The organism is Pseudomonas sp. S12(2018) (assembly GCF_024355235.1).
Lineage (GTDB): Bacteria > Pseudomonadota > Gammaproteobacteria > Pseudomonadales > Pseudomonadaceae > Aquipseudomonas > Aquipseudomonas palmensis.
On record NZ_QLAD01000001.1, the window covers coordinates 1 to 57,378 of the forward strand.

A 57,378-nucleotide genomic window follows, 5' to 3' on the forward strand; every position below is an offset into this window, starting at 1 on the left:
GTTGGCTGCAGGCCACGTTGAGTATGGCCCGCAGCAATGTATGCACAGGTTTATCCACATTTGAGTGCGCAAGAAGTTGCGCAGTTGGGGAAATCGGTCGCGAGCATTTCAAGAGGCAAAACGAGCGTCGACTGACCGATCGATCGTCGCCGACAGGCACCCACTCACTGACGACTGAATGCGCTCGCCATCGCACCTCATGCGCCATGACCCTGTAAACTGTCGGCCAACTTGTCCCCCCCTCAAACGAGAGCTGCCCATGGCCAACCACGACCTCACCTTCGTTCCCGATCTCGATGCCGACTCCATCTCCTCCGACGTTGTCGGTTTCGGCGGCGTGCTGGTCTCCACCCAGATCCCGACCCGGGCAGACGGCAGCCTGGAACTGGGCGACATCACCCTGCAGAGCGAATGCACCCTGCAAGCCCTGAAGGTGGCACTGGAGCGCGCCGGCAGCTCGATGGACAGGGTCATGCACCTGACCATCTACCTCACCGACATGGCCGACCGCGCCGCCTTCAATGCGGTGTACCAGCGCTTTTTCGCCAAGCCATGGCCAGTGCGGGCCGCAGTTGGCGTGGCCGCCCTTGCGGTCGAAGGCATGCGCGTGGAAGTGACGGCCATGGCGGCCAAGGGCTGAGACCAGCCGTAGGCGGTCACCTGGCTCAGGACCGCGGCAGGCAGGCCAGCATCTGACGGATACGCTGCTGGGTATAGCCGGCTCGCGCAGCCGCCTCATCGATCGACTGCCGAGTCACCGTCTGCTCGATCAACCCGCCTTTGCGGGAAAATCCGGCCTGGCCAAGCACGACGAAATCGACTGGCTCGCTGATACCGTTGTAGGCACGGATATCGCTGGCGCTGCTGGCTGCTCGCCCTCTCCGGCAGCCGTCCCCTGGTTTGTCCGGGGACGACCGAAAAGGGGGCGTCAGGCCTGACTCGACAGCGCTGCAGCGCTGCCCCACAGGGATAGGGCCGGATGCCTGTGCGGTGATTGCATTGGTGTGCAACAACTGGTGCAGCGCGATTGAGCCTTCGCCAAAAGCCGGCCCGCTTTCGCCCACAAGCGCGAACGTGCCATGAAGGCCCTTGCCTGCGACCCAGACGATCGATCCCAGCATGCTCGCCTTGGCGGCCACCGCTATGGGCAGTGACTCGGAGTCCAGAGGCTGCACCTGGCCATCCACCTTGTGGCGCAATGAGGTGGTGGAAACATAGCTCTGCACCGTGGCGCCGCTCACGGTGTCAAGCAGCGGCCCCTTGCGCAGGCGGCCCTTGCCATTTCCGATGAGGTAGCGCCCATTGCCGCAGGATGTTCTGGCCTGCCCTGGCGCAAAGGGCTCGACTTCCATGGCATACACGCAGAACTCGGGCGTGTGCTCGGCAAACCCTTTGAGTTCCGCCTTCAGAAAAGCGTTTCGGCAATCAAGGTCGCATCGATAGGGGACACCTTTGCGCATGATCGAAAGGCCGTTGGCGATATAGGTGAACCCATGATCGCCAACGGTGTAGGCGCCCTTGCCACCATCCGGATTCACTGCCAGCCGCGCACGCACGGCGATCGAGCCATCCTTGAACACTCGCGTCACCAACACTCGGGAATCACCCTTGCTGCTGGTCAGTGTGCCAGGCGTACCGCAATCCTCGGCGCCTGAAGCCATTGACGCGGCGAGCAGAAAGCCCGCAGCAAGCCCGGACAGTACCGTTGCGCCAGACATTCTCGCCCCCCCCAGCTCAAGGACCAGCCGCAGGAGCGGCGGAGATACTGATGTAGAAGTCGATGGTGACTTCGCCCTTCTGGCTATCCGTCAGATAGGCCTTCAGCGGTTTCTGGGTCTGCCTGAGCGCCTTGACCTCCACCCAGTAGCTTCTGTTTTCAGTAATCACTCTGATTTCGGCAGCGCCCTGATCGGATGAGTCCTGGGTTGCGTAGGTGATGCGCAGGTCGCCGGAGGAGTTCAGGATCAGAAAGCGCTCCTGCCCGCCTGCCACCATGTCCAGTGTGGATCCGGATGGCAGCCCTTTGATCGAGGGCACTTGCCCCTGAAACGGGTTGCAACCGGGAGCATCACTGTCAAAGCCCGGTGCAGTGGTGTAGATGCGCGCAATCCATTCATTGGCCTCATCGGCCAGCAAGGCCGCCTGGAGCTGCTGCTGGGCATTGAAACGTCCATTGATGGAAATAGGCGCCAGGCCGGCTGACCACGCGTTCTTCGTGCCGTCCGGCGGGGGAACCGGCCGTGACCCGATCGCGTCGGAGATGATCCGGTACGTCACCTCAGGGGCAGGCTGCAATGCAGCCAGGTAGTTATTGAGCGCCGCGACGATTTCGACCAGTTTCTCCTTGTACACCCTGTCGAATGCCTTCGCCCTGGAAATCGCGCCATACAACGAGTAGGCATTGGTAATCGACACGGCTCCAGAGCCAGCCTTCAGCTGGGCGATGCGCCTTATCAGCTCGTTACCCTCCTCCAGGCTGGCCCGCTCGTATATCGACTCGACACACATCACCGCTTGCACGCCACGGTGATAAAGCTGCTCTCTGGTGGGTTTGTACTGCGCAGCGGAAAAACCATAGAGCGATGCACTGCCAGCCGCAAGCGCTGCCACCTGGTGACCGTTGCCTGCAGTGACGGCCTTGTAGCCCCCAAGACCCAGCGCACCTGCCAGCGCCAATGACGATCCCGACTGCCAGTAGGCCAATCCGTTGGTCTTGCCCTGGAGCTCCATGCGGATCTTGCTGGCCAGTTGCGAGCCAGTGGCAGTCTTTGTTTCAGGCGCGATACTCTGCACATAAGGGTTGAACAGCGCACAGGATGCGAGCAGCGCGGCCCCGCCCATGACCAGCAGTCTGACCAGCCGTATCGTCATGATGCCAATCCTTTGGAAGGCTGTAACAACGACGATAGATCCGCCATGGCAAATAGCAAGTGCGCCAGTATTTAAGACGCCTGCAGCTGTCCTATGCTTCGGCTCAGGGCCCAGTGCGAGCAGGATATGTTTCACCAACCCCCTGTTTCCAGTACCCTCGACGCAACTGCGGACATACATCTGATTCCATGCGAAAACTTCTGCTTGGCGCCCTGGCGCTTGTTCTGACTGCCATGCTCCTGGGCTATGGCCTGTGGACCGAACAACGCCCGGCCGGCCACTACCTGTCCGACCTTCGTGTTGAAGTGGCGCTGAACCAGGGCGTGCCCGCCGACAAGGGCAATCTGCTGGGCATCGAGCCACTGCTGTATCCGGGCGACTACCAGAACCTGGCCCTGCTGCACCGCAAGCTCGCCGCCTACCTTGAACACGCTCGCACCCAGGGCCTGGTCGGCCCGCGCACGATCGTGGTGCTGCCCGAGCATATCGGCACCTGGCTGTGGGCCCGCGGCGAAAAGAAAGAGCTGTACCAGGTCACCCGCCTGCAGGAGGCCTGGCAATGGCTGGAGCTGAGCAACCCGCTGCGCTACGGGCTGGCGATGTTCAACGCCGAGGGCGACGACCGCCGCGCCGATGCGCACCTGCGCATGAAGGCCACGCAGATGGCAGCCGACTACCAGCAACTGTTCGGCGGCCTGGCCAGGGAGTTCGGCGTGACCCTGGTGGCCGGTTCCATCGTGCTGCCCACGCCGTATGCAGAGCAAGGCATCCTTCACAGTGGCAGCGGCGCGCTGTACAACAACGGCGTGGTATTCGCCAGCGACGGCAAGGTGATCGGCCAGCCGCAACGCCAGCAATACCCCGACAGTGAAGTGCGCCGCTTCATCCGCAGCGGCGATGCCTATCCGCTGCAAGTATTCGATACACCCGCAGGCCGCCTCGGCGTATTGGTGGGCAGCGACAGCTGGTACCCGGCCAACTACCAGCAACTGGCCGCGCAGTCGGCACAACTGATCGCGGTACCCGCCTTCATCAGCGGCCGAGACAGCTGGACCGCCCCCTGGCGCGGCAACCGCCACCAGCCGATGGCCGTGAGCCTGCCGCTCAAGGCCGGCCAGGTCGAGGAAGGCCAGGCCTGGCAGCGCCTGATCGGCCACGGCCAAAGCGCCGATACCGCCCTGCTGAGCGTGTTCCTGCGCGGCCAGTTCTGGGAAATTGCCGGCGACGGCCTGGGCTTCACCAGCCGCGACGGGCACTACGTCAGTGCCAGCAGTCATCCCGGCGCGCGCCTGCTCAACCTCTGGCTGTAACCGATGAACCGACCACGGGTACGCCTGGGGGATCTGTCGGTGGGGTTCATCCAGAGCCTTGCGCAGGCGCTGCAGCAACTGGGGCATGATCCGGCCCCCCTTCTGCAACGCTACGGGCTTGTGCCTGCACGGCTGGCCGAAGCCGGTGCGCGCCTGTCGATTCCGCGCTACATGCACCTGGGGCATGCCGCCATTGCACTCAGCAACGAACCGGCGCTGGGCTTGCACATGGGCCGCCTGAGCCGCCTGAACCAGGCCGGCCTGGCCGGTGTAGCCGCCGCCCAGGCCCCTACCCTGGGCGAGGCCGCGCGTACGCTGGTGCGTTTCGAGCCGCTGTACGCCGCCAACTACCGTGGCCAGTCCAGCCTCCATGAGGACAATCAGGGCGCCTGGCTGCGCTTCTATTCGATCAGCCCGTACAACGACTACAACCGCTTCGTGGTCGACTCGGTACTGGCCGGCTGGCTGGCACAACTGTCGGGGCTGGTGGGGGTGGCAGTGCAGGCGGAGCGCATGGAGATCGAGTTTTGCGCGCCCGCCTATGCCGACCGTTACCAGAGCCTGTGCAGCAGCCCGGTGCAGTTCGGGGCCACACATAATCAGTTGCGCCTGGACCGCGCCAGCCTGGCGCTGCGCAACCCGGCCCATTGCCCCAGCACCTGGCAGCACCTGTTGCAGCTATGCGAGCAGGAACTGGCGGAGCGCACGCGCATGCGCAGCCTGGCTGAGCGTATCGCCCATCTGCTGGGGCCATTGCTCAACGGCGGACGTGAACCGGACCTGGGTGAAGTGGCGGCGCAGTTGCAACTGCCCACGTGGACCTTACGGCGCAAGCTGGCCGAGGAAGGCACGCAGTTTCGGGCGATTCTGAACGACACGCGCCGCGATCTGGCTGTGACCTACATCCGCGACACGGAGCTGGCCTTTGGCGAAATAGCCTACCTGCTGGGGTTTGCGTCGGCAGAGGCCTTCCAGCGCGCATTCAAGCGCTGGAACGGCGTGACGCCGGGGGACTTTCGCCGCAGCCAGCGGCGGGGCGCATGAGCCCGATCAGAGCTCGGTAGCGTCTTCGGCCGGCTCTGGCGGGTCGAGTTCGAATGCGCGGTATTCCAGCAGTTCTTCTTGATAGTCGTCCATTGCCTGCTCCTTGGTTTTCTCGATCATGTCATTGAGTCGTGCTTCACCCTAAAGTGCCCAGGTGAAGAAAAAATGACCGTGACGTGACAGGCTGGCGCAAGGTGGCTCGCCCTTCGCTGGCAAGCCAGCGAAAATTACAAGCGCTCAGCCCATTGAGATAAACGTAGCAGGCAATCGATGATTTATCCGATGCGTCACAGCGGCGCAGGCGCGTCGGGCGTCGGGGCCGCTGGAGGCTGCGCCGGTGCGGCGGCAGGCTCGGTGGGCGGTGCAGTCTGTTCGACCGTGATCGGCGCCGCATCCTGGGGCGGCGCCACAGGCTGCGAGCTCTTGCTGTCGTCGACCAGCGGTGCAGCCGGCGCTTGCGCTGCCGGTACCGCCACCACCGGCGCTGCAACCTCGGCAGGTGCCGCAGGGGCCGGAGCCTGCACCGGCGCAGCCTCGACGGCCGGAGCGCTTGGCGCAGCAGGCGCAGGTTCGGGCACTCCCAGGTCGAGAGCCGGCTTGGCGGGTTCGGCCTTGGGCTCGACCTTTGCCTTCTTGCTCGGCTTGGGCAGGAAACTCTCGACCAAAGCAAAGTAGCGCTCGTAGAACTTGGGCGAGGTCACCGTTTCGCTGGCCACTTTGACCATGGAGTCGTCCGACGAGCCGATCGGCATCGACACCGACCCCAGCACACCCACCCCGAGGCTGGCCGAAGTGTTGGATTTTTTCAGCGCATAACGGTCCTGCAGGGCATTGGCGAACATGGTCGAGCGCTGACCGGAACCGGTGTCGTTGGCACAGACCACGTTGAAGCTGATCTGCAGGTGCGAGTCGCCCGTCTGCTGGAAGCTCTTGTTGCCATTGACCTGGCCCGGTTCGCTGGTGGTGATGATGTAGCCCTGGCTGAGCAGCGCGCGCCGGGCAGCCTCGCAGGTACCTGCTTCGCTGACCGGAAAGCTGCGCGAGAAGGTGCCCGAGTCGTCGAAGTTCTCGTGTTCGTAGATGGCGGCTTTCTTCGAGGAACAGCCGGCAACGCCCGCCAGCACAAGGGCCAGCCCGAGCGCAGTGAAGACGGTTGACTTTGACATTGAAAATCCTGCGAAAAACGGTCGGCGCCTATTGTGCATCACATCCGCAGATGACTGAAACCGCAACCGGGCGATCCGGCACTAAATTTCACCTGCACAGCGGCTGGCCTGCACTACACAGCCGTCCTGAACCATTGGTCGCGATTTTTTTCGTTCACTATTTAACCAGCTTTCCCACGTCATACCGGGAAATGTCTGACTCCCCGCTACACCTTGAGCCCATCGATACTGGCCCGGCATGCGACAGAAAATGGCAATACGCCACTACGTCAGCCACTGACCATCGACCCAGGAGCATTCAAGGTGAAAAACATATCGGTGAAAGTGAAGCTGGCCCTCGGTTTCGCGAGTATCGTGCTGCTGATGGCGCTCCTCGCCGTGATCGGCATTCGCAGCCTCAACACCCTGACCACCCGTGCCGATCGGCTGGTGTCGGTCAATCACGTGCTCGACCACACCAATGACATTCGCGCCGCGCGCCTGTCGTATGAACACCACGGCGATGAAAACCTTGCGGCGCAATTGAACACCTCTTACAGCACCCTGGTGGCGCTGATCGAGGAGAACCTCCAGCGCCTGGACGACGCAGTGTCCAGGCAGCAGTTGCAACACGTGCTGGAAAACATGCAGGGCTACATGCAGCAGTTTCGCCAGCTGCAAACCGCCCAGCAGGACATAGGCCGCATCCAGGCCGATTCCGAGCGCCTGGGCAGCAGCCTGCAGAACGATGTCCGTACGCTGACCCAGGCGCTGTACCAGGACGACGCCGGCAACGTCCGTCGCGACCTTGCCACCCTCAACGACGCCCTGAGCGACCTGCGCCAGAACAGCCTGGCCATGATGCGCGAGGGCAGCACCAAACGCCTGGACACGGTGCGTGAGGCCCACACACGCGCCAATGACAGCGTGAAGCGCCTGGGCAGCGGTCACCCGCAACTGGGTAGACTGCCCTCCGACCTGGACCAGTACCTGCAACTGGCCGAGCGCTTTGCCCGCGATGTCGAGCAGCAGGCCCGCAGCCGTACGGTGCTGGTGAGCAATATCGAAACCAGCCTGGAAGCGATCAATACGCTGATCGCACGCCAGAATCAGCTCAGCGTCGACGAATCCAGCCACAGCCGTGCATTGATGCTCGGGCTGCTGGTTGGCGCCATGCTGCTGGGCGGTGCGATCGGCTGGGTGATCATCCGCCAGATCACCCAGCCGTTGCAGCAGGCCGTAGTGATCGCGCGTCGTATCGGTGCCGGCGACCTGAGGGATAACAGCAGCGAGCTGCGCCGTGACGAGTTTGGCCAGTTGCTCCAAGCCCTCTCCCAAAGCGGCGACAACCTGCGCGGTGTGCTGGGCCAGGTGGGCACCGTTACCGCTCAGTTGTCAGCGGCGGCCGAGCAGCTCTCGGCCATCACCGAACAGACCCGTGCCGGCGTCGACAGCCAGAAACTGGAGACCGACCAGGTCGCCACGGCCATGAGCGAAATGGTAGCCACGGTGCAGGAAGTGGCGCGCAATGCCGAGCAGGCCAGTACCGCCACCCGCCAGGCCAACAGCCAGGCCAGCCAGGGCAATCTGGTGGTACAGCGCGCACTGACCCAGATCGACCAGTTGGCCGACGACATCGGCACCTCCGCCGACGCCGTCGGCAGGTTGTCCGAAGAGAGCGAACGCATCGGCAGTGTGATGACGGTGATCAATGCCATCGCCGAGCAGACCAACCTGCTGGCGCTCAACGCCGCCATTGAGGCGGCACGTGCCGGCGAGGCCGGGCGTGGCTTCGCCGTGGTGGCCGATGAGGTGCGCGGGCTGGCCCAACGCACCCAGCAGTCCACCGCAGAGATCGAGACATTGATCGGGTCATTGCAGCAGGGTGCGCAGAGGGCTGCAGAACGCATGCACACCAGCCAGGGCATGGTCGGTACGACAGTCGGGCTGGCCAATGAGGCAGGCGTGGAGCTGCAGGCCATCACACACACGGTCACGCACATCCAGGCCATGAACGTGCAGATCGCGACCGCCGCCGAACAGCAGAGCGCGGTAGCCGAAGAGATCGGTCGCAGCGTGATCAGTGTGCGTGATGTGGCCGAACAGACGTCCACCGCCTCGGCGCACACTGCCACCTCGGCGGCAGAGCTGGCGCGCCTGGGCACTGAGCTGCAAGGGCTGCTTTCGCGCTTCAAGGTCTGAGGGGCATATTCTTTCGCCAGCAAGGCCGGCACCTGCAGGCAGTACGTCGCCAGCAGGTGCCAGCCTTGGCGGTCAGGCTTTTCTGCAGGCACAAAAAAAGCGACCTTAAGGTCGCTTTTTTTGTTGCTTCGAGGAGTTCAAGGGCCTCGAGGCGGATATGGCGCAGCGGACGGGACTCGAACCCGCGACCCCCGGCGTGACAGGCCGGTATTCTAACCGACTGAACTACCGCTGCGTATCGCACAGGCTTTCACCTGTTTGAAACTGGGATCTGGCCTGAAGCCTTGGCTTCGGACCTCAAACCGGTTGTTGAACCGATCTGGAGAAAAGTGGCGCAGCGGACGGGACTCGAACCCGCGACCCCCGGCGTGACAGGCCGGTATTCTAACCGACTGAACTACCGCTGCGCATAGTGGACTTGCGTCCTGTTCCTCTCTGGTAACACCGCCTTTCGAAAGTGTCGGGCCAGGAACATCTCAGGAAGTGGTGGGTGATGACGGGATCGAACCGCCGACCCTCTGCTTGTAAGGCAGATGCTCTCCCGGCTGAGCTAATCACCCGTGTGCTTCGCTGAGGTGGTGAAATTTACGCAGGTATCGAACCTAAGTCAATACCAGTGTTGAAGTTTTTTTCACTTTCGTAAAAAAACAGCTGCAGGCTTCAAGCAACAAGCTGCAAGTAAAAGCAGAATCAAAAGCCGATTGCACAGGTTCTTGCAACGTGCCGCGTGAAGCCCGCCGCTTACGTGTAAATCATCTTCTTGGTCATGCCACCGTCCACCACGAACTCCTGGCCGGTGACAAAACCCGCGTTGCGCGACAACAGCCATGCCACCATCGCCGCCACATCTTCCACGGTTCCTACCCTGCCCGCCGGGTGCTGCGCATGGTCGGCCTCGCTCAAGGGCTCGGCACGGCGCAGCGAAGGGTCCCGCGCATCGATCCAGCCAGGGCTGACAGCGTTGACGCGGATCTCCGGGCCCAGGCTCATGGCCAGTGCGTGGGTCAGGGCCAGCAGCCCGCCCTTGCTCGCAGCATAGGCCTCGGTATCGGGTTCGGACTGTGCCGCACGGGTGGACACCAGGTTGACGATGGCGCCGCAATGCGCGCGCAGGTAAGGCGCACAGTGCTTGGCCAGCAGCATCGGGCCACCCAGGTTGACCGCCAGCACGCGGTTCCAGTGGTTCAGGCTGAGGCTTTCGAGGGTGGTATTGTGCGGGTCGGCAATCGCCGCGTTGCACACCAGCGCATCCAGGCGCCCGAACTGCCCCAGCACCTCGGCCACGCCCACCGTCACCTGGGCCTCGTCGGCCACGTCCATGCCGACAAACCAGGCGTTGTCACCGAGCACCTTGGCCACCTTCGCGCCACGGGCCCGATCCAGGTCGGTGAGCACCACTTGCCAGCCCTCGCTGATCAGCCAGGCCGCGATGCCCAGGCCGATCCCGCGTGCAGCGCCGGTTACCAGCGCCACACGCCCGTTGTGGCTGCTCTCGCTCACCGACCAGTCGATCACAGCGCCGCCAGACCGCGCGCCAGGTCGGCCTGCAGGTCGCCCACGTCTTCCAGGCCCACGGCAACCCTGATCAGGCTGTCGCGAATCCCGGCGGCCTCACGCTCCTGCGGCGCCAGACGGCCGTGGGAGGTGGTGGCCGGGTGGGTGATGGTGGTCTTGCTGTCACCCAGGTTGGCGGTGATCGAAATCAGCCGCGTGGCGTCGATGAAGCGCCATGCGCCCTCCTTGCCACCCTTGACCTCGAAGCTCACCACCGCACCGAAGCCGCGCATCTGGCGCTTGGCCAGCTCGTGCTGCGGGTGGCTTGGCAGGCCCGCGTAATGCACCTTCTCGACACCGTCCTGCTGCTCCAGCCACTCGGCCAGGGCCTGGGCATTGGCGCAGTGGGCGCGCATGCGCAGGTTCAGCGTTTCCAGGCCCTTGAGGAACACCCAGGCGTTGAACGGGCTCAGCGTCGGCCCCGCAGTACGCAGAAAGCCCACCACTTCCTTCATGTGCTCATTGCGTCCGGCGACCACGCCGCCCATGCAGCGGCCCTGGCCGTCGATGAACTTGGTCGCCGAATGCATGACGATGTCTGCGCCCAGCTTCAATGGCTGTTGCAGGGCCGGAGTGCTGAAGCAATTGTCCACCACCAGCAGCGCGCCCCGGGCATGGGCGATCTCGGCCAGCGCGCCGATGTCCACCAGCTCGGCCAGCGGATTGGACGGCGACTCGACGAACAGCAGCCTGGTGTTGGGCTTGATCGCCTGTTCCCAGCCAGCCAGGTTGGCCAGCGGCACGTAGTCGACCTGCACGCCGAAGCGCTTGAAGTACTTCTCGAACAGGCTGATGGTCGAACCGAACACGCTCTGCGAGACCAGCACATGGTCGCCAGCGCTGCACAAGGCCATCACCAGCGACAGGATCGCGGACATGCCTGTGGAGGTGGCGACCGCCTGCTCGGCGCCTTCCAGGGCGGCGATGCGCTCCTCGAAGGCCCTTACGGTCGGGTTGGTGTAGCGCGAATAGACGTTGCCTGGAACCTCGCCGGCGAACCGCGCAGCGGCATCAGCCGCCGTACGGAACACGTAGCTGGAGGTGAAGAACAGCGGGTCGCTGTGCTCACCTTCCGGCGTGCGATGCTGGCCGGCGCGTACCGCCAGCGTATCGAAAGCGACCCCGTCGAGGTCGCTGTCCAGGCGCCCGGCATCCCATTGCTGTGTCATGCCGTTGCTCCCCTTGTCAGTTGTTGTAAAGGTCGATGATCGCGCTGACCGCCTGGTTCTTGACCTTGGAGGCGTCGTTGCGCGCCTGCTCGATCTTGTCCAGGTAGGCGGCGTCGATGTCGCCAGTCACGTACTGGCCATCGAACACCGCGCAATCGAAATGCTCGATCTTGATCTTGCCACCACCTACAGCCTCGATCAGGTCCGGCAGGTCCTGGTAGACCAGCCAGTCGGCGCCGATCAGTTCGGCCACGTCCTGGGTGCTGCGGTTGTGCGCGATCAGTTCATGAGCGCTCGGCATGTCGATGCCGTAGACGTTGGGGAAACGCACCGCTGGCGCGGCGGAGCAGAAGTAGACGTTCTTCGCGCCGGCTTCGCGGGCCATCTGGATGATCTGCTTGCAGGTGGTGCCGCGCACGATCGAGTCGTCGACCAGCATCACGTTCTTGCCGCGGAACTCCAGCTCGATGGCATTGAGCTTCTGGCGTACCGACTTCTTGCGCGCGGCCTGGCCGGGCATGATGAAGGTACGGCCGATGTAGCGGTTCTTGACGAAGCCTTCACGGAACTTCACGCCCAGGTGGTTGGCCAGTTCCAGCGCCGCGGTACGGCTGGTGTCGGGAATCGGGATGACCACGTCGATGTCGTGCTCGGGACGCTCGCGCAGGATCTTCTCGGCAAGCTTCTCGCCCATGCGCAGGCGCGCCTTGTACACCGACACACCGTCGATGATCGAATCCGGGCGGGCCAGGTAAACGTGCTCGAAGATGCAGGGGGAAAGCTTGGGCGCGATGGCGCACTGGCGGGTGTGCAGCTTGCCTTCTTCGGTGATGTACACCGCTTCGCCCGGCGCCAGGTCGCGGATCAGAGTGAAGCCGAGCACGTCCAGCGAGACGCTTTCGGAGGCGATCATGTATTCGACGCCTTCGTCGGTATGACGCTGGCCGAACACGATCGGGCGGATGCCGTTCGGATCGCGGAAGCCGACGATGCCGTAGCCGGTGATCATCGCCACCACCGCGTAGCCACCCACGCAACGGTTGTGCACGTCGGTCACGGCGGCGAACACGTCTTCCTCGGTCGGTTGCAGCTTGCCGCGCACCGCCAGCTCATGGGCGAATACGTTGAGCAGCACTTCGGAGTCGGAGTTGGTGTTGACGTGGCGCAGGTCGGACTCGTAGATCTCCTTGGCCAGTTGCTCCACATTGGTCAGGTTGCCGTTGTGCGCCAGGGTGATGCCATACGGCGAGTTGACGTAGAACGGCTGGGCCTCGGCCGAGGTCGAGCTGCCCGCAGTCGGGTAGCGCACATGACCGATGCCCATGTGGCCCACCAGACGCTGCATGTGACGCTGCTGGAACACGTCACGTACCAGGCCGTTGTCCTTGCGCAGGAATAGTCGGCCATCATGGCTTGTAACGATACCGGCAGCATCCTGGCCGCGGTGCTGGAGCACGGTTAGCGCGTCATACAGCGCCTGATTGACGTTCGACTTACCGACGATACCGACGATGCCACACATGCGACGCAACCCCTACATTATGAAACTTGACGGATCAGCACTCAGGGCGCTTTGGGCCCAAGCAACTGTTCTTGAAACGGGAGATCAGCCGGTGCGCTGATTCCGCTGGCTAGCCACTGGCTGGTCAGCCCCAGAATGAGGTTTTTCGACCAGTCAGCCACCAATAGAAATTGTGGCAGCAGGCGAGACTCCTGCCACCACGGGTCCTGTTGTACCGGCCCCAGGCTCAGCAGCCCGACCGCCACCACGACGAGCAGGGCCCCGCGAGCGGCGCCGAACGCCATGCCCAGGAAGCGATCGGTCCCGGACAACCCGGTGACGCGAATCAGCTCGCCGATCAGAAAATTGATCATTGCCCCCACCAGCAAGGTGGCGACGAAAAGAATGGCACATCCGGCTATCACTCGCGCCGACGGCGTCTGGATGTAGCCTTCAAGGTACTGCGAGATACCGCCACCGAACATCCAGGCGACCGCACCGGCGATGATCCAGGTAAGCAGCGACAAGGCTTCCTTGACGAAACCGCGCTTGAGACTGATCAGCGAAGAAACGGCGATGATCGCGAGAATCGCCCAGTCGACCCAGGTAAATGCCACAGTGCTGCCTGCAAACGGATAAGGCGGCGCATTTTACCAGAGCGGTGGGCTATCGGTAAGCGGTGATTTGCCGTCCGGCGGCGGCCGGACGGCGGGGAGGGTCAGCTACGTTCGGGCTGGAAGCGCACCACAAAACCCTTGAGGTTCTGCTGGCGGTTGATCACATCGCGCAAGCGCTCGGCTTCGGCACGCTCGATCAGCGGCCCGACGAACACCCGGTTGGTACCTTCGGCCGAGCGGATATAGGCGTTGTAGCCCTGGCTGCGCAGGGTTTTCTGCAGGTTCTCGGCATTGGCGCGGTTGGACAGGCTGGCCAGTTGCACCGACCAGCTCACCGGCAGGCCATTGCCATCGACCTTGGCAGGTGCACTGGCAACCGGCTTGGCCGGGGCCGCCGCAGGCTTGCTGACCGGCGCAGGCGTGGCCGGCTTGGCCTCCGTCACCGGCGCGGCGGGCGCTGGGGTAGGTGCAGTCACCACCGGTGCCGGGGCAATGGGCGTGCTCGGTGCGCTGGGTTCCTGGGCGGTGAGCGCCTCATCCTGGATCACCTGCGGCTCGGGCACCTCCACCGGCTCCACCTGCACCTGCGGCAAGGCCGGCACAGCCGGGGCGGCGGGCGCCTCGACATGCACCTGGCGCAGCTCGTCCTCACGGGTGAACAGCATCGGCAGGAAGATCACCGCAAGTGCCACCAGCACCAGCGCGCCCACCATCCGCTGCTTGACGACTTTATCCAGCAACGCCATTTGCCCCGTCCTCCATGGTCTGCCGGCTCAGCCACTGCAGGGCCTCGCCGACACAGAAAAATGATCCGAACAGCAGGATCTGGTCGCCTGCCGTCGCTTGCGCACACTGCCCGTCAAGGGCGTCGGCGACGCTTGCATACGACTTCACGTCGGCGCCAAGGTTCTGCAACGCGGCCTGCAACTCGCTTGCAGGCCGGCTGCGGGCGGTATCCAGTGGCGCGACCGCCCAGTGGGCCACTTGCGCATGCAGCGGTTCGATCACCCCGGCCAGGTCCTTGTCGGCCAGCAGGCCGAACACCGCCAGGCTCCTGCCGGCCACCGGGCGCGAAGCCAGGCGCTGAGCGAGGTACTGGGCCGCATGTGGATTATGGCCGACGTCGAGCAGAATGCTCAGGTGCTTGCCCTGCCAGATGAACTGGCGACGGTCGAGGCGCCCGACGATACGGGTGTCGCGCAGTGCCTGGGCGATCTGCGCGGCACTCCAGGGCAGGCCGGTCAGCAGGTAGGTCTGCAACGCCAGCGCCGCGTTTTCCATGGGCAGATCGAGCAACGGCAGGTCGTGCAGCTCGACGGCATTGCCGTGCGCATCCACGCCCCGCCACTGCCAGTACTGGTCGGTGCTGGACAGGTCGAAGTCGCGTCCGCGCAGCAGGAACCGGCAGCCTAGTTCGCGTGCCTTGTCCAGCAGCGGCTGCGGCGGGTCGAGGTCGCCACACAGCGCCGGCTTGCCGGCACGGAAAATCCCGGCCTTCTCGAAGGCCACCGACTCACGGGTATCGCCAAGGAAATCGCAATGGTCGACACCGATACTGGTGACCACGGCAAGGTCGGCGTCCACCAGGTTGACGGTGTCGAGCCGCCCGCCCAGGCCCACTTCAAGCACCACGGCGTCCAGCGCCGACTGCTGGAACAGCCAGAACGCCGCCAGGGTACCGGCCTCGAAGTAGGTCAGGGAGGTCTCGCCACGCGCCGCTTCGACGGCGGCGAATGCCTGGCACAGCTGCGCATCGCTGGCCTGCTGGCCGTCGATCTGCACCCGCTCGTTGTAGCGCAGCAGGTGCGGCGAGCTGTAGACCCCGACCTTCAGGCCCTGGGCCTGCAGCAGGCTGGCCACGAAGGCACAGGTAGAGCCCTTGCCATTGGTGCCGGTAACGGTAATCACCCGAGGCGCGGGCTGGCCCAGCCCGAGGCGCGTTGCGACCTGCCGCGAACGCTCCAGGCCCATGTCGATTGTCGACGGGTGCAACTGCTCGAGGTAGGCGAGCCACTCGCCCAGGGTGCGCTGGGTCATACGTTGGCAGGCACCGGTGGTACCACGATCGGCTCGATCACGGGGGCGACGAACTTCGGCGTCGGCAGGCCCATCATCTGTGCCAGCAGATTGCCCAGGCGCGGGCGCAGTTCGGATCGGGCGATGATCATGTCGATGGCACCATGCTCCAGCAGGAACTCGCTGCGCTGGAAGCCTTCAGGCAGTTTTTCGCGCACGGTCTGTTCGATAACCCGTGGGCCGGCAAAGCCGATCAGCGCCTTGGGCTCGCCCACGATCACGTCGCCGAGCATTGCCAGGCTGGCCGAAACGCCGCCGTAAACAGGGTCGGTGAGAACCGAGATGAACGGAATGCCTTCTTCGCGCAGGCGCGCCAGCACGGCGGAGGTCTTGGCCATCTGCATCAGCGAGATCAGCGCTTCCTGCATGCGCGCGCCGCCCGAGGCCGAGAAGCAGACCATCGGGCAGCGGTTTTCCAGTGCATAGTTGGCGGCACGCACGAAACGCTCGCCGACGATGGCACCCATCGAACCGCCCATGAAGGAGAACTCGAACGCACTGACCACCACCGGCATGCCCAGCAGGGTACCGCTCATGGAAACCAGGGCGTCCTTTTCGCCGGTCTGCTTCTGCGCAGCAACCAGGCGGTCCTTGTACTTCTTGCCGTCGCGGAACTTCAGGCGGTCGACCGGCTCCAGGTCGGCACCCAGCTCATTGCGGCCTTCGGCGTCGAGGAAGATGTCGATGCGTGCACGTGCGCCGATGCGCATGTGGTGATTGCACTTGGGGCACACATCCAGGGTCTTTTCCAGCTCCGGACGATACAGCACGGCCTCGCAGGACGGGCATTTGTGCCACAGCCCTTCGGGTACCGAGCTCTTCTTCACCTCGGAACGCATGATCGAAGGGATCAGTTTGTCTACCAACCAGTTGCTCATGCTTTCTTTCTCCAGTAGCGGCGACCGGCAGGCAAAAGTTGCCGGGTCACGCGTATGCCCTTGAGCTCAATTCGTGTATGACGCGATGATGAACCGTGGCCGGCGGTGCGCGTTCAGCGCGGTACCACCCTGCCCCAGCTTCATCGTCAACCTGTAAAGGCGACGCCGGTGGCGCCGCCCGGTAATTTCGATCGGCCCGTGGGCGCGATCCGGCAGCAACGGGCTGCGAAAGCTATGGACGATGGCGCACCGCCAGCCGTCACATCGAGCATTCGCCCGCCCCTCACGCCTGGCGCACCGCGCGCATGAACGCCTCGATGCGGGCCGGGTCCTTGATGCCCTTGGCCTGCTCCACCCCACCACTGACGTCCACTGCATAAGGACGCACCTGGGCGATGGCCGCCCCGACATTGTCGGCCGAGAGGCCGCCAGCCAGGATGATCGGCTTGCTCAGGTGCTCGGGTATCAGGGACCAGTCGAACGCCTCGCCGGTTCCACCCGGAACGCCGGCCACGAAAGTGTCGAGGAGGATGCCGCTGGCCTTGGCGTACTGCTGGCAGCCGGCCTCCAGGTCATCCCCGGGGCGAACCCGCAGGGCCTTGATCCAGGGACGGTGGTAGCCGTCGCAGTCGGCCGGAGTTTCGTCGCCATGAAACTGCAGCAGGTCCAGCGGCACGGCGTCGAGGATCTCGTTGAGCTCACAGCGGCTGGCGTTGACGAACAGGCCCACGGTGGTGACGAAGGGCGGCAGCGCAGCGATGATCGCCCGCGCCTGCTGCACGTTCACCGCCCGCGGACTTCTGGCGTAGAACACCAGCCCGATGGCGTCGGCGCCCGCCTCGGCCGCGGCCAGCGCATCCTCGATGCGGGTAATCCCGCAGATCTTGCTGCGAACGGCGGACATGGCCTGTGAACCTCAGCTGAACCGGAAAGCTCCGGATGTTAGCAAATGCCTTGCGGGCCGTCAGCCGTCAACGACTCGTAACCCGTAAGGAAATGTGGCCCGATGAAACGCTCGGGCAGTTCGAACTCGTCATGGTATTCCACCTGCACCAGGTACAGCCCGAACGGGTGCGCGGTCACCCCGCCGGTACGACGCACGCGGCTTTCGAGCACTTCCCTGGCCCACTCGGGCGGACGCTCGCCGGCGCCGATGGTCATCAGCACGCCGGCAATGTTGCGCACCATGTGATGCAGGAAGGCGCTGGCACGGATATCCAGCACGATCATGCGCCCATGCCGACTCACCCGCAGGTGATGGATCTGCTTGATCGGCGACTTGGCCTGGCACTGGCCGGCGCGGTAGGCGCTGAAGTCATGGGTGCCCACCAGGTAGGCTGCGGCTTCGGCCATGCGCCCGGCATCGAGTGGGCGGTGATTCCAGGTGACCTGGTCGCCCAGGTGCGCCGGGCGGATCTGGTCGTTGTAGATCACGTAGCGGTAGCGCCGGGCAATGGCCTTGAAGCGCGCGTGAAAGTGCGCCGGCATCTGCCTGGCCCACGACACGCTGACGTCATGCGGCAGGTTGATGTTGGCGCCCATGGTCCAGGCCTTCATGCTGCGCACCGCCCGCGTGTCGAAATGCACCACCTGGCCGCTGGCATGCACGCCGGCATCGGTACGCCCGGCGCACTGCAGCGACACTGGCGAGTCGGCGACCTTCGACAGCGCCTCCTCGAGGGTCTGCTGCACGCTCGGCACGCCACTGGCCTGGCGTTGCCAGCCACGGTAGCGGGTGCCTTTGTATTCCACGCCCAGCGCGATTCTGAAAAAGCCTTCGGCGGCCATTTCGGCTGCGGCGTTATCGATGATTTCCAAGGGGATACAGCCTGTCGGTTTACGCAATGGCGCGGATTATAACGACAACGGCAGCCACGAGGGCTGCCGTTGGCCTTTCAGGTGGGCGCTCAGCTCATCTGCGAACGCAGTTCGATGGCTTCCTTGCGCTGGGTCTCGGTACCTTCCTTCATCACTTCGTCGAGTATCTCGCGGGCGCCGTCGTTGTCGCCCATGTCGATGTAGGCACGTGCCAGGTCAAGCTTGGTGGCGGCTTCGTCGGTACCGGAGAGGTAGTCGAACTCCGGCTCGTCGAGCATCAGGTCGGAGGCATCCTCGGCGGTGAAGTGCGGCGCGATGGAAGGCTGCTCGAGGTTCTGCGAGAGCTTGTCGAGCTCGGCGTTGACGTCGTCCAGCTCGGCGGCAAAGCTGGCGTCCAGCGGGTCCGGCTCGTCGGCCAGGGACAGGTCGAAATCATCGGCCAGGTCCGGGAAGCTGTCGTCCAGCCCCAGTGAGTCATCGAACGCGGCCAACTGGGCCTCGATATCCAGTGGCGCTTCAGGCGTAGCGGCGGGTGCAGCTTCAGGCGCCGGTGGCGCAAGGTCGGCGCCCATGTCGAGGTCGAAGTCGGACAGGTCATCCAGGATTGGCTCGGGCTCGACCGGTGCAGGTTCGGGCATCGGCTCGGCAGGCACCTCGGCGGGCGTCTCGGCCGGCACTTCAGTCACTGCCTGCTCCTGCACGTCGGGCACTTGCGGCGCTGGCGTCTCGGCCTGGGCCTGGGCCAGGGCCTGGGTCTGCTCTTGCAGCAGGGTATCGAAATCGAGGTCGTCGAGCGCCGCGATATCGGCAGGCGGCATGGCCTGCGGGGCCTGCGGATCATCGATCTGCAGGTCTGCCAGGCCCTCGAGACCTTCGAGGTCTTCAAGGCCTTCCAACCCCTCCAGGTCATCCAGGCTCAGGTCGAAGGCGCTGTCCAGGTCGTCTTCGCCCGGCAACTCGATTTCCGGCGCGGGCTGCGGGTCGTCCTGCAGCAGGTCCTGCACATACTGGGCATCCAGCTCGGCGGCCAGGGCCGCAGCGCTGACGCCCGCTGCGGCCACGCCGAGCATGGCCGGGTAACGCTGCTTGAGCGACTCGACATCGGCGTGGTTCTGACCATTGGCAACCAGTTGGCGCTCGTGGCCGACAAAGGCGTCACGGTCGCCCTGGCGGGCATAGACTTCCATCAGCTTCAGGCGCAGGTCGGCACGCTCGGGGGCCTGCTCCACCGCAGGCTCCAGCAGCTCGGCGGCATGGTTCAGACGACCGCGGGCAATGCTCAGGTCGACTTCCGCCAGCAGGGCATCGTCATTTGGCGCGGGGGCGTCCTCGGCCGGTGCCTGCACGGCAGCCGCGATGACGGCCGGTGCCACCACCGCAGCCGGGGCCGGAGACGGAACCTCTACCGGCTCGGGCGCGGGCTCGACCACGGGGGCCGGCTTGGGCTCGAATTCCGGCTCCAGCTCCAGCTCGGACTCCGGGTCCAGCCTGTCGTAGGCGGGTGCTACCTCGGCAGCCGCAGCCGCTGCAGCGGAGGCCGCCACCACACCCGGCGCCAGGGTCACGCTCGGCGCGGAGACCTCCAGGCCCTCGAAACTGCTTTGCGGCAGGTCCATGTCCGGCCCCAGGCCCAGGTCGCTTTCCTCGGCCAGGGCTCGCGCCATGCGCATGTGCTTTTCAGCCTCCTGCTGGGCACGACGCTTGCGCGCCAACAGCAGCAGAAGCAACAACAGCACCAGCAAGGCTGAACCTGCGATCAGCGCCAGCAGCCAGCTGTTGCCCAGCAGATCGTCGAGCATCTTGTCCGAATCGCTCGGGGTAACGGCAGCCGGCGGCGTTTCGGCCACCGGCGCGGTATCCACGGCAGCCGGCGCCGGGGACACCACCGCTTCGCTCGGTACCGCCTGCTGCAACTGGGCATCGATCGCCGGCTGCTCGGGCGCAGGCAGGCTCGCCGGCGCGGCGCTCTGGGCTTCCAGGCGCGCCAGCTGGTCGTTCTTCAGTTCGATCAGGCGCTGCAGCTTGTCCAGCTGGCTCTGCAGATCCGCCACACGGCTTTTCAGCTCGGCGTTGTCACGCCGGGTGGTGTCGAGGCTCTCTTCGGCCATCGCCAGCTTGTCGGCCAGGGCCTTGCTGTCGCCAGCCGCACCTTTGCCGCCGGGTGCCACCAGCTTGAGGTTGTCCTGCTGGGCGATACGCGCCGGGGCGGCGCCGGCCGCGTCACGCCGGGTGGCGTCGAGCTGGCGCGCACGCGGGCCCAGACGGCGCCCCTCACGCCAGGCCGCATACTGCTCGGCCACTTCCTTGACGGCCTGGCCCTGGGGGATGGCGGCGATCTGCTGCTGGTCGGGCAGGCGCAGTACCTGGCCAACCTTGAGCTGGTTGATGTTGCCGTTGTAGAAGGCATCGGGGTTGAGCGCCTGGATCGCCAGCATGGTCTGCTGCACCGATCCACCCTGGCGCGCCTTGGCGGCAATCTGCCACAAGGTGTCGCGACGCACGGTGGTGTGGCGGGCGGGCGCGGTCACCGCAGGGGTGACGCCCGAAGCCGCCTGGGCCGCTTCGGGAGAGAATTTGGAGGCGTCGATCAGTACGCTGTAGTCGCGCAGCAGGCGGCCCTGGGGCCACATCACCTGCACCAGGAACTTGACCATAGGGGCCGGCAGCGGCTGGCTGGAGGTCACCCGCAGCACGCTCTTGCCACTGGGGTTGATCACCGGGGTGAAGGTCAGGTCGTTGAGGTACGCCTGGCGTTCGACCCCGGCCTTGCTGAACTCTTCGGCCGGCGCCAGGCTGGGCACCACTTCGGCGGGAGTGAGGTCACGCACATCGAGCAATTCGATCTCGGCATCCAGCGGCTGGTTCTGCCCCGACTTGAGGGTCAGCTCGCCCAGCCCCAGCGCATGCGCCATACCCGAGGACAGCGCCGATGCCGCGGCTATTGCTAACACCAGTTTGCGAATTCGAAGCATGACCTCATCCTTTGTATGAACCTTCCCCGGCTACCGAGAAGAAAGTGAAAAACCGCCGTGAGGCATTTGACTGGCATGACCACCGGATCATGTTGGCAAGGTGCCCCGCAAGCGCGTGACGGCCGCTCACTTCCAGTATTTCAGAAACAATGTGCAAATCGTCGCCAAGTATCTTTTACGCAAGGTGTTTTATCAACAACTCCGCCAGCTGTACGGCGTTCAACGCCGCGCCTTTGCGCACGTTGTCGGTGGTCAGCCAGAGATTGAGCTGTTCGGCCTCGTCGACACCGCCACGCACCCGCCCGACATACACCACATCCTGGGCCACCGCATCACCGACCGGGGTCGGGTAGTCACCCGCCTCCACCAGCTCGACACTGTCGGCGTGCTCCAGCACGGCGTTCACCGCCGCCAGATCGACCGCCTTGCGACTGTGCACGGCCACAGTGTAGCTATCGCCGAAAAACACCGGGACTTGAACACAGGTCACGGAAATCTTCAGCGAAGGCAGGCCAAGCAACTCGCGCAGCTCACTCACCAGGCGACGCTCCAGGGCGCCATGGCCCTCGCTGTCGCTGGTACCCACCTGGGCCAGCAGGTTGAACGCCACCTGGCGATCGAAGAAGCGCGGCTCCAGCGGACGCGCATTGAGCAACTCCGCAGTTTGCCGGGCCAGTTCGCCCACCGCCTCGCGGCCCTGGGCCGACACCGCCATGCACGCCGTCACGTTGACCCGTTCCAGTTCCAGCAGGTGCTTGAGCGGGGCCAGCACCACCGCCAGGGCAACCGCGGCAGCGCTCGGGCTGACCAGTTGCACGGGCAGGCTCTGACTGTCGATGGCCTGTGGATTGGCCTCGGGCACCACTGCTGCCACCTGTTCGGCCGACAGCGCGCCGGACAGATCGATCACCGCACACCCGGCGGCACGCGCCTTGGCGGCGAAACTGCGGGTAACCGCAGGGCCTGCGGCGAAGAACGCCAGCTTGACCTGGCTGAAGTCGAAGGCATCGACTTCGCGCACGCGCAGGTTCTTGCCACGGTAGTTCACCGAGCTGCCCGCCGACTCGTTGCTGGCCAGCAGGTGCAGGGTGCCCAGGGGAAAATCGCGCTCCTCGAGGATTTGCACCAGGGTCTCGCCGACGGTGCCGGTGGCGCCGATCACGGCGATATCGTAGGTCTGAGTCATGGACAGTGCCTCTGGCAGAACGGGGGGAGCGGCACTTTACTCGGATTGCCGCAGCGAGACCACCCGGTGCCGGCAAAGGCATCAGGCCACCACAAAAAAGCCCCCTGCGTCGCAAGACGAGGGGGCCTGTTCTACCGCGCAGCAGCGATCAACGCTCCAGCAGGATCCGCAGCATGCGACGCAGCGGCTCGGCCGCGCCCCACAGCAGCTGGTCGCCCACGGTGAAGGCGCCCAGGTACTGCGACCCCATGTTCAGCTTGCGCAGACGCCCTACCGGGATGTTCAGCGTGCCGGTGACGTTGGTCGGGCTCAGCTCCTGCATGCTGATCTCGCGCTGGTTCGGCACCAGCTTCACCCAGGGGTTGTGCTGGCTGATCATGCCTTCGATGTCGGCGATCGGCACGTCCTTGTTCAGCTTGATGGTCAGCGCCTGGCTGTGGCAACGCATGGCGCCGATGCGCACGCAGATGCCGTCGACCGGGATCGGGTTCTTGAAACGACCCAGGATCTTGTTGGTCTCGGCCTGGGCCTTCCACTCTTCACGGCTCTGTCCGTTGGGCAGTTCCTTGTCGATCCACGGGATCAGGCTGCCGGCCAGCGGCACGCCGAAGTTCTCGGTCGGGTAGGCGTCGCTGCGCATGGCCTCGGCAACCTTGCGGTCGATGTCGAGGATGGCCGCCGCCGGGTTGGCCAGGTCATCGGCAACCGCCGCATGGGTAGCGCCCATCTGCTTGATCAGCTCGCGCATGTTCTGCGCGCCAGCGCCGGAGGCCGCCTGGTAGGTCATGGCGCTCATCCATTCGACCAGACCGGCTTCGAACAGGCCGCCCAGGCCCATCAGCATCAGGCTGACGGTGCAGTTGCCACCGATGTAGTTCTTGGTGCCGGCGTCCAGCTGCTGGTCGATGACCTTGCGGTTGACCGGGTCCAGCACGATGACCGCGTCATCCTGCATGCGCAGGCTGGAAGCGGCATCGATCCAGTAACCCTGCCAGCCGGCTTCGCGCAGCTTGGGGAACACCTCGTTGGTGTAGTCGCCACCCTGGCAGGTCAGGATCACATCGAGGGTCTTGAGCTCTTCAATGCTGTACGCATCCTTGAGCGGAGCAATGTCCTTGCCCACGGATGGCCCCTGGCCCCCGACATTGGAGGTAGTGAAGAACACCGGCTCGATCAGATCGAAATCCTGCTCTTCGAGCATCCGCTGCATGAGCACGGAACCGACCATACCGCGCCAACCGATCAGACCTACACGTTTCATCGCAACTACACCTTCGCTAAAAGTGGGCCGCCGCCTGGAAGAAACCAGCGGCGGGCCCGAGAGATTACAGATTCCGCAGCGCTGCGACTACTGCGTCGCCCATTTCCTGCGTACCTACCTTGCTGCAGCCCGCCGACCAGATGTCGCCGGTGCGCAGGCCCTGATCCAGCACCAGGCTCACGGCCTGTTCGATGGCCTCGGCCGCCGCCTGCTGGTTGAAGCTGTAACGCAGCATCATCGATACCGACAGGATGGTCGCCAGCGGGTTGGCGATGCCTTGCCCGGCGATGTCCGGGGCCGAACCGTGGCACGGCTCGTACATGCCCTTGTTGTTGGCATCCAGTGACGCCGACGGCAGCATGCCGATGGAACCGGTGAGCATGGAAGCCTCATCCGACAGGATGTCGCCGAACATGTTGTCGGTGACCATCACGTCGAACTGCTTGGGCGCGCGCACCAGTTGCATGGCGGCGTTGTCGACGTACATGTGGCTGAGCTCGACATCCGCGTAGTCCTTGGCCACGTCCTCGACGATTTCACGCCACAGCTGGCTGGAGGCGAGCACATTGGCCTTGTCCACCGAGCACAGCTTCTTGCCGCGCACGCGGGCCATGTCGAAACCGACACGGGCGATGCGGCGTATTTCGCTCTCGCTGTACGGCAGGGTGTCGTAGGCCTGGCGCTCGCCGCCTTCCAGTTCGCGGGTGCCGCGCGGCGCACCGAAGTAGATGCCGCCGGTCAGCTCGCGCACGATCAGGATATCCAGGCCGGCGACGATTTCTGGCTTGAGCGAGGACGCATCGGCCAGCTGCGGGTAGAGAATGGCCGGACGCAGGTTGGCGAACAGGCCCAGTTGCGAACGGATTTTCAGCAGGCCGCGCTCAGGGCGGATATCACGCTCGATCTTGTCCCACTTCGGCCCGCCCACCGCGCCCAGCAGCACGGCGTCGGCCTGGCGCGCACGTTCCAGGGTCTCGTCGGCCAGCGGCACGCCGTGCTTGTCGATGGCCGCGCCACCGATCACATCGTGCGCCAGGCTGAAGCCGAGCTGGAACTTGTCGTTGGCCAGTTCCAGCACCTTGACCGCCTCGGCCATGATTTCCGGGCCAATGCCATCACCTGGGAGAATCAGAATCTGCTTGCTCATGGGTTCCTCATCATTCAATTCAAGCGGTGCGCCGCACTGGCGTACCGGGGAAAACTCAGCGTTGGGCCCAGAGCACGATCACGTCGGTGCTGAAGGAGCCATCGGCTTCTATCTGGTAATGCTGGCGAACTTCGTCGCCCATCGCCTGCTGCAACTGGCGAATCGCCGCACGCATCGGCTCGGGGGTGCGCATGCGCTCCACCCACGAGGTGTATTCCAGGCGCAGGCGCTGGCGCGTGTGGCTGCGGGTGCACAGGCCGGCTTCGCTGACCTGTTGCAGCCACTCGCCGGCAGAATAATCGCGCACGTGGCTGGTGTCGCGCAGTACTTCGACGCTTTGCAGGTAGGTGTCGAGCAGCGGGCTGCCCGGCGACATGACGTCGACGAACGCGGCCACGCCGCCGGGCTTGAGCACCCGGCGCACCTCGCGCAGGGCCAGGCCCAGGTCGCTCCAGTGGTGCGCCGAGTAGCGGCTGAAGACGAAATCGAACGAGGCGTCGGCGAACGGCAGGCGCTCGGCGGCGCCACGCTCGGTGACGATGTTGTTCAAGCCGCGCTCGATGGCGGCGGCGCCGACCACGTCGAGCATCTGCTGCGACAGGTCATAGGCGACCACTTCGGCCACCAGCGGGGCGACATGGAAGCTCACGTGACCGGCACCGCAGCCAAGGTCCAGCAGGCGGGCGTCGGCGTGCCCGGCAAGCTCGGCCTGCAGCAGGGCGAATTCGCTACCCTGGGCATGCACGGCGCTGCTCAGGTAGGCAGAGGCTTGTTCGCCGAACTGGCGCTGGACGACTTCGGTGTGGGCGGTGCTGCGGGTCATCATGGATCTCCTGGGGCGGCTTGGCCGGCACATCACTGCATCATTCAGGCGTCGCGAAACAACCAGGGCTGGCTAGCACGGTGCCGGGCTTCAAACGCTGCAATCGCATCGCCATCCTGCAAGGTCAGGCCGATGTCATCCAGGCCGTTGAGCAGGCAATGCTTGCGGAACGCGTCGATCTCGAAGTGGAGCACCTTGCCGTCCGGCCGCGTCACGGTCTGCGCCTGCAGGTCGATGGTCAGCTGGTAGCCCGGGTCCGCCTCAACCTGCTTGAACAGCTCGTCGACTTCCTCGTCGCCGAGGATGATCGGCAGCAAGCCGTTCTTGAAGCTGTTGTTGAAGAAGATGTCGGCGTAGCTGGGAGCAATGATGCTGCGAAAGCCGTACTCTTCCAGCGCCCAAGGCGCATGCTCGCGGCTCGAACCGCAACCGAAGTTCTCCCGCGCCAGCAACACGCTGGCCCCCTGGTAACGCGCATGGTTGAGCACGAAATCCTGGTTCAGCGGGCGCTTGCTGTTGTCCTGGTAGGGCTGACCCACGTCCAGGTAACGCCATTCGTCGAACAGGTTCGGGCCGAACCCGGTGCGCTTGATCGACTTCAAGAACTGCTTGGGGATGATCTGGTCGGTGTCGACGTTGGCACGGTCCAACGGGGCGACCAGGCCGGTGTGCTGGGTAAAGGCTTTCATGCTGCGCTCCCTTGGATCAACTCGCGTACATCGACAAAACGACCGGTTACTGCGGCAGCCGCCGCCATTGCCGGGCTCACCAGGTGGGTACGCCCACCGGCGCCCTGGCGCCCCTCGAAGTTGCGGTTGGAGGTGGAGGCGCAATGCTCGCCACTTTCGAGGCGGTCCGGGTTCATCGCCAGGCACATCGAGCAGCCCGGCTCACGCCATTCGAAACCGGCCTCGAGGAAGATCTTGTCCAGGCCTTCCTGCTCGGCCTGCGCCTTGACCAGGCCCGAGCCCGGCACCACGATGGCCTGCTTGATGGTCGAGGCCACCTTGCGACCCTTGGCGATCACGGCCGCGGCGCGCAGGTCTTCGATGCGCGAGTTGGTGCACGAACCGATGAACACGCGGTCGAGCTGAATGTCGGTGATCGCCTGGTTGGCGTTCAGGCCCATGTACTTGAGGGCGCGTTCGATGGAACCGCGCTTGACCAGGTCGGCCTCGGCCGCCGGGTCCGGCACGCGCTGGTCGACCGCCAGCACCATCTCGGGCGAGGTGCCCCAGCTGACCTGCGGTTTGATCTGCGCCGCGTCCAGCTCGACCACGGTGTCGAACACCGCGTCGCTGTCGGACACCAGGTCTTTCCAGGCTTCGACGGCCAGGTCCCACTGCTCGCCCTTGGGCGCATACGGACGACCCTTGACGTAGGCAACGGTCTTCTCGTCGGTGGCCACCAGGCCCACCCGCGCACCGGCCTCGATGGACATGTTGCAGATGGTCATGCGGCCTTCGACCGACAACTCGCGAATGGCGCTGCCGGCAAACTCGATGGCATGCCCGTTGCCGCCGGCGGTCCCGATCTTGCCGATCACGGCCAGCACGATGTCCTTGGCAGTGACGCCGAACGGCAATTGCCCTTCGACGCGCACCAGCATGTTCTTCATCTTCTTGGCCACCAGGCACTGGGTAGCGAGCACGTGCTCGACCTCGGAGGTGCCGATGCCGTGGGCCAGGGCGCCGAACGCGCCGTGGGTGGAGGTATGCGAGTCGCCGCAGACCACGGTCATGCCGGGCAAGGTGGCACCCTGCTCCGGGCCGATGACGTGGACGATGCCCTGGCGCACATCGTTCATCTTGAATTCGGTGATGCCGTACTCGTCACAGTTTTCGTCGAGGGTCTGCACCTGCAGGCGCGACACCTGGTCGGCGATGGCCTCGATGCCGCCCTTGCGCTCTGGCGTGGTGGGCACGTTGTGGTCGGGGGTGGCGATGTTGGCATCGATGCGCCAGGGTTTGCGGTTGGCCAGGCGCAGCCCCTCGAAGGCCTGCGGCGACGTCACTTCGTGAATGATGTGACGGTCGATATAGATCAGCGCCGAACCGTCGTCGCGCTGCTTGACCAAGTGCGAATCCCAGAGCTTGTCGTAGAGCGTTTTGCCAGCCATCAGACTTTCCTCATCAGTCTTTCTATGCCAATAACCCCTTGGCTTGTACGGACGATGCTATGGGGTTAGATTGAATAACTCAAATTCATATTTTTTATGCTTTGGATAACTTTCAGGAATCCAAACCCGAGGAACTCATTCCGTGGACCTGGCCAACCTTAGTGCCTTCATCGCCATCGCTGAAACCGGGAGCTTTTCCGGTGCCGGCGAGCGCCTGCACCTGACCCAGCCGGCCATCAGCAAGCGCATTGCCGGGCTGGAGCAGCAGCTGGATGTGCGCCTGTTCGACCGCCTTGGCCGCGAGGTGAGCCTGACCGAAGCCGGCCGTGCCCTGCTGCCGCGTGCCTACCAGATCCTCAACGTGCTGGACGACACCCGGCGGGCCCTGACCAACCTCACCGGCGAGGTCAGCGGTCGACTGACCCTGGCCACCAGCCATCACATCGGTCTGCACCGCCTGCCGCCGCTGTTGCGGGCGTTTACCCGGCAGTACCCGGCGGTGGCTCTGGACATCCAGTTTCTGGACTCGGAAGTGGCCTACGAGGAAATTCTGCACGGGCGCGCCGAAATCGCCGTGATCACCCTCGCCCCCGAGCCCCACAGCCTGGTGCGCGCGGTGCCGGTATGGGACGACCCGCTGGATTTCGTGGTTGCCCCCGAGCACCCGCTGGCCTGCAAGGGCGCGGTGGGCCTGGCGGACATTGCCCACCACCCGGCCGTGTTCCCCGGCGGCAACACTTTCACACACCATATTGTGCAGCGTCTGTTCGAGGCCCAGGGCCTGGTCCCCAACATCGCCATGAGCACCAACTACCTGGAAACCATCAAGATGATGGTGTCGATCGGGCTGGCCTGGAGTGTGCTGCCGCGCACAATGCTCGATGAGCAGGTTGCATCCATCGACTTGCCGGGCATACAGCTGTCGCGCCAGCTAGGCTACATTCTGCACACGGAACGAACGTTATCGAATGCGGCCAGAGCCTTCATGGCCCTGCTCGACAGTCACGCAAGCCCGGCGTAGCCCGCCCCTGCCCCGGGGCGGCCCGCCACCAAGGACGTATCACCCGCCAAAGGTCTGGTACCGATGCCCAAGTCAGCCAATCGTTTTGCGCGCCTTCCCCGTATCCACGCAGCAGACCCCCAGGAGCTGGAACAGGCCTGGGAGAGTGCGCCGCAGTTGCTCGCGGCGCTCAATGGTGCGCACCTTGGCGCCTGGGTGTGGGATGTGGGCAGCGGGCGCATCAACTGGTCACGAGGCACCCAGGCATTGTTTGGCTTCGATCCGCATCAACCGCTGACCCACGACATCGACTACCTCGACCTGCTGCCGGAAGAGGACCGCGCGCGCATGCGCCAAGCCTTTCACGCAGTGCTCAACGGCGAGCCGGTGGACCAGGCCCTGCGCCATCGCATCCGCTGGCCGGACGGCAGCCTGCACTGGCTGGAAGTGAACGGCAGCCTGGCCACCAACCGCGACGGGCGCCTGCAGATGATCGGGGTGGTGCGCGAGATCACCCGCCAGCGCGAACGCGAAACCGCACTGATCAACTCCGAAAAGCGCTTTGCCACGCTTTTTCACCTGAGCCCGAACGTGGTGCTGCTGACCCGGCGCGCCGACGGACTGATCCATGAGGTCAACCAGCACTTCGAGAACATTCTTGGCTGGCCCGGCGCCCAGGTGATCGGGCGTACCACGCTGGAACTGGGCCTGTGGGCCAACCCCAGGCAGCGTGACCAGGTGCTGGAGGCCACCAGCGGCAACAACGGCCCGGTGACCCTGGAAGTGCAGTTTCGCGCCAGCAGCGGGCAGGTCCACGATGGCATCCTCAGCACGCAGGCCATCGAACTCGAAGGTGTCACCTACCTGCTCAGTACTTTCGTCGACACCAGCGAGCGCAAGCGTGCCGAACAGGCCCTCAAGGACAGCCAGGAGCGCCTGGACCTGGCACTGGACTCTGCCCAGCTGGGTACCTGGGACTGGCATATCCCCAGCGGCATGCTGTACGGCTCGGCCCGCGCGGCACAACTGCACGGCCTGGCGCCGGTGCCGTTCCACGAGTCGTTCGAGGCGTTTTTCGAAGGCGTGCCCGAGCTTGAGCGCAGCGGCATGCGCCAGGCCTATCGCAGCCTGCGCGAAGGCCCCGCGGGCAACTACCAGATCACCTACCGCATCCAGCTGGAAAACGGCGCCTCACGCTACCTGGAGAGCCGCGCACGGCTGTACCGTGACGACCAGGGCAACCCGCTGCGCATGGCCGGCACCCTGCTGGACATCACCGAACAGGTTGAACGCGAACAGCGCCTGACCAGCTCGGAGGAAAAGTTCGCCAGCCTGTTCCAGGTCAGCCCCGACCCCATCTGCGTCACCCGCCAGGACACCGGCCAGTTCATCGAGATCAACCAGGCGTTCACCCAGACCTTCGGCTGGTGCGCCGACCAGGTACTGGGTCGTACCGCCGAACAACTGGGGCTGTGGGCCGAATCGGCCGCCCGCGCACGACGCATCGAGCAGGTGATTCGCGACCAGGCGTTGAACAATGTCGCGGTGGTGGTCAATCACAAGGATGGCCAGCCCCTGACCTGTGTGATTTCCAGCCGCCTGATCAAGGTCGACAACCAGCCCTGCAGCGTCACCACCCTGCGCGACATCACCCAGCAGCAACGCGGCGAAGCCGCACTCAAGGCCAGTGAGGAGAAGTTCGCCAAGGCCTTCCACTCCAGCCCCGACGCCATCACCATCACCGAGCGCGACAGTGGCCGCTACCTGGAGGTGAACGACGGCTTCTGCCGACTCACCGGCTACAGCGCCGACGAGGTGATCGGCCAGAGCATGGCTCAGATCGGGTTGTGGGCCGACGACAAGCAGCAGACCCTGCTATTCGGTGAAATGCGTGAGCGCGGGCGGGTGCACCACCGCGAAATGCTGGGGCGCAACAAACGCGGCGAAATCCTCACCGTGGAGGTGTCGATGGAGCCGATCACCCTCAACGAGACAGACTGCCTGCTACTGACTGCCCGCGACGTCAGCCAGCTCAAGAATGCCCAGGCGCAGATCCGTCACCTGGCCTACCACGACCCGCTGACCAACCTGCCCAACCGCGCCCTGCTGATGGATCGCCTGAGCCAGCAGATCGCCCTGCTCAAACGCCAGAACCTGCGCGGCGCCCTGCTGTTCCTCGACCTCGACCACTTCAAGCACATCAACGACTCGCTGGGCCACCCGGTGGGCGATACGGTGCTCAAGATCATCACAGCCCGGCTTGAAGCCAGCGTGCGCCTGGAGGACACCGTGGCGCGCCTGGGGGGTGACGAGTTCGTGGTGCTGCTGAGCGGCCTGGAAGGCAGCCGCGAAGAGGTCACCGACAAGGTTCGCCAACTGGCCGACACCTTGCGCGAGCTGCTGGCCGAGCCGATGTCGCTGGACGGCCAGCGCCTGCAGGTAACCCCCAGCATCGGCGTGGCGCTGATCCCCGACCACGGCACCACGCCGGCCGACCTGCTCAAGCGCGCCGACATTGCGCTGTACCGCGCCAAGGATTCGGGTCGCAACACCACGCAACTGTTCCACACCACCATGCAGAAGGCCGCCAGTGAACGCCTGCGCATGGAGAGCGACCTGCGCATGGCCCTGGCCAGGGGCGAACTGGCGCTGCACTTCCAGCCCCAAGTGGATGCCCGTGACAACCGCATCGTCGGGGCCGAGGTGCTGCTGCGCTGGCATCATCCGCTGTTGGGCCAGCAGCCGCCCAGCCAGTTCATCCAGGTGCTGGAGGAAAGCGGGCTGATCCTGGAGGTGGGCAGCTGGATACTCGACGAAGCCTGTGACGCCTGCTCGCGCATGCTGCAGGACGGGCTGATCGATCCGATGGATTTCAGCCTGTGCGTGAACATCAGCCCGCGCCAGTTCCGCCAGAACGATTTCGTCGAGCGGGTGCGGCGCAGCCTGGACGACTACCGCCTGCCCTACCAGATGCTCAAGCTGGAGATCACCGAGGGCATCGTGATCCAGAACCTGGAGGACACCATCAGCAAGATGCGCGAGCTGAAGGCGTTCGGGGTGAGCTTTGCGATGGATGACTTCGGCACCGGCTACTCGTCGCTCACCTACCTCAAGCGCTTGCCGGTGGATGCGCTGAAGATCGATCAGTCATTCGTGCGCGATGCACCGCTGGACCCCAATGATGCAGAGATCGTCAAGGCCATCGTGGCCATGGCCAGAAGCCTGGACCTGGCAGTGATTGCCGAAGGGGTGGAGCTGTCGGAGCAACTGGAGTTTCTGGAGCGGCTGGGGTGCCATCTGTACCAGGGGTACCTGCACAGCCGGCCATTGCCGCTGAACGAGTTCAGGGCGATGCTGCTGCAGGCACCGGCGGACTACTGACACACCGCAGTACGGCAGTTGCCAGCAAGGCTGGCCCCTGCAGTGAAGAGCCGCGCGAACCGGGCACAAAAAAGGGCACCCGAAGGTGCCCTCTTTCACTCAGCCCGCACTCAGTTCAGCGCAGGTTTCTCGCCGTTGATCGGGATGCGCTTGGCCTTGGCTTCTTCAGGCACAACACGCAGCAGATCGACACTGAGCAGACCGTTGGCCAGGCCCGCCGACTTCACTTCGATGTGGTCAGCCAGGCGGAAGGACAACTTGAAGGCCCGCTGGGCGATGCCCTGGTGCAGGTAGGTGACGCTTTCACCACTGCTGTCACGCTTGCCGCCACTGACGGTCAGAACGCCTTTTTCCACTTGCAGGTCGAGGTCCTCTTCCTGGAAGCCAGCTGCAGCAACGACGATTCGGTAGTGGTCTTCGCCATGTTTTTCAACATTGTAGGGTGGGTAAGTGCTACCCGACTCGCTACGTGCCGCGGATTCGAACAGGTCGTTGAAACGGTCGAAGCCAACGGATTGACGGAACAGTGGAGCCAGAGAAAATGCGGTAGTCATGGTACATCTCCTGAAATATCAGCGAGTTGGTGATTGCGCGACCCGACTTCGGCATCGCGTACTCCCTAGATAAGGACCCGCCCTAACATTTCAAGCATCGACCACAAAAATTTTTTCAGGCCGCCTCGCTGACCGGAATACCCAGCAGCCGCGCCACGCGATCACAGTCGGTCTCGCGGCGCAGTTCGGTAAACAGTGCCGTGGCTTCGGGGTAGGTACGGGTCAGCATCGCCACCCACTGCTTCAGTCGCCCCGGTGCCTGACGCTCGGTCATCTGTTCCCGGGCCTGCACCCAGAAGTCCTGCAGCAGCGGTTGCAGTGCCTGCCAGTCCAGCGGCACGAACGCGATGCCCTGGCGCTCGGCGGCAATCTGCCGGGCCAGGTCCGGGCGCGACACCAGGCCGCGACCGAGCATGATGTCCTCCACGCCGCTGACCTCGCGGCAGCGGCGCCAGTCTTCCAGCGTCCACACCTCGCCGTTGGCGAACACCGGCACCTTCACCACCTCCTGCACCCGCGCCACGTACTCCCAGTGCGCCGGCGGCTTGTAGCCGTCGACCTTGGTGCGTGCGTGCACCACCAACTGGTCGGCGCCGCCTTCGGCCAGGGCGCGGGCGCAGTCCAGCGCACCGTCCGGGCTGTCGAAGCCCAGGCGCATCTTGGCGGTGACCGGGATATGCGCAGGCACCGCCCGGCGCACTTCGCGCAGGATGGCATGCAGCAGCTCGGGTTCCTTGAGCAGCACCGCGCCGCCGCGGGACTTGTTCACGGTCTTGGCCGGGCAACCGAAATTGAGGTCGATGACGGGGGCGCCCAGCTCGCAGGCCAGCACCGCGTTATCGGCCAGGCATGCCGGGTCGGAGCCCAGCAACTGCACACGCAAAGGCACGCCGGCGGCGGTTTGCGCACCGCGGCCAAGCTCCGGGGCCAGCTTCTCGTACACATGCGCCGGCAGCAACCGGTCGCACACGCGAATGAACTCGGTGACACACCAGTCGATGCCGCCCACCTGGGTCAGTACGTCGCGAAGGATGTTGTCGACCAGCCCCTCCATGGGGGCCAGGGCAATTTGCATGGCGTGGGTCTCGCGCGAAAAAGGCCGGCAGTCTAGCAAAAACCGTGGCTTATCGGGCTCCGGCCATCGCGGCGCCGTAGCCCTCGATGAATTCTGCCGGCATGCGCCTGGGCTTGCCGGTGGACAGCTCGATGCACACGAAGGTGGTCTGCGCCCGCAGCAAGGTGGTGCCATCGCTTGGTCGCACCAGCTGGAAGTGACGGGTCATCTTCAGGCGCTGGTCCCAGTCGACGATCCAGGTGGCCAACTGCAGGATGTCGTCCTCATAGGCGCTGGCCAGGTAATCGATCTCGTGACGCACCACGGCCATGGCGCGGTCCAGGCGCCGGTACTCGGCCAGGTCCAGCCCCAGGCGCTGGGAATGACGCCAGGCGCAGCGCTCGAGCCAGGTGACGTACACCGCGTTGTTGGCGTGCCCCAGGCCGTCGATATCCTCGGCACCGACCTGCAGGTCGATGGTAAATGGCGTTGCCCGATCCCAGCTCATGCCCGCTCCCGATCTGTAGTGAACGGGCAGAGTGTAACGGATGCTCAGGCCGATTGGCGCACTGGCCGGGCACTGCGTTGCAGCAGCGCAAGTACGCCGTCGACCAGTTGCGGGTCGGACAGCACACGCATATGCCCGCCCTGGGGCAACAGCAGCAGCTGGCTGTCGAACCACGCCTGATGAATCAGCCGCGCCTCGCTGACGGCGACCAGCGGGTCGTCCTCGGCATGCACGATGAAACCGGGCAGTTCCAGCTGGTAGACGGCCACGTCCAGGCGCGAGATCGGCACCCCGACCTCTCGTTCCACCTGGCGAATGAAGGCTGCCCGCGCCCGCGCCGGCAACCCCAGGTGCCGCGCCATGCCGCGCAGCACCTCGAGCAGGCGCGCCGGCGCGGCGATGCTCACCGCCACCTCGGTACGCAGCCCCCACTGCAGGGCCAGCAGCGTACTGGCACCGCCCATGGAATGGCCGACCACCCCGTGCAATGGGCCCAGCTCGCCGGCCGCCTCGAGCAAGGCGTGGGCGAACGACACCACGTTGGCCTTGTTTCCACGCGAGCGGCCGTGGGCCGGCCCTTCGAGCGCCACCGCACAATAGCCGGCGGCCACCAGGGCCTCGATCAGATGGGCGAACTGGGTGGGGCGCCCCTCCCAGCCGTGCATCAGCAGCACCGTGGGGCCTTGCCCCCAGCGCAGCGCACTCAGGCCAAAGCGCAGGGTAATGCGCTCGGCACGCGCCAGCAGCGGCAGTTCCCAGTCGCGTGGCGGCAAGGTGCGCGGGCTCATGAAGGCCTGGCGCATCTGCCCGGCCACCCGATTGGGTGCCAGGCGTCCAACAGTGGCGTTGATACCACGAATCCAGCTCAGGCTGTTCATCACGTCGCTCCAGATCAGATCACCGCGGACTTGGCGGCACGCAACACACGGTCGGACAATTCGCTGGTACCCAGCGCACGCGCCAGGGCCAGGCCGCCGACCATCAGGGCCAGGTCGGCCAGCACCTTGTCGGCGTCTTCGGGGGTGTCGGCCAGGTTGGCCATCATCAACTCGATATGCTCGGTCAGCACCGCGCGAAAGGTCGCCGGCAACTGATTGATCTCGCCCAGAGAGCTGGGCAGCGGGCAGCCGCTGTCGACGGCATCGCGGTGTTTGCGCGACAGGTAGAAGGCCGCCACCAGGGCACGACGCGCCTCCCCGTCCAGCGACGCGTCGACCTGTGCCAGCAAGGCCCGGCGCTCGCCAAGCAACTGGCAAAAGGCTTCGAGCATCAGCGCATCCTTGTTCTCGAAATGCGCATAGAACCCACCCACGGTGAGCCCCGCAGCGCCCATCACCTGCTGCACACTGGGGTCGGCCGGGCCATTAAGGATCAGCGCACTGCGCGCCGCATCCAAAATGCGCTGGCGGGTCTGGGCTTTTTTGTCGTGCATGGCAGGCCTCCAAATATTATGGAGATAATATTATGCTCATAATATTTATTGGCAAGCACTTTCTCCTGCGGCCCAAGGGCGAAAGAGATTTTTTCGAGGGAAAAAACAAAAGGCTCATTCAATAATCGAATGAGCCTTGAAATCCCGCAGAGCGGGTAAAATGGCGTCCCCTAGGGGACTCGAACCCCTGTTACCGCCGTGAAAGGGCGGTGTCCTAGGCCACTAGACGAAGGGGACTTGTAACCTTCGTGCAGGCTCGTTTTCACGAACCCTGGCAAAATTGGTGGAGCTAAGCGGGATCGAACCGCTGACCTCCTGCATGCCATGCAGGCGCTCTCCCAGCTGAGCTATAGCCCCAGATTTCTAGCCTCGCGGCCCAGCGATGTCTTGCAACATCACTTGTGTAAAACTGGCGTCCCCTAGGGGACTCGAACCCCTGTTACCGCCGTGAAAGGGCGGTGTCCTAGGCCACTAGACGAAGGGGACGAACCTTCTTACCACACAACCCGGCTGCTGGAACCCGGTTGAACCCTGAGTTGTATGACCAACTCCGGATAGGGAATTTGGTGGAGCTAAGCGGGATCGAACCGCTGACCTCCTGCATGCCATGCAGGCGCTCTCCCAGCTGAGCTATAGCCCCACAATGTCGCTTTGAACTGAATCGCTTGGCTGGGTGCTTCGCGCTTCGTTTCGTTCATCGCTGTGGACGGGGCGCATATTAAGATCGGATTGAAGACCTGTCAAATAAATTTTCAACAAAATCCAAAAGAAATTTCCGAGATAACAAACACTTACCGGCCTGGGTCAGGAGAGCCCCCGCAAACTCGGGGGTCTCGCCCTTGCAGGAGCCGGCCTTGCCGGCGAAACAGGCGCTGCGCAATACCGGGTACCGCAGCGCTTTGTTCGCCGGCAAGGCCGGCTCCTACGGGAAAAATGCTCAGGCAATGGTGCCCAACAGCTTTTCCCATTCCTTGTTTTCTTTCTTCGACACACCACCCAGCAGGTCCAGCGCCTGGCGCAGGCGGTAGCGGGTCAGATCCGGCCCGAGGATCTCCATGGCATCGAGCACCGACACCGAGCTGGCCTGGCCGGAAATCGCGGCGAACATCAGCGGCATCGCGTCACGCAGCTTGAGCTCCAGCGCCTCGACCACCGCCTGGATGCAGCCGGTGATGCGATCCTTCTCCCACTGGCGCAGCCCCTCGAGCTTCCACAGGATCAGCTGGATCACCTGGCGTACCTGGTCGGCCGACAGTTTCTTGTGCTCGAACAGCTTGGCGTCGAGCTTGAGCGCACCTTCGAAGAAGAACCCACCCAGCGGCGCAATCTGGCTGAAGGTCTCTACCCTGCCCTGTACGTGCGGCGCGATCTTCATCATGTAGTCGCTGTTGAACGCCCATTTCTGCACGCGCGCGGCAAACTCTGCGACAGGCAGCTCACGCAGCCACTGGCCGTTGAGCCACGACAGCTTCTCGATGTCGAAGATCGGGCCGCCCAGCGACACACGCGACAGGTCGAAGTGCTCGACCATTTCGGCCAGCGAGAACTTCTCGCGCTCGTCCGGCATCGACCAGCCCATGCGGCCCAGGTAGTTGAGCATGGCTTCGGGCATGAAGCCCATGCGCTCGTAGAAGGTCACCGAGGTCGGGTTCTTGCGCTTGGACAGCTTGCTCTTGTCGGGGTTGCGCAGCAGCGGCATGTAGCACAGGGTTGGCTGCTCCCAGCCGAAGTACTCGTACAGCTTGATCAGCTTGGGCGCCGAAGGCAGCCACTCTTCGCCACGCAATACGTGGGTGATGCCCATCAGGTGGTCATCGACCACGTTGGCCAGGAAGTAGGTCGGCAGGCCATCGGTCTTCATCAGTACCTGCATGTCCATGCGGTCCCACGGAATCTCGACGTCGCCGCGCAGCATGTCCGGTACCACGCACACGCCTTCGGTCGGAACTTTCATGCGGATCACATGGGGCTCGCCGGCGGCCAGGCGACGCTGCACTTCTTCAGGCGAGAGCAGCAAGGCGCGCCCGTCATAGCGCGGGGTTTCGCCGCGGGCCATCTGCTCGGCACGCATCTGGTCCAGTTCTTCGGCAGTGCAGAAGCACGGGAAGGCATGGCCCAGATCGACCAGTTGCTGGGCGTACTGCTTGTAGATCTCGCCGCGTTCGCTCTGGCGGTACGGGCCGTGCGGGCCGCCGACATCCGGGCCTTCGCTCCATTCGATACCCAGCCAGCGCAGGGCATCGAAGATCTGCTGCTCGGACTCGCGGGTGGAGCGCAGCTGATCGGTATCTTCGATACGCAGGATGAATTCGCCACCGTGCTGCTTGGCGAAGCAGTAGTTGAACAGGGCGATGTAGGCGGTGCCGACATGGGGATCGCCAGTCGGCGAAGGCGCGATACGCGTGCGAACGGTGGTCATGAGAGTCTCGAACAAGAGGTGAAACAAAGGCTGGATGTTAACAGCACGGGGCCACCCGGCTCCAGCAATGGGCACGATCGGCGCTTGTGTTTGCCAAGGCAAACCTTGTTAAATTTGCTTACATTTTTGGAACGATCGTACCCATGCCTGCCCAACTCAAGCGTCGCCTGCTGATTTTCCTGACCCTGGTTCTGCTCATCGGCCTGGGCTTTCTGGCCCACTGGTACTTCAAGGGGCGCTTCTACGAGAGCACCGACAACGCCTACGTGCAGGGCGAGATCACCCGGGTTTCCAGCCAGTTGGGCGCGCGCATCGAGCAGGTGCTGGTCGAGGACAACCAGCATGTGGCCAAGGGCGACCTGCTGGTGCGCCTGGAAGGCAACGACTTCCAGTTTGCCGTGGAGCGCGCCCGCGCCACCCTGGCCACCCGCGAGGCCGAGCGCCTGCAAGCCGACAGCCGCCTGACGCAGCAGGCGAGCCTGATCGCCGCCGGCCAGGCACAGGTGTCGGCCAACCAGGCCACGCTTGGGCGTACCCAGCTGGACCTCAACCGTGCACAGGCGCTGCGCAAGCCAGGCTTTGTCTCGGAAGAACGGGTGACCACCCTGTCGGCCGAAAGCAACGTGGCACGCTCCCAGGTGAGCAAGGCCCAGGCCGACCTGCAGGGTCAACGCCAGCAGGTCAACGCACTGGCTGCCGAACTCAAGCGCCTGGACGCCCAGATCGCCACCGCCCGCACCGACCTGGCCCAGGCCGAGCTGAACCTGAGCCGCAGTGAAATTCGCGCGCCGATCAGCGGCATGATCGGCCAGCGCGCGGCACGCAACGGCCAGTACGTGCAGGCCGGCGCCTACCTGCTGTCGATCGTGCCCGATCAGGACATCTGGGTGCAGGCCAACTTCAAGGAAACCCAGATCGGCAAGATGCAGCCCGGCCAGCGTGCCGAGCTGGTGTTCGACAGCTACCCCGACACGCCGATCGAAGGCCGCGTCGACAGCCTGTTCGCCGCTTCCGGCGCGCAGTTCAGCCTGCTGCCACCCGACAACGCCACCGGCAACTTCACCAAGGTCGTGCAGCGCATCCCGGTCAAGCTGACCTTCGCCGCCGACAACCCGTTGCACGGCAAGATCCGCCCGGGCATGTCGGTGACCGCCACCGTCGATATCCGTACCGATGGCCGGTGATCAACTGATCCGTCCCGCCGGCGAACCCAGCCGGCGCGACTGGATCGCGGTGATGAGCGTGATGCTCGGCGCGTTCATGGCAGTGCTCGACATCCAGATCACCAACTCGTCGCTCAAGGACATCCAGGGCGCCCTGTCGGCGACCCTGGAAGAAGGCTCGTGGATCTCCACCTCCTACCTGGTGGCCGAGATCATCATGATCCCGCTGACCGCCTGGCTGGTGCAGCTGCTGTCGGCGCGGCGCCTGGCAGTGTGGGTGTCGGCGGGTTTTCTGGTGTCGTCGCTGCTGTGCTCGATGGCCTGGAACCTGGAAAGCATGATCGTGTTCCGCGCCCTGCAGGGTTTTACCGGCGGCGCGCTGATCCCGCTGGCCTTCACCCTGACCCTGATCAAGCTGCCCGAGCATCACCGCGCCAAGGGCATGGCGATGTTCGCCATGACCGCCACCTTCGCCCCGTCCATCGGCCCTACCCTGGGCGGCTGGCTGACCGAGAACTGGGGCTGGGAATACATCTTCTACATCAACATCCCGCCCGGCCTGATCATGATCGGCGGCTTGCTGTACGGCCTGGAGAAGAAGGAAGCACACTGGGAGCTGCTCAAAAGCACCGATTACACCGGCATCCTGACGCTGGGCGTCGGGCTTGGCTGCCTGCAGGTGTTTCTTGAGGAGGGGCATCGCAAGGACTGGCTCGAGTCGGGGCTGATCGTCACCCTGGGCAGCATTGCCCTGGTCAGCCTCATTACCTTCGTGATCGTGCAGTTCTCGAAACCCAACCCGCTGATCAACCTGCGCATCCTACAGAACCGCAATTTCGGGTTGTCGAGCATTGCCAGCCTGGGCATGGGCGTGGGGTTGTACGGTTCGATCTACCTGCTGCCGCTGTACCTGGCGCAGATCCAGAACTACAACGCCCTGCAGATCGGCGAAGTGATCATGTGGATGGGGGTGCCGCAGCTGTTCCTGATCCCGCTGGTCCCGCAACTGATGAAGGTGATTTCGCCGAAGATCCTCTGCACCATCGGCTTCGGGCTGTTCGGGCTGGCGAGTTTCAGCTCGGGGGTATTGAACCCGGACTTTGCCGGCACCCAGTTCAACCATATCCAGATCATCCGTGCGCTGGGGCAGCCGATGATCATGGTGACCATCTCGCTGATTGCCACGGCCTATATCCAGCCGCAGGACGCAGGCTCGGCGTCGAGCCTGTTCAACATCCTGCGCAACCTGGGCGGGGCCATCGGCATTGCGCTGCTGGCCACGCTGCTGGATGCGCGCACCAAGGTGTATTTCGACTACCTGCGCGAGGCGGTGGTACCGACCAATGCCGCAGTGGCCGAGCGGCTGACCTTGCTGACCGAGAAGCTGGGCAGCGAAGGGGCAGCACTGGCCAGGCTGAGCGAGATCACCCATCAGCAGGCGATGATCATGGCGTACAACGACGCCTTCCATTTTGTCGGCATCGGGCTGGCAATCAGCATGGTGGCGGTGCTGTTGACGAAGAAGCTGCCGCAGGGGTTGAAGGCGGGCGAGGCGCACTAGACCGCGTTGAAGTCTTCGCTGGCAAGCCCGCTCCAGCAGGTACTCCATTGCCCTTGGCGTCAATGTGATCCTGTGGGAGCGGGCTTGACCCGCGAAAGGCCCGTCAGACCGTGAGCAATCGCTCACGCAACTGCGCGATCTCGTCGCGCATCTGCGCTGCAGCCTCGAACTCCAGGTCCCGCGCCAGCTGGTACATCTTCTCTTCCAGCGCCTTGATGCGCTTGGCGATCTCGCCAGGCGAACGCAACTCGGCCTCGTAACGCTCGCGCTCCTCGGCGGCCTTGGCCATGCCCTTGCGCTTCTTGCTGCGCGAGCCGGGCACGTTGGCGCCTTCCATGATGTCGGTGATGTCCTTGACCACGCCCTTGGGCACGATGCCGTTGGCCTCGTTGAAGGCCATCTGCTTGTCGCGGCGACGCTCGGTTTCGCCGATCGCCCGCTCCATCGAGCCAGTCATGTTGTCGGCGTACAGGATCGCGCGGCCGTTGAGGTTGCGCGCCGCGCGCCCGATGGTCTGGATCAGCGAGCGCTCCGAACGCAGGAAGCCCTCCTTGTCCGCATCCAGAATCGCCACCAGCGAGACCTCGGGCATGTCCAGGCCCTCGCGCAGCAGGTTGATACCCACCAGCACATCGAAGGTGCCCAGGCGCAGGTCGCGGATGATCTCGACTCGCTCAACGGTATCGATGTCCGAGTGCAGGTAGCGCACCCGCACATCGTGATCGGCCAGGTAGTCGCTGAGGTCTTCGGCCATGCGCTTGGTCAGGGTAGTGACCAGCACCCGCTCCTCCACCGCCACACGCTTGCGAATCTCCGACAGCAGGTCATCCACCTGGGTCGTGGCCGGACGCACCTCCACCTGGGGGTCGACCAGACCGGTCGGGCGCACCACCTGCTCCACCACACGGCCGGCATGCTCGGCCTCGTAGTTGCCCGGCGTGGCCGAGACGAAGATGGTCTGCGGGCTGACCGACTCCCATTCGTCAAAGCGCATGGGCCGGTTGTCCAACGCCGAAGGCAGGCGAAAGCCGTACTCCACCAGGGTTTCCTTGCGCGAGCGGTCCCCCTTGTACATGGCCCCCACCTGCGGAACGCTGACGTGGGATTCGTCGATCACCAGCAACGCATCCGGCGGCAGGTAGTCGTACAGGGTCGGCGGCGGCGCGCCGGCCGGACGCCCGGACAGGTAGCGCGAGTAGTTTTCGATGCCGTTGCAGTAGCCCAGCTCCAGGATCATCTCCAGGTCGAACCGGGTGCGCTGCTCCAGGCGCTGGGCCTCGACCAGCTTGTTGTGCTTGTGCAGGTACTCCAGGCGTTCCTTGAGCTCCGCCTTGATCCCGTCCATGGCCTCCAGCAGGGTTTCGCGCGGGGTCACGTAGTGGCTCTTGGGGTAGAAGGTGAAGCGCGGCAGCTTGCGGATCACCTCGCCGGTCAGCGGGTCGAAGGCCGCGATGTTCTCCACCTCGTCATCGAACAGCTCGATGCGGATGGCCTCCAGGTCCGATTCGGCCGGGAAGATGTCGATCACGTCGCCGCGCACACGGAAGGTGGCGCGGGCAAAGTCCATGTCGTTGCGGGTGTACTGCAGGTCGGCCAGACGGCGCAGCAAGGCCCGCTGGTCGAGCTTGTCGCCACGGTCCACGTGCAGCACCATCTTCAGGTAGGTTTCCGGGCTGCCCAGACCATATATGCACGACACCGTGGTGACGATAATCGCGTCACGCCGCTCCAGCAGCGCCTTGGTCGCCGACAGGCGCATCTGCTCGATATGGTCGTTGATCGAGGCGTCCTTCTCGATGAAGGTGTCGGAGGACGGCACGTAGGCTTCGGGCTGGTAGTAGTCGTAGTAGGAAACGAAATACTCCACCGCGTTGTTCGGGAAGAATGACTTGAACTCGCCATACAACTGGGCGGCCAGGGTCTTGTTCGGCGCCAGTACCAGGGTCGGGCGCTGCACCTGGGCAATCACGTTGGCGATGCTGAAGGTCTTGCCCGAACCCGTCACCCCGAGCAGGGTCTGGTGCGCCAGCCCGGCCTCGATCCCCTCGACCATCAGGCGAATGGCTTCGGGCTGATCACCCGCCGGCTGGAAACGGGTGACGAGTTGAAACTCGGACATGGTGAACCCCTGGAAATGAACGGATACAGGCAACTGTATTTATAGACAGTACTTATACCCAATTGGTGGTGCCCGGCGCCAGTTTCAAGGCAAACCACGGCCTGTTTCACAGTATTGACCGGCGCAAGCGACTGACGGTCGAAAAATATTCGCGAAAACAGCAGTAAAAGCTGCGACAGACTGTCGCCGTGACCGATGGGTATCACTATACTGACTCCCCGTTTGTGCACCGCTTCAGTGCATTCGGCTGGAGCGTGCGACCTCTATCACTCTCCATTCAGAGCCAAGGTAAAAATGAGCCTGTTTTCCGCTGTCGAGCTGGCACCCCGCGACCCTATCCTGGGCCTCAACGAAGCGTTCAATGCCGATACCCGCACCCACAAGGTGAACCTGGGCGTTGGTGTTTACTGCAACGAAGAAGGGCGTATCCCACTGCTGCGTGCAGTCATCGAAGCCGAAACCCAACGCGCCGCCCAGCACGCCTCCCGCGGCTACCTGCCGATCGACGGCATCGTGGCCTACGACCAGGCCGTGCAGAAGCTGCTGTTCGGTGCCGATTCGCCCCTGCTGGCCGCCGGCCGTGTGGTCACCACCCAGTCCGTCGGTGGTACCGGCGCCTTGAAGATCGGCGCTGACTTCCTCAAGCAGCTGTCGCCCAATGCCACTGTCGCAATCAGCGACCCGAGCTGGGAAAACCACCGCGCCCTGTTCGAAACCGCCGGTTTCCCGGTCAAGAACTACCGCTACTACGACGCCGCCACCCATGACGTCAACCGTGCCGGCATGCTCGAGGACCTCAACGCGCTGCCGGCCGGCTCGATCGTGGTACTGCACGCCTGCTGCCACAACCCGACCGGCGTCGACCTGACCCCGGCCGACTGGAACAACGTGCTCGAGGTGGTCAAGGCCAAGGGTCACATCCCGTTCCTGGACATGGCCTACCAGGGCTTTGGCCAGGGCATCGCCGAAGACGCCGCTGCCGTGCGCCTGTTCGCCGAATCGGGCCTGGACTTCTTCGTCTCCAGCTCGTTCTCCAAGTCGTTTTCGCTGTACGGCGAGCGCGTCGGCGCCCTGTCGATCGTCACCGAGTCCAAGGAAGAGGCCACTCGCGTGCTGTCGCAGGTCAAGCGCGTGATCCGCACCAACTACTCCAACCCGCCGACCCACGGCGCCACCATTGTCGCCACCGTGCTCAACAGCCCCGAGCTGCGCGCAATGTGGGAAGCGGAACTGGCCGAGATGCGCCAGCGCATCCACGGCATGCGCAAGCAGATGGTCGAGCTGCTGGCCCAGTACGGCGCACAGCAGGACTTCAGCTTCGTCGGGCGCCAGTGCGGCATGTTCTCCTACTCGGGCCTGACCGTCGAGCAGGTGGCACGCCTGAAGGACGAGCATGCGATCTATGCTCTGGATACCGGTCGTATCTGCGTCGCCTCGTTGAACCAGAACAACATTCACGTGGTGACCAAGGCGATTGTCGAGGTCCTGTAACACCTGATTGCTCAGGGGGAGCTTGACTTCCCCTTAGCAATCAGTAAGATACGCCCCAGATTCCGCGATAGCTCAGTCGGTAGAGCAAATGACTGTTAATCATTGGGTCCCAGGTTCGAGTCCTGGTCGCGGAGCCAAACATCGTTTCAGAGCGTGCTTGCACAGCCTCTGAAATACTCGAAAAACCCGCCTTTTGGCGGGTTTTTTCGTTTTGGTCTTCAGCCCGGGCCAGGACTGCCGGGGCGATACAGGCTGCGACAGGCTATTGCTGCCCGATTGGAAAGAACTGCCCCGCACTCCATACGCCCAGCCATGGCTGCCCATCGATGTCGCGCGTTACAGCCAGCTCTACCAACTGGTAAAACACGCTGCGATGGATCAGCGCCTCGAGGTTGTTGCGCATGTGCACGTAAGGCGAAGGCTCCTGTGTCAGCGGGTCGATCACGAAACGCAGCGGGTGCTCGGGCCCGGCCTCGACCACATCCTCCACATTGCTGGTGAAGCGCAGCACCTGCTGCTCACCACTGCCCTGCACGTCCATGAGCACCGCCACGAACGGCGCATCATCGACCTGGATTCCGACCTTTTCCACAGGCGTGACCAGGAAGTAGTCATCCCCGTCGCGACGGATGATGGTGGAGAACAGACGCACCATCGGCTTGCGACCAATCGGGGTGCCCAGGTAGTACCAGGTGCCGTCGCGGGCGATTCGCATGTCGATGTCGCCGCAGAAGTCCGGATTCCACAGGTGGACCGGCGCCGGACCTTTGCCGACCTTCGGGAGTTGCGCCAACAGGTCATTGGCCTTGCCGGTATCCACCATCATCTGCTCCTCAGCGGCTCATGCCCAACAAACTGCGAGCGTAATCCTCAAGCGGTGCCGCAATCAAATCCTGCGGCTGATTGTCGTGGAACGTCAGCAAACCGCCACGGCTGCGGATGCTCACGGTATCGATCAGATAGCGGGTACTGGTTTCGATCAGCATCAGCTGAATTCTTCCGGTGTCGACACCCAGGCGGTCCACCGCCTGCTCGTCGTACCACTCGTCACCATTGCCGATACGGTTGTCGGCCTTGGCAAAACGCGCATACAGCAGGTAATGCGCGCCCACGTCGCGCGCCTGGGACAAGGCATCCTCCAGCCCCAGCGGACCCTCGGCACGTCGCACCAGCGGGAAGTACTCGACAAAGGCCTTGAAGGCTTCCTCGGCCACCACGTTGGGCCGCGGATAGGCATTGCCCGGCGGCACGAACACGCCCTGACCGATGAAGACGAACGAGTCGGGCTGCAGGCGCACCGACAACGAACGGCGGGTTTCGCTATGGTCGAGCAGGCCGGCGTCGCTCATGTGGTAGCGCACACCTTCGCCCATATCGCTCACATTCATGCAGCCACCCAGCGCCATCAGCGCCAGCAGCAGAACCAGGCTACGCATCTTTCCTCCAGAAGCCGGTGACGGAAAACCGGCGAACAGCCGCCAGATGCAGGTTTTGCGCCAGCTGGAGGGTATGGCTCAACCGCCGATGATCTTCATCACCGTGGCACCGCCTGAAAATGCCACGGCCTGCTTGTCGCCCAGGGCCTTCATCAACATGCCCTGCAAGGCCGGCAACGCCTGGTGGCGCGGCTTGTCGAGCAGGTCACCGATGAAATGCCGGTTGCTCGACGACAGGCAGCCATGCAGCCACCCGGTAGAAGACAGACGCAGACGCGAGCAGGTTCGGCAGAACGGCACGCTTTCGTTGGCGATCACGCCGAAGTGGCCTTGCCCCGGCACCCGGTAGCGCAATGCAGTGGCGTCCACTGGCGCATCGGCCTGGGCGTACTCGTGATGCTCGCCGATCAGTTGCAGCAACTGCTCCAGGCTCACGAACTGCTGCAGGAAAGCGTTGTGGTCACTGGCCAGGTGCCCCATGCGCATCAGTTCGATAAAGCGCAGTTCATAGCCACGGGCCAGGCAGTAGTCGAGCAGCGGCAGCACCTGATCGAGGTTGCGCCCGCGCAGTGGCACCATGTTCACCTTGATCTTCATGCCGGCGTCGCTGGCCTTGTGCATGCCATCGAGCACGCTGGCCAGATCCCCGCCACGGGAGATCCCGCGGAAGGCATCGGCGTCGAGGGTATCAAGGGAGACATTCAGGCGCCGGATGCCGGCATCCAGCAGCAATGGCAGCTTGCGCGCGAGCAACTGGCCATTGGTGGTCAGGGCGATGTCATCGAGGCCGAGCACCGACACGCCAGCCAGGAAGGCTTCGAGCTTGGGACTGACCAGGGGTTCGCCACCAGTGATACGCAGGCGCTCGATACCGGCAGCTTCGATCAGCCAGGCCACCCCACGCACCATGGCCTGGGCCGAGAGCTCATCCTGCGCTGCGACCAGACGCTTGCCGTCCGGCACGCAATAGGTGCAGGCATAGTTGCACGCCGCGGTGAGACTGACGCGCAGGTTGCGAAAACGTCTGCCTTGACGGTCGACGATCATGGAGCACTCCGGCAAGTGTGAATCGGGCCTGCAAAACCTGACTCAGAAATCAGTTTTTTGCAAGCCTCTTACCTGAGTATATGCCTGCACGGCGCCAGCGAGCATTCAGCTGCCAGATGGCTCCGGGTCGCGCTTGCGCTTGTTGCCCATGCGCACGCCAATGTCCATGAGGAACTGGAAGAAACCTTCCTGGTCCTCCAGCACATTGCTCCAGAACGGCGAGTGATACAGTGCCACCGCGCCATGCACCAGGGCCCAGGCTGCGCAGTAGTGGAAATACGGCGGCACGTCCTCGAGCTTGCCCTCGGTGATGCGACCCTTGATCAGCAGGGTCAGGCGCTCGAAGTTGGAGGCACGGATCTTGTGCAGCTCCTCGACCATTTCCGGCACCTGGTTGCCTTTGACCACCTTCTCTTCGAGGCGGTCGAACAGGCGGTAGCGCTGCGGGTCGCGCATGCGGAATTCGAAGTAGGCACGCGACAGGGCCTCCTTGTCGCGATCCACATCGGCAGAGTGCAGCAGTTCGTTCAAATCGCGCTCGTAGTCGAGCATCAGGCGCAGGTAGATCTCCGCCTTGGACTTGAAGTGCTTGTAGATCGTGCCTTTGCCGATACCCACGGCGTCAGCGATCATCTCGACGGTGACACTGTCTTCACCCTGTTCGAGAAACAGCTTGAGCGCGGTATCGAGAATCTCTTGCTCTCGGCGACGAAACTCACGGACCTTACGAGGTTCTTTCTGCATAAGAAGGACTGGATCAAAATCGAAGCCCGTTATTATGCCTAACTTGCGCAAAAATGCACGGATCATCCGCGCATGCCTATGTTTCTTGATGAGTTTGAACAGGCCGGCGACCCGGTTGCCCGAAGCGGACCTCCCCTTCCCCTGCCCCAGACGTGCAATCCAGGCGGTCAGGCGCACGGCAGAGCAATGCGTGCTCAGCAGGGCCGCACGTATTCCAAATCTGTTTAAAAAACGATCAACCCTTGGTGGAATCGCGGCGAACCTGACCAATACTTGAGGTGTTGGCGCGACGCATCCCCCCAAGTGACGCGCCGATAAGGGTGAACACGGACCGCTCGCCTTTGTTTTACTCCTAATGGTCTTAACCCGGATTCCCCCCCAGAACCCGGGTTTTTTTTGCCCGCGCGACCGCCACGGCGCCCGCGCAGCGGGGTCAGGCCACCCGCACCCGTGCCAGGGGGAACAGACGCCTGAAGTTCTCGGTGGTCTGTTGCGCCAGCTGCTCGTAACGCTCCCCCCGCACCAACGCGATGAACTCCGCCACGTCACGCACATACTCCGGCAAGTTCGGCTTGCCGCGGTGCGGAATCGGCGCCAGGTACGGTGAGTCGGTCTCTACCAGCAAACGATCTGCCGGCACCTGCCGCGCCACATCACGCAACGCGTCGGCATTGCGGAACGTGACAATCCCCGACAACGAAATGTAATACCCCAGGTCCAGCGCTGCCTTGGCCATCTCCCAGTCTTCGGTGAAGCAGTGCAGCACGCCTGCCTGCGGCAATGCCGCCTCGCGCAGCAGGGTCAGGGTATCGGCGCGCGCCGCACGGGTGTGGATGACCACCGGCTTGCCGGTGAGCCTGGCCGCCTCCAGGTGCAGGCGAAACGACGCCTGTTGCAACTGTGCAGCCTCGGGCTCGTAGTGATAGTCCAGCCCGGTCTCACCAATGGCCACCACCTCGGGGTGGTTCAGTTCGCCGAGCAGCCAGTCCAGCGCCGGCGCTTCGCCTGGCGCCAGGTCCAGCGGGTGGATGCCGACCGAGCAGTCCACATCAGGGTAGCGCGCTGCCAGCGCCCTGACCTGGGCCGCATTGTCGGCACTTACGCCGATGCACAGGAAATGCCCGACACCCCGTGCCCGCGCGGCATCCAGCGCGGCATCCAGGGAGCCACCATGGGCGGCGAGGTCGAGACGGTCGAGGTGGCAATGGGAATCTACAAGCATGGGCGTAATGACAACACTGAAAATGGAGGATCGAAAGGCCAGCTCAACGCTGACCCGGCAACAGGGCCCAGGAGGCCAGCAACGCTTCGAGCAACAGCACGCGGTTGAGGTTGGCCTTGTTCAGCACCTTCTGGCGCTGCACAAGAATCCAGTCCTGGATATCCAGCACCTTGCCCTGCGGGCTTTTCTGGGCAAGGTACTGCACGACCTTGCGCATGTCGGCCAGCCCCAGGCCCTCTTCGTCCTGGGTCAGCTGATAGCGCAGGATCAGGTTGGACCAGTCGCAGAACCAGTCGAACAGCAACAACAGCGGGATGCTGTTCCAGCCTTCGGCCAACTGGGTCGCGGACTGCTGCTGCTTGAGCAGCTTCTTGACCCCCTCGACCACCTGCGCGCGCTGCTCGCGCACACCCTGGGCCTGCAGGCTGACAGCCAGCAGTGGCGAACCTGCCGCAAGGCTCAGCAGTTCGTGGCGCTCGGCCTCGTCACTGTCGGGTAACGCGGCTGCCAGCCACGCCTCGCTCTGCGCCTGACTTGGCAACGGGCAGGCCTGTTGCTGGCAACGGCTCCTGATGGTCGGCAGCAACCGGCTGGGCTGGTGACTGACCAGCAACAGCACGGTATCGCCCGAAGGCTCTTCGAGGCTCTTGAGCAAGGCGTTGGCAGCGTTGATGTTCATTGCCTCGACCGGCTCGATGAGAATCACCTTGCGTCCACCCATCTGCGCGGTCTGCACCACGAAGCTGACCAGGTCGCGCACCTGGTCGACCTTGATCGGCTTGTCGGCCTCTTCAGGCTCCAGGATGTAGTTGTCCGGGTGACTGCCCGCCTTCAGCAACTGGCACGACTTGCAGTGCCCGCACGCCTCAAGCCCCTCGGGCTGGCGGCACAGCAGAAACGCCATCAGGCGCTCGGCCAGCGCCCGCTTGCCGATGCCTTGCGGGCCGTGCAACAGGTACGCATGGGCATGCTGTGTGCGCCCGGCCAGTTGCTGCCAGAGCGTCGCCTGCCACGGGTAGGCCTCAGCCACGGCAACGCTCCAGGATCTGCGGCAGCAACGCATCCAGGGCGAGTTGAACCCGGGCCAGCGGTTGCGCGGCATCGACCAGGTGATAGCGCGCCGGGTCGGCGGCTGCGCGGGCCAGGTAGGCCTGGCGAACAGCCTGGAAAAACGCCTGGCCTTCCTGCTCGAAGCGATCCAGCCGCCCGCGCGCCGCTGCGCGCGAAAGGCCGACCTCCACCGGCAGGTCGAACACCAGGGTCAGGTCGGGGCGCAGGTCGCCCTGGACGAAGGTTTCAAGGGTGGCAATGCGCTCGACCGACAGCCCGCGGCCACCGCCCTGGTAGGCATAGGTGGCATCGGTGAAACGGTCGCACAGGACGATGGCGCCCCGCGCAAGCGCCGGGCGGATCACCTGGGCCAGGTGCTGGGCGCGCGCGGCGAACACCAGCAACAGCTCGGTGTCGGCATCCATCGTCTCATCGCTGGGGGCCAGCAACAGTTCGCGTATGCGCTCGGCCAGCGGGGTGCCGCCCGGCTCGCGGGTCAGCACCACATCCAGCCCGTGGGCGCGCAGGTGCTCGGCCAGGTACTCGCGATTGGTGCTCTTGCCCGCGCCTTCGGGACCTTCCAGGGTGATAAACAAGCCGCTCACAGGCAGTCCTTAATCAGGGTCATTGCGGGGTAGGTTCGCTGGCCGGGGGAACATCCGGCTGCACCGAGGGCTCGGCAGGCTGCGGTGCAGCCTGGGGCGCCTCGGATGCAGGAACCTCGTTCGGGGTGTCGCCGGCGCTTGGCGCCGGGCTTGAACGGTAGTCGGCACGCCGCTTGATCTGGTACTCGCGCACGGCTGAATTGTGCGCCCCCAGGTCGTCGGAGAACACATGACTGCCATCGCCCCGCGCGACGAAGTACAGGCTGCTGCCCGGCTCCGGGTTCAAGGCCGCGTGAATGGCTTCACGCCCGACCATGGCAATCGGCGTCGGCGGCAGGCCGGCGATCACGTAGGTGTTGTAGGGCGTGGGCTCACGCAGGTCGGCGCGGGTGATCTTGCCGTTGTAGCGTTCGCCCATGCCATAGATCACGGTAGGGTCGGTCTGCAGCAGCATGCCGATCTGCAGGCGACGCACGAAGACGCCGGCGATCTGACCACGCTCCTGTGGCACGCCGGTTTCCTTCTCGACCAGCGAGGCCATGATCAGCGCCTGGTAAGGGTCGCGATAGGGCGCAGCCGGGGAGCGCTCGTTCCACTCCTTGGCCAGCACCTCCTCCAGGCGCGCGTACGCCTGCTGCAGGAACTCGACATCGCTCATGCCGCGCACGAACCGATAGGTGTCAGGGAAGAAGCGCCCCTCGGGGAACACGCCCGGGTGCCCGAGCTTGTCCATGACCTCGCTGTCGCTCAGGCCATCCAGGGTCTGGCGGATCTTTTCATGTCTGGCCAGTGCCGAGCGCACCTGGCGGAAATTCCAGCCCTCGACCAGGGTCAGGCTGTACTGCACCACGTCACCACGCCGCCACGCCTCGAACAGGTCGCGCACGTTCATGCCGGGGGTCATGCGGTACTCGCCGGTATGCAAAGCCACGCTCGGCATGTTGAAGCGCCAGTAAAGGCGCAGCCAGAAGGCGTCGCGAATCACGCCGTCCTGCTGCATGCGGTAGAACATGCGGTTGGGCGTGGTGCCGGTAGGAACATCGAGCAACCGCTCGCCGGTCAGGTGCAGCGGCTGCTCCAGCGCCGAGTGCACCTTCCAGGCCGAGAAGCCCAATAGCAGGCCAGCCAGGATCAACCCGGTCTCCAGCAGCACCAACAATTTACGTCTCACGAATCAGGCATCCAGTAGCGTACGGGCAATGGCCTGCAGTTTACGGGTGAGCGGCCCCGGCGACCAGTTCAGCGATGCAAATGCACGCACCGGCCATACTCCATACACGCTGTTGCACAGCAACACTTCGTCGGCCTGCTCGAGATCGGCCAGCGCCAGGTCGACCACACGGGCCGTGATACCGTGGCGCGGCGCCTCGTCCAGCAAGGCAGCGCGCATTACCCCGGCCACGCCGCAACGCGCCAGGTCGGCGGTGTACAGCACGCCATCGCGCACCACGAACAGGTTGCTGTAGACACCTTCGATCACGCGCCCGGATACATCACGCATCAAACCTTCAGCGTACTCGACGCCCTGCCACTCGGCCCGTGCCAGTACCTGCTCCAGGCGATTGAGGTGCTTGAGCCCGGCAAGCAAGGGTTGCTCGGCCAGGCGGGTCTGGCAGGCAAACAGCCTTACCCCCTGCTCGGCGTTCTGCGGCGGGTAGCTGGCGGCGGGGCTGGCCTGAAGAATGCGACGCGGCGGTGCACCGGCAGCCGGGGCATAGCCGCGCTGACTGTCGCCACGGGTGAGAATGAGCTTGAGCACGCCATCACCCAGCAAGCCGGCATAACGGCATACCTCGTCGCGGATGAGCGGATGATCGGCGTCGATCGCCAGGCGCTGGCAACCCAGCGCCAGGCGGTCGAGGTGATACGTCAGCAGTGAGGGCTGCCCGGCCCGCACGGCGATGGTCTCGAACAGACCATCGCCATAGGCCAGCCCGCGGCTGCCCAACGTCAGGGCGTCAGCCGGCAGGCCATCGACCCAGCTGTGCATCACTCGGCGAACCGGCGGAACACCAGCGAGCCATTGGTACCGCCAAAACCGAAGGAGTTCGACAGCACGACCTCGATCGGCATGTTGCGCGGCTGGTGCGGCACGAAGTCCAGGTCGCAGCCTTCATCCGGCTCATCGAGGTTGATGGTCGGCGGCGCCACTTGCCCATTGATGGACAGCACGCTGAAAATCGCCTCTACCGCGCCGGCAGCCCCCAGCAGGTGACCGGTCATCGACTTGGTCGAGCTCACGGCCAGCTTGTAGGCGTGCTCGCCGAACACCGACTTGATCGCTGCCACTTCGGCCAGGTCGCCGGCAGGCGTCGAGGTACCGTGGGCGTTGATGTAGCCGACTTCGCTGGGGTTCACGCCCGCATCGCGCAAGGCGTTGGCCATGCAGCGGGCCGCACCGGCGCCGTTGTCGGGCGGCGAAGTCATGTGGTAGGCGTCGCCGCTCATGCCAAAACCAACCAGTTCGGCATAGATGGTCGCGCCCCGCGCCTTGGCGTGCTCGAGCTCTTCGAGCACCAGCGCACCGGCACCGTCGGACAGCACGAAACCGTCACGGCCCTTGTCCCACGGCCGGCTGGCACGGGTTGGCTCGTCGTTGCGCGTCGACAGCGCACGCGAAGCGCCAAAACCGCCCATACCCAGGCCACAGGCCGCCATCTCTGCGCCACCGGCGATCATCACGTCGGCTTCGCCGTAGGCGATATTGCGCGCCGCCATGCCGATGCAGTGCGTGCCCGTGGTGCAGGCAGTGGCAATGGCGTAGTTGGGCCCCTGTACACCCAGGTGGATCGACAGGAAACCGGAAATCATGTTGATGATCGAGCCTGGCACGAAGAACGGCGAAATGCGCCGCGGGCCTTGCTCGTGCAAGGTCCGGCTGGTTTCTTCGATATTGGTCAGGCCGCCGATGCCCGAACCCATGGCCACGCCGATACGCTCACGGTTGGCATCGGTGACTTCCAGCCCGGCATTGCGCACCGCCTGGAACCCGGCCGCCAGGCCGTATTGAATGAACAGATCGAGCTTGCGGGCTTCCTTGACCGACAGGTACTGCTCGACTTCAAAGCCCTTTACCGAGCCGCCAAAACGGGTGGAGTAGGCAGACAGGTCAGTATGCTCGATCAGACCTATGCCACTGCGGCCAGCCAGAATGCCTTGCCAACTGCTTGGCACATCCGTGCCCAGTGGCGACAGCATACCCATACCGGTGACCACGACGCGTCTACGCGACACAGCACTCTCCTTATTCTATGGTCTACATCTCATGCAAAGAAAAAACCGCACGCCAGTAACGGCAGTGCGGTTTTTCCATGACAAGAAGCGACGACTACAAAGTCTTAAGCCTGGTGGCTGGTGACGTAGTCGATGGCTGCTTGAACAGTAGTGATCTTCTCGGCTTCTTCGTCAGGGATTTCGGTCTCGAATTCCTCTTCCAGAGCCATCACCAGCTCAACGGTGTCAAGGGAATCGGCACCCAGATCTTCTACGAAGGAAGCGGTGTTGACCACTTCTTCTTCTTTAACGCCCAGTTGCTCGGCGACGATTTTCTTGACGCGTTCTTCGATGGTGCTCATACCTAGTTTTCACTCCTAATGGATATATGTCAGGCAGCTGGCCGGTGTGTAAGTTTATAGAAAGACGCCCGCTTTTCAAGCGTAATGCATCCCTCGAACTTCACACCCACCTGCCGCCTAGAATTTGGTTGCAGCTTTATAACGGATTTTAGACAGCTCGTATGACATTTTTTTGAAGCAATCCGTCACATTTAACTACATGTACATCCCGCCGTTGACCGGGACAGTAGCACCGGTCACGTAAGCTGCGCCGTCAGAGGCCAGGAACGCAACCACTTTCGCGATTTCGTCGACCTGGCCCAGACGACCCAGCGGAATCTGGTTTTGCAGCGCTTCACGCTGCGCCTCTGGCAGTTCGCGGGTCATGTCGGTATCGATGAAACCCGGAGCTACCGAGTTCACGGTGATCGCACGGGAGCCGACTTCACGCGCCAGGGCGCGGCTGAAGCCTTCCAGGCCGGCCTTGGCGGCGGCGTAGTTGACCTGGCCGACGTTACCCATGGCCCCAACGACCGAACCGATGCTGATGATACGACCCCAGCGCGCCTTGGTCATGCCGCGCAGCACGCCCTTGGACAGACGGTAGAGGCTGTTGAGGTTGGTATCGATGACGTCGAACCACTCGTCGTCTTTCATGCGCAGCATCAGGTTGTCGCGGGTGATGCCGGCGTTGTTGACCAGGATGGTCGGCGCACCGAACTGCACCTGGATAGAAGCGAGGGTGGCGGTGACCGACTCGTCGCTGGTCACGTTCAGCTCCAGCCCGGTACCGGCGATGCCGTGCTCCTTGAGGGTCGCGGCAATACGCTCGGCGCCGGAGGCGGACGTGGCGGTACCGATGACGGTGGCGCCCAGACGCCCCAGTTCCAGGGCGATCGCCTGGCCAATGCCACGGCTGGCGCCGGTGACCAGTGCAACTTTACCTTGCAGGCTCATGCAAGTTTCTCCTAAATCAGGCCAGCGCCGCACGGGTGGCGGCGAAAGCATCCGGGGTATTGAGGTTGAAGGTGTTCACGCCGTCGGCGCAGCGCTTGTTCAAGCCGGCCAGCACCTTGCCGGGGCCGCACTCGACCAGTTGCACCGCGCCATTGGCAGCCAGGGTCTGCACGCATTCGACCCAGCGTACCGGCTTGTACAGCTGCTCCAGCAGGTCGCGTTTGAGGGTATCGAGATCGCCAGCCACGCCCGCACTGACGTTCTGCACCAGCGGGATCTGCGGGGCCTGCCAGTCGATGGCATTCACCGATTCGGCAAACCGCTCGGCGGCCGGGCGCATCAGCTCGCAGTGCGACGGCACGCTGACCGGCAGCGGCAGCGCACGTTTGGCGCCGGCGGCCTTGCAGGCTTCCATGGCGCGCTCTACAGCAGCCTTGGCACCGGCAATGACAACCTGGCCCGGGGAGTTGAAGTTGACCGCACTGACCACCTCACCCTGCGCGGCCTGAGCACACAGGTCCACGACCACGGCGTCATCCAGGCCCAGAATCGCAGCCATGGCGCCCTGCCCGGCCGGCACGGCCTCCTGCATGAGCTCGCCGCGACGCTTGACCAGCTTGACCGCCTCACCCAGGCTCAGGCTGCCGGCAGCCACCAGCGCACTGTATTCACCCAGGCTGTGCCCGGAAACGAATGCAGGGCGCGCGCCACCTTCGGCCAGCCACAGGCGCCACAGGGCGATCGAGGCGGTCAGGATGGCCGGCTGGGTTTTGTCCGTCTGGTTGAGTTGTTCTTCCGGGCCCTGCTGGGTCAGTGCCCATAGGTCGTAACCGAGAGCCTCGGAGGCCTCACGGAAGGTATCGATGACCAGCGGGTACTGGGCGCCCAGCTCGGCAAGCATGCCGAGCGACTGCGAACCTTGGCCAGGAAAGACGAATGCGAGGGATGCAGACATTGAACAAGCCCCTAATGATCTTGTCGTCGAAAATAGCGCCCAGCCGGGGCTGAGCGCGAGAAAACTGACAATTGGATGGTAACGAGAACCAAGCGGTCACATTTATGCACGTCGTTGTGCCGATGCCTAAGGCAGCAGATCCTCCAGACGGCCGTGCAAGCGCTGCGGCAGGTTCTCCTGGATCTCGATCAGCGCCCGCTGTATCGCGCTCTGGAAACCCTGCACACCCGCTGAGCCATGACTCTTGATGACGATGCCCTGCAGGCCGAGAAAACTCGCGCCATTGTGGCGCGCCGGCGCAAGGTCGGCCTTCAGGCGACTGAGCAGCGGCATCGCCAGGGCCCCCACTGCCCGCGCCATCAGGCCACGCTTGAACAGCGCCTCGATGCGCCCACCGATCATGGTGGCCAAGCCTTCGCTGGACTTGAGCAGGATATTGCCGACAAAGCCGTCGCACACCACCACATCCGCTTCGCCACGGTACAGGCCATCGCCCTCGACAAAGCCGATGTAGTTGAGGCCGCGGGCATTTTGCAGCAGCGTCGCAGCCAGCTTGACCTGCTGGTTGCCCTTGATGTCTTCGGTACCGATGTTGAGCAGCGCCACACGCGGCCGGGAAATGCCCAGCGCTTGCGCCGCCACCGAGCCCATCACGGCGAACTGGAACAGGTGCTCGGCGCTGCAGTCGACGTTGGCCCCCAGGTCAAGCAGCTGGCAATAGCCAGTCTGGGTCGGTATGGCCGCCACCATCGCAGGCCGATCGATGCCGGGCAGGGTCTTGAGCACATAGCGCGACAACGCCATCAGCGCGCCGGTGTTGCCGGCGCTCACGCAGGCCTGCACCTTGCCATCACGCAATAGTTCGAGGGCCACGCGCATCGACGAGTCGGGCTTGCCACGCAGCGCCTGGGACGGCCGCTCGTCCATGCCGATCACTTCGCTGGCCGGCACAATATGCAGGCGCGCGCGATCCGCTGCCGACTGGCCAGCGATCAGATCTTCAAGGAGGGAAGGTTGACCGACGAGGGTCAGGTGCAGCGAGGGAGTAGCCGACAGGCAAGCAATGCTGGCCTGAACAATGCTGCGGGGACCGAAGTCCCCGCCCATTGCGTCAATCGCGATCTGAGCGGACAAGGATTACTCGTCAGCGCCCTTGTCGATCACTTTGCGACCACGGTATACGCCTTCTGGCGATACGTGGTGACGCAGGTGCACTTCACCAGTGGTTTTCTCTACGGACAGAGCGTTTTCCGAGAGAGCGTCGTGCGAACGGCGCATGTCACGGGCAGAGCGGGATTTTTTGTTCTGCTGAACAGCCATAATTGATTAACTCCTAAACGTTTGGGTCACGCTTTAACTGCGCCAATACACTGAACGGGTTGGACCGCGTTACCTCGTCCTTGCTCGGTTCGGGCTCATCGGCGCCCGCCGGC

51 protein-coding genes and 8 tRNA genes (1 of these 59 only partly in view) are annotated in these 57,378 nt (G+C 64.1%); 10 read left to right on the plus strand and 49 right to left on the minus strand.

All coding sequences use genetic code 11. The features are described from left to right. Positions 1-259 precede the first annotated feature (259 nt). Positions 260-640, plus strand: coding sequence for a RidA family protein (locus DN388_RS00005; protein WP_043862834.1), 381 nt, complete (start codon positions 260-262; stop codon positions 638-640). A 25-nt stretch (positions 641-665) separates the two neighbouring features. Here the strand turns inward: DN388_RS00005 and DN388_RS00010 are convergent, their stop codons facing one another. Further along, complete coding sequence (locus tag DN388_RS00010) at positions 666-1,718, minus strand: hypothetical protein (protein ID WP_254996246.1); 1,053 nt, start codon at positions 1,716-1,718, stop codon at positions 666-668. A 16-nt stretch (positions 1,719-1,734) separates the two neighbouring features. Next, positions 1,735-2,871: a hypothetical protein gene (locus tag DN388_RS00015; RefSeq protein ID WP_058541088.1), complete on the minus strand. Its 1,137-nt coding sequence runs from the start codon at positions 2,869-2,871 to the stop codon at positions 1,735-1,737. Positions 2,872-3,059: 188 nt separating this feature from the next. On the opposite strand from DN388_RS00015, the gene DN388_RS00020 reads away from it, so the two are divergent. Together DN388_RS00020 and DN388_RS00025 are read left to right on the plus strand one after the other, a co-directional pair. Continuing rightward, positions 3,060-4,181, plus strand: a complete 1,122-nt coding sequence (locus tag DN388_RS00020; protein ID WP_078479725.1) for a carbon-nitrogen hydrolase family protein — start codon at positions 3,060-3,062, stop codon at positions 4,179-4,181. 3 nt (positions 4,182-4,184) lie between these two features. Then, the gene (locus tag DN388_RS00025; protein WP_253087396.1) at positions 4,185-5,225 is read left to right on the plus strand and encodes an AraC family transcriptional regulator; all 1,041 of its coding nucleotides are present in this window, start codon (positions 4,185-4,187) and stop codon (positions 5,223-5,225) included. Between the two features lie 287 nt (positions 5,226-5,512). Here DN388_RS00025 and DN388_RS00030 read toward each other — a convergent pair whose 3' ends face one another. Further along, positions 5,513-6,391, minus strand: coding sequence for a DUF2242 domain-containing protein (locus DN388_RS00030; RefSeq protein ID WP_088514334.1), 879 nt, complete (start codon positions 6,389-6,391; stop codon positions 5,513-5,515). A gap of 303 nt (positions 6,392-6,694) precedes the next feature. Here DN388_RS00030 and DN388_RS00035 point away from each other — a divergent pair, with 303 nt between their 5' ends. After that, positions 6,695-8,572, plus strand: a complete 1,878-nt coding sequence (locus DN388_RS00035; protein ID WP_213606039.1) for a methyl-accepting chemotaxis protein — start codon at positions 6,695-6,697, stop codon at positions 8,570-8,572. A gap of 158 nt (positions 8,573-8,730) precedes the next feature. Here the strand turns inward: DN388_RS00035 and DN388_RS00040 are convergent. From DN388_RS00040 to leuC, 19 genes are all read right to left on the minus strand, one after another. Continuing rightward, positions 8,731-8,807: transfer RNA gene (locus DN388_RS00040), tRNA-Asp, on the minus strand. Positions 8,808-8,902: 95 nt separating this feature from the next. After that, a tRNA-Asp gene (locus DN388_RS00045) sits at positions 8,903-8,979 on the minus strand. A gap of 77 nt (positions 8,980-9,056) precedes the next feature. Continuing rightward, positions 9,057-9,132: transfer RNA gene (locus tag DN388_RS00050), tRNA-Val, on the minus strand. A 181-nt stretch (positions 9,133-9,313) separates the two neighbouring features. Further along, a complete protein-coding gene (locus DN388_RS00055) occupies positions 9,314-10,072 on the minus strand; it encodes an SDR family oxidoreductase (RefSeq protein ID WP_167400232.1) in 759 nt (252 codons plus the stop codon). An 11-nt stretch (positions 10,073-10,083) separates the two neighbouring features. After that, positions 10,084-11,295 carry an O-succinylhomoserine sulfhydrylase gene (locus DN388_RS00060; RefSeq protein ID WP_043862841.1) on the minus strand — a complete coding sequence of 404 codons (1,212 nt, stop codon included), beginning with the start codon at positions 11,293-11,295 and terminating at the stop codon, positions 10,084-10,086. Between the two features lie 16 nt (positions 11,296-11,311). Next, a complete protein-coding gene (gene purF / locus DN388_RS00065; protein WP_043862842.1) occupies positions 11,312-12,817 on the minus strand; it encodes an amidophosphoribosyltransferase in 1,506 nt (501 codons plus the stop codon). 41 nt (positions 12,818-12,858) lie between these two features. Continuing rightward, a complete protein-coding gene (locus DN388_RS00070) occupies positions 12,859-13,413 on the minus strand; it encodes a CvpA family protein (protein WP_043862843.1) in 555 nt (184 codons plus the stop codon). 101 nt (positions 13,414-13,514) lie between these two features. Next, positions 13,515-14,159 (minus strand): SPOR domain-containing protein, encoded by a 645-nt coding sequence (locus tag DN388_RS00075; protein WP_043862844.1) that lies wholly within the window; start codon positions 14,157-14,159, stop codon positions 13,515-13,517. After that, a complete protein-coding gene (gene folC, locus DN388_RS00080) occupies positions 14,143-15,450 on the minus strand; it encodes a bifunctional tetrahydrofolate synthase/dihydrofolate synthase (protein WP_254996257.1) in 1,308 nt (435 codons plus the stop codon). Before folC ends, DN388_RS00075 begins: the two co-directional genes overlap by 17 nt. Beyond that, positions 15,447-16,367: an acetyl-CoA carboxylase, carboxyltransferase subunit beta gene (gene accD, locus DN388_RS00085; RefSeq protein ID WP_043862846.1), complete on the minus strand. Its 921-nt coding sequence runs from the start codon at positions 16,365-16,367 to the stop codon at positions 15,447-15,449. The genes folC and accD overlap by 4 nt, the downstream gene beginning before the upstream one ends. Before the next feature lie 283 nt (positions 16,368-16,650). Then, positions 16,651-17,271: a phosphoribosylanthranilate isomerase gene (locus DN388_RS00090; protein ID WP_054916652.1), complete on the minus strand. Its 621-nt coding sequence runs from the start codon at positions 17,269-17,271 to the stop codon at positions 16,651-16,653. Positions 17,272-17,309: 38 nt separating this feature from the next. Beyond that, the gene (truA, locus tag DN388_RS00095) at positions 17,310-18,155 is read right to left on the minus strand and encodes a tRNA pseudouridine(38-40) synthase TruA (protein ID WP_054916657.1); all 846 of its coding nucleotides are present in this window, start codon (positions 18,153-18,155) and stop codon (positions 17,310-17,312) included. A 119-nt stretch (positions 18,156-18,274) separates the two neighbouring features. Beyond that, positions 18,275-21,157 (minus strand): FimV/HubP family polar landmark protein, encoded by a 2,883-nt coding sequence (locus DN388_RS00100; RefSeq protein ID WP_254996261.1) that lies wholly within the window; start codon positions 21,155-21,157, stop codon positions 18,275-18,277. 175 nt (positions 21,158-21,332) lie between these two features. Next, positions 21,333-22,343, minus strand: a complete 1,011-nt coding sequence (locus DN388_RS00105) for an aspartate-semialdehyde dehydrogenase (protein WP_043862849.1) — start codon at positions 22,341-22,343, stop codon at positions 21,333-21,335. 148 nt (positions 22,344-22,491) lie between these two features. Continuing rightward, the gene (gene asd / locus DN388_RS00110; protein WP_043862850.1) at positions 22,492-23,604 is read right to left on the minus strand and encodes an aspartate-semialdehyde dehydrogenase; all 1,113 of its coding nucleotides are present in this window, start codon (positions 23,602-23,604) and stop codon (positions 22,492-22,494) included. 64 nt (positions 23,605-23,668) lie between these two features. After that, positions 23,669-24,751 (minus strand): 3-isopropylmalate dehydrogenase, encoded by a 1,083-nt coding sequence (gene leuB / locus DN388_RS00115; RefSeq protein ID WP_043862851.1) that lies wholly within the window; start codon positions 24,749-24,751, stop codon positions 23,669-23,671. Positions 24,752-24,806: 55 nt separating this feature from the next. Then, entirely contained in the window at positions 24,807-25,574 is a 768-nt protein-coding gene (locus DN388_RS00120) for a class I SAM-dependent methyltransferase (RefSeq protein WP_043862852.1), read from the minus strand. A gap of 44 nt (positions 25,575-25,618) precedes the next feature. Continuing rightward, on the minus strand, positions 25,619-26,263 hold the full coding sequence (gene leuD, locus DN388_RS00125) for a 3-isopropylmalate dehydratase small subunit (protein ID WP_043862853.1): 645 nt from the start codon (positions 26,261-26,263) through the stop codon (positions 25,619-25,621). Continuing rightward, complete coding sequence (gene leuC / locus DN388_RS00130) at positions 26,260-27,693, minus strand: 3-isopropylmalate dehydratase large subunit (RefSeq protein WP_043862854.1); 1,434 nt, start codon at positions 27,691-27,693, stop codon at positions 26,260-26,262. Before leuC ends, leuD begins: the two co-directional genes overlap by 4 nt. A gap of 142 nt (positions 27,694-27,835) precedes the next feature. Here leuC and DN388_RS00135 point away from each other — a divergent pair, with 142 nt between their 5' ends. Both DN388_RS00135 and DN388_RS00140 read left to right on the plus strand, forming a co-directional pair. Then, a complete protein-coding gene (locus DN388_RS00135) occupies positions 27,836-28,714 on the plus strand; it encodes a LysR family transcriptional regulator (protein WP_043862855.1) in 879 nt (292 codons plus the stop codon). Positions 28,715-28,777: 63 nt separating this feature from the next. Next, complete coding sequence (locus DN388_RS00140; protein ID WP_054916654.1) at positions 28,778-32,074, plus strand: PAS domain S-box protein; 3,297 nt, start codon at positions 28,778-28,780, stop codon at positions 32,072-32,074. 110 nt (positions 32,075-32,184) lie between these two features. On the opposite strand, the gene DN388_RS00145 is transcribed toward DN388_RS00140, so the two are convergent. The 10 genes from DN388_RS00145 to gltX form a co-directional block, all read right to left on the minus strand. After that, on the minus strand, positions 32,185-32,628 hold the full coding sequence (locus DN388_RS00145) for an Hsp20 family protein (protein ID WP_043862857.1): 444 nt from the start codon (positions 32,626-32,628) through the stop codon (positions 32,185-32,187). Between the two features lie 115 nt (positions 32,629-32,743). Next, positions 32,744-33,703, minus strand: a complete 960-nt coding sequence (locus DN388_RS00150) for a tRNA-dihydrouridine synthase (RefSeq protein ID WP_123752729.1) — start codon at positions 33,701-33,703, stop codon at positions 32,744-32,746. Positions 33,704-33,752: 49 nt separating this feature from the next. Continuing rightward, positions 33,753-34,190 (minus strand): thioesterase family protein, encoded by a 438-nt coding sequence (locus tag DN388_RS00155; protein ID WP_043862859.1) that lies wholly within the window; start codon positions 34,188-34,190, stop codon positions 33,753-33,755. A gap of 44 nt (positions 34,191-34,234) precedes the next feature. Beyond that, complete coding sequence (locus DN388_RS00160) at positions 34,235-35,068, minus strand: alpha/beta fold hydrolase (RefSeq protein ID WP_254996273.1); 834 nt, start codon at positions 35,066-35,068, stop codon at positions 34,235-34,237. Between the two features lie 14 nt (positions 35,069-35,082). Continuing rightward, positions 35,083-35,622: a TetR/AcrR family transcriptional regulator gene (locus DN388_RS00165; protein WP_078479730.1), complete on the minus strand. Its 540-nt coding sequence runs from the start codon at positions 35,620-35,622 to the stop codon at positions 35,083-35,085. A gap of 161 nt (positions 35,623-35,783) precedes the next feature. Further along, positions 35,784-35,859, minus strand: a tRNA-Glu gene (locus tag DN388_RS00170). Between the two features lie 44 nt (positions 35,860-35,903). Further along, a tRNA-Ala gene (locus DN388_RS00175) sits at positions 35,904-35,979 on the minus strand. A gap of 53 nt (positions 35,980-36,032) precedes the next feature. Continuing rightward, a tRNA-Glu gene (locus tag DN388_RS00180) sits at positions 36,033-36,108 on the minus strand. A gap of 78 nt (positions 36,109-36,186) precedes the next feature. After that, a tRNA-Ala gene (locus DN388_RS00185) sits at positions 36,187-36,262 on the minus strand. A 297-nt stretch (positions 36,263-36,559) separates the two neighbouring features. Continuing rightward, a complete protein-coding gene (gltX, locus tag DN388_RS00190) occupies positions 36,560-38,041 on the minus strand; it encodes a glutamate--tRNA ligase (RefSeq protein ID WP_043862862.1) in 1,482 nt (493 codons plus the stop codon). 143 nt (positions 38,042-38,184) lie between these two features. Here gltX and DN388_RS00195 point away from each other — a divergent pair, with 143 nt between their 5' ends. After that, the gene (locus DN388_RS00195; RefSeq protein WP_043862863.1) at positions 38,185-39,225 is read left to right on the plus strand and encodes an HlyD family secretion protein; all 1,041 of its coding nucleotides are present in this window, start codon (positions 38,185-38,187) and stop codon (positions 39,223-39,225) included. A gap of 49 nt (positions 39,226-39,274) precedes the next feature. Then, the gene (locus DN388_RS00200; protein ID WP_173925078.1) at positions 39,275-40,765 is read left to right on the plus strand and encodes an MDR family MFS transporter; all 1,491 of its coding nucleotides are present in this window, start codon (positions 39,275-39,277) and stop codon (positions 40,763-40,765) included. 103 nt (positions 40,766-40,868) lie between these two features. Here the strand turns inward: DN388_RS00200 and uvrB are convergent, their stop codons facing one another. Further along, positions 40,869-42,884 (minus strand): excinuclease ABC subunit UvrB, encoded by a 2,016-nt coding sequence (gene uvrB / locus DN388_RS00205; protein WP_043862865.1) that lies wholly within the window; start codon positions 42,882-42,884, stop codon positions 40,869-40,871. A 294-nt stretch (positions 42,885-43,178) separates the two neighbouring features. Here uvrB and DN388_RS00210 point away from each other — a divergent pair, with 294 nt between their 5' ends. Both DN388_RS00210 and DN388_RS00215 read left to right on the plus strand, forming a co-directional pair. Then, the gene (locus DN388_RS00210; protein WP_078479732.1) at positions 43,179-44,375 is read left to right on the plus strand and encodes an amino acid aminotransferase; all 1,197 of its coding nucleotides are present in this window, start codon (positions 43,179-43,181) and stop codon (positions 44,373-44,375) included. A 61-nt stretch (positions 44,376-44,436) separates the two neighbouring features. After that, positions 44,437-44,512 (plus strand) — tRNA-Asn (locus DN388_RS00215). A 125-nt stretch (positions 44,513-44,637) separates the two neighbouring features. Here DN388_RS00215 and DN388_RS00220 read toward each other — a convergent pair. The 16 genes from DN388_RS00220 to DN388_RS00295 form a co-directional block, all read right to left on the minus strand. Then, positions 44,638-45,198: a DUF1285 domain-containing protein gene (locus DN388_RS00220; RefSeq protein ID WP_043862867.1), complete on the minus strand. Its 561-nt coding sequence runs from the start codon at positions 45,196-45,198 to the stop codon at positions 44,638-44,640. A 10-nt stretch (positions 45,199-45,208) separates the two neighbouring features. Next, positions 45,209-45,811, minus strand: a complete 603-nt coding sequence (locus DN388_RS00225; RefSeq protein WP_043862868.1) for a DUF4823 domain-containing protein — start codon at positions 45,809-45,811, stop codon at positions 45,209-45,211. A gap of 78 nt (positions 45,812-45,889) precedes the next feature. After that, complete coding sequence (locus tag DN388_RS00230; protein ID WP_043862869.1) at positions 45,890-46,858, minus strand: GTP 3',8-cyclase MoaA; 969 nt, start codon at positions 46,856-46,858, stop codon at positions 45,890-45,892. A 105-nt stretch (positions 46,859-46,963) separates the two neighbouring features. After that, a complete protein-coding gene (locus tag DN388_RS00235) occupies positions 46,964-47,602 on the minus strand; it encodes a TetR/AcrR family transcriptional regulator (RefSeq protein WP_054915804.1) in 639 nt (212 codons plus the stop codon). A 433-nt stretch (positions 47,603-48,035) separates the two neighbouring features. Then, the gene (locus DN388_RS00240; protein WP_054915805.1) at positions 48,036-48,824 is read right to left on the minus strand and encodes a TatD family hydrolase; all 789 of its coding nucleotides are present in this window, start codon (positions 48,822-48,824) and stop codon (positions 48,036-48,038) included. A 43-nt stretch (positions 48,825-48,867) separates the two neighbouring features. Further along, positions 48,868-49,854 carry a DNA polymerase III subunit delta' gene (locus DN388_RS00245; RefSeq protein WP_058541076.1) on the minus strand — a complete coding sequence of 329 codons (987 nt, stop codon included), beginning with the start codon at positions 49,852-49,854 and terminating at the stop codon, positions 48,868-48,870. Continuing rightward, the gene (tmk, locus tag DN388_RS00250) at positions 49,847-50,479 is read right to left on the minus strand and encodes a dTMP kinase (RefSeq protein ID WP_054915807.1); all 633 of its coding nucleotides are present in this window, start codon (positions 50,477-50,479) and stop codon (positions 49,847-49,849) included. The genes DN388_RS00245 and tmk overlap by 8 nt, the downstream gene beginning before the upstream one ends. 19 nt (positions 50,480-50,498) lie before the next feature. Beyond that, a complete protein-coding gene (mltG, locus tag DN388_RS00255; protein WP_054915808.1) occupies positions 50,499-51,650 on the minus strand; it encodes an endolytic transglycosylase MltG in 1,152 nt (383 codons plus the stop codon). Positions 51,651-51,653: 3 nt separating this feature from the next. Further along, a complete protein-coding gene (gene pabC / locus DN388_RS00260; protein ID WP_254996282.1) occupies positions 51,654-52,469 on the minus strand; it encodes an aminodeoxychorismate lyase in 816 nt (271 codons plus the stop codon). After that, complete coding sequence (fabF, locus tag DN388_RS00265) at positions 52,469-53,713, minus strand: beta-ketoacyl-ACP synthase II (protein ID WP_043862876.1); 1,245 nt, start codon at positions 53,711-53,713, stop codon at positions 52,469-52,471. The genes pabC and fabF overlap by 1 nt, the downstream gene beginning before the upstream one ends. Positions 53,714-53,817: 104 nt before the next feature. Next, positions 53,818-54,054, minus strand: coding sequence for an acyl carrier protein (gene acpP, locus DN388_RS00270; protein WP_003175607.1), 237 nt, complete (start codon positions 54,052-54,054; stop codon positions 53,818-53,820). A gap of 195 nt (positions 54,055-54,249) precedes the next feature. Then, the gene (fabG, locus tag DN388_RS00275) at positions 54,250-54,990 is read right to left on the minus strand and encodes a 3-oxoacyl-ACP reductase FabG (RefSeq protein WP_043862877.1); all 741 of its coding nucleotides are present in this window, start codon (positions 54,988-54,990) and stop codon (positions 54,250-54,252) included. 16 nt (positions 54,991-55,006) lie between these two features. After that, on the minus strand, positions 55,007-55,945 hold the full coding sequence (gene fabD, locus DN388_RS00280) for an ACP S-malonyltransferase (RefSeq protein WP_078479735.1): 939 nt from the start codon (positions 55,943-55,945) through the stop codon (positions 55,007-55,009). Positions 55,946-56,071: 126 nt separating this feature from the next. Beyond that, the gene (gene plsX, locus DN388_RS00285) at positions 56,072-57,079 is read right to left on the minus strand and encodes a phosphate acyltransferase PlsX (protein WP_078479736.1); all 1,008 of its coding nucleotides are present in this window, start codon (positions 57,077-57,079) and stop codon (positions 56,072-56,074) included. 3 nt (positions 57,080-57,082) lie between these two features. Next, positions 57,083-57,265 (minus strand): 50S ribosomal protein L32, encoded by a 183-nt coding sequence (gene rpmF, locus DN388_RS00290; protein ID WP_010223221.1) that lies wholly within the window; start codon positions 57,263-57,265, stop codon positions 57,083-57,085. A 13-nt stretch (positions 57,266-57,278) separates the two neighbouring features. Further along, positions 57,279-57,378, minus strand: partial view of a YceD family protein gene (locus DN388_RS00295; protein ID WP_054915811.1) — the final stretch only. The gene runs 428 nt beyond the window's last position; the window shows 100 of its 528 coding nt (coding positions 429-528); its start codon lies off the right edge, out of view; it ends in the stop codon at positions 57,279-57,281.

Excerpts from the sequence above, each read along its gene's own strand:
- gltX (WP_043862862.1), bottom strand. The coding sequence starts at position 38,041 with ATGACCACCGTTCGCACGCGTATCGCGCCTTCGCCGACTGGCGATCCC.
- DN388_RS00210 (WP_078479732.1), top strand. The coding sequence starts at position 43,179 with ATGAGCCTGTTTTCCGCTGTCGAGCTGGCACCCCGCGACCCTATCCTG.
- DN388_RS00090 (WP_054916652.1), bottom strand. The coding sequence starts at position 17,271 with ATGTCCGCCGTTCGCAGCAAGATCTGCGGGATTACCCGCATCGAGGAT.
- DN388_RS00230 (WP_043862869.1), bottom strand. The coding sequence starts at position 46,858 with ATGATCGTCGACCGTCAAGGCAGACGTTTTCGCAACCTGCGCGTCAGT.
- leuB (WP_043862851.1), bottom strand. The coding sequence starts at position 24,751 with ATGAGCAAGCAGATTCTGATTCTCCCAGGTGATGGCATTGGCCCGGAA.
- DN388_RS00160 (WP_254996273.1), bottom strand. The coding sequence starts at position 35,068 with ATGAACAGCCTGAGCTGGATTCGTGGTATCAACGCCACTGTTGGACGC.
- DN388_RS00020 (WP_078479725.1), top strand. The coding sequence starts at position 3,060 with ATGCGAAAACTTCTGCTTGGCGCCCTGGCGCTTGTTCTGACTGCCATG.
- purF (WP_043862842.1), bottom strand. The coding sequence starts at position 12,817 with ATGTGTGGCATCGTCGGTATCGTCGGTAAGTCGAACGTCAATCAGGCG.
- DN388_RS00195 (WP_043862863.1), top strand. The coding sequence starts at position 38,185 with ATGCCTGCCCAACTCAAGCGTCGCCTGCTGATTTTCCTGACCCTGGTT.
- DN388_RS00150 (WP_123752729.1), bottom strand. The coding sequence starts at position 33,703 with ATGCAAATTGCCCTGGCCCCCATGGAGGGGCTGGTCGACAACATCCTT.
- pabC (WP_254996282.1), bottom strand. The coding sequence starts at position 52,469 with ATGCACAGCTGGGTCGATGGCCTGCCGGCTGACGCCCTGACGTTGGGC.
- asd (WP_043862850.1), bottom strand. The coding sequence starts at position 23,604 with ATGAAACGTGTAGGTCTGATCGGTTGGCGCGGTATGGTCGGTTCCGTG.
- DN388_RS00120 (WP_043862852.1), bottom strand. The coding sequence starts at position 25,574 with ATGACCCGCAGCACCGCCCACACCGAAGTCGTCCAGCGCCAGTTCGGC.
- DN388_RS00240 (WP_054915805.1), bottom strand. The coding sequence starts at position 48,824 with ATGCTTGTAGATTCCCATTGCCACCTCGACCGTCTCGACCTCGCCGCC.
- leuD (WP_043862853.1), bottom strand. The coding sequence starts at position 26,263 with ATGAAAGCCTTTACCCAGCACACCGGCCTGGTCGCCCCGTTGGACCGT.
- DN388_RS00060 (WP_043862841.1), bottom strand. The coding sequence starts at position 11,295 with ATGACACAGCAATGGGATGCCGGGCGCCTGGACAGCGACCTCGACGGG.
- DN388_RS00075 (WP_043862844.1), bottom strand. The coding sequence starts at position 14,159 with ATGGCGTTGCTGGATAAAGTCGTCAAGCAGCGGATGGTGGGCGCGCTG.
- DN388_RS00015 (WP_058541088.1), bottom strand. The coding sequence starts at position 2,871 with ATGACGATACGGCTGGTCAGACTGCTGGTCATGGGCGGGGCCGCGCTG.
- DN388_RS00025 (WP_253087396.1), top strand. The coding sequence starts at position 4,185 with ATGAACCGACCACGGGTACGCCTGGGGGATCTGTCGGTGGGGTTCATC.
- DN388_RS00030 (WP_088514334.1), bottom strand. The coding sequence starts at position 6,391 with ATGTCAAAGTCAACCGTCTTCACTGCGCTCGGGCTGGCCCTTGTGCTG.
- DN388_RS00100 (WP_254996261.1), bottom strand. The coding sequence starts at position 21,157 with ATGCTTCGAATTCGCAAACTGGTGTTAGCAATAGCCGCGGCATCGGCG.
- fabG (WP_043862877.1), bottom strand. The coding sequence starts at position 54,990 with ATGAGCCTGCAAGGTAAAGTTGCACTGGTCACCGGCGCCAGCCGTGGC.
- DN388_RS00105 (WP_043862849.1), bottom strand. The coding sequence starts at position 22,343 with ATGACTCAGACCTACGATATCGCCGTGATCGGCGCCACCGGCACCGTC.
- fabD (WP_078479735.1), bottom strand. The coding sequence starts at position 55,945 with ATGTCTGCATCCCTCGCATTCGTCTTTCCTGGCCAAGGTTCGCAGTCG.
- leuC (WP_043862854.1), bottom strand. The coding sequence starts at position 27,693 with ATGGCTGGCAAAACGCTCTACGACAAGCTCTGGGATTCGCACTTGGTC.
- folC (WP_254996257.1), bottom strand. The coding sequence starts at position 15,450 with ATGACCCAGCGCACCCTGGGCGAGTGGCTCGCCTACCTCGAGCAGTTG.
- truA (WP_054916657.1), bottom strand. The coding sequence starts at position 18,155 with ATGGCCGCCGAAGGCTTTTTCAGAATCGCGCTGGGCGTGGAATACAAA.
- DN388_RS00145 (WP_043862857.1), bottom strand. The coding sequence starts at position 32,628 with ATGACTACCGCATTTTCTCTGGCTCCACTGTTCCGTCAATCCGTTGGC.
- DN388_RS00165 (WP_078479730.1), bottom strand. The coding sequence starts at position 35,622 with ATGCACGACAAAAAAGCCCAGACCCGCCAGCGCATTTTGGATGCGGCG.
- DN388_RS00235 (WP_054915804.1), bottom strand. The coding sequence starts at position 47,602 with ATGCAGAAAGAACCTCGTAAGGTCCGTGAGTTTCGTCGCCGAGAGCAA.
- DN388_RS00225 (WP_043862868.1), bottom strand. The coding sequence starts at position 45,811 with ATGCGTAGCCTGGTTCTGCTGCTGGCGCTGATGGCGCTGGGTGGCTGC.
- uvrB (WP_043862865.1), bottom strand. The coding sequence starts at position 42,884 with ATGTCCGAGTTTCAACTCGTCACCCGTTTCCAGCCGGCGGGTGATCAG.
- rpmF (WP_010223221.1), bottom strand. The coding sequence starts at position 57,265 with ATGGCTGTTCAGCAGAACAAAAAATCCCGCTCTGCCCGTGACATGCGC.
- DN388_RS00140 (WP_054916654.1), top strand. The coding sequence starts at position 28,778 with ATGCCCAAGTCAGCCAATCGTTTTGCGCGCCTTCCCCGTATCCACGCA.
- acpP (WP_003175607.1), bottom strand. The coding sequence starts at position 54,054 with ATGAGCACCATCGAAGAACGCGTCAAGAAAATCGTCGCCGAGCAACTG.
- DN388_RS00005 (WP_043862834.1), top strand. The coding sequence starts at position 260 with ATGGCCAACCACGACCTCACCTTCGTTCCCGATCTCGATGCCGACTCC.
- DN388_RS00155 (WP_043862859.1), bottom strand. The coding sequence starts at position 34,190 with ATGAGCTGGGATCGGGCAACGCCATTTACCATCGACCTGCAGGTCGGT.
- DN388_RS00010 (WP_254996246.1), bottom strand. The coding sequence starts at position 1,718 with ATGTCTGGCGCAACGGTACTGTCCGGGCTTGCTGCGGGCTTTCTGCTC.
- DN388_RS00220 (WP_043862867.1), bottom strand. The coding sequence starts at position 45,198 with ATGGTGGATACCGGCAAGGCCAATGACCTGTTGGCGCAACTCCCGAAG.
- accD (WP_043862846.1), bottom strand. The coding sequence starts at position 16,367 with ATGAGCAACTGGTTGGTAGACAAACTGATCCCTTCGATCATGCGTTCC.